The 53883-nt window shown below is 50.0% G+C and carries 54 protein-coding genes and 1 riboswitch (1 of these 55 running past the window's edge); of the genes, 16 read left to right on the top strand and 38 right to left on the bottom strand.

What is annotated here, in order from left to right; genetic code table 11:
• The 6 genes from E1757_RS10515 to E1757_RS37180 all read right to left on the bottom strand — a co-directional run.
• A partial coding sequence (locus E1757_RS10515) for a transposase (protein WP_133227472.1) occupies positions 1–587 on the bottom strand: 587 nt, incomplete at its 3' end.
• Positions 588–1170: 583 nt separating this feature from the next.
• Entirely contained in the window at positions 1171–1926 is a 756-nt protein-coding gene (locus E1757_RS10510; protein WP_133227470.1) for a YheC/YheD family protein, read from the bottom strand.
• A gap of 4 nt (positions 1927–1930) precedes the next feature.
• Entirely contained in the window at positions 1931–2644 is a 714-nt protein-coding gene (locus E1757_RS10505) for a YheC/YheD family protein (protein WP_281282490.1), read from the bottom strand.
• Positions 2645–2815: 171 nt separating this feature from the next.
• A complete protein-coding gene (locus E1757_RS36425; protein ID WP_133227466.1) occupies positions 2816–3982 on the bottom strand; it encodes a YheC/YheD family endospore coat-associated protein in 1167 nt (388 codons plus the stop codon).
• 29 nt (positions 3983–4011) lie between these two features.
• A complete protein-coding gene (locus E1757_RS10490; protein ID WP_133227464.1) occupies positions 4012–5169 on the bottom strand; it encodes a KamA family radical SAM protein in 1158 nt (385 codons plus the stop codon).
• A gap of 340 nt (positions 5170–5509) precedes the next feature.
• On the bottom strand, positions 5510–5680 hold the full coding sequence (locus E1757_RS37180) for a hypothetical protein (RefSeq protein WP_133227560.1): 171 nt from the start codon (positions 5678–5680) through the stop codon (positions 5510–5512).
• Between the two features lie 129 nt (positions 5681–5809).
• Between E1757_RS37180 and E1757_RS37175 the strand changes: the two genes are divergently transcribed.
• The 5 genes from E1757_RS37175 to E1757_RS10460 all read left to right on the top strand — a co-directional run bounded on the left by E1757_RS37175 (position 5810) and on the right by E1757_RS10460 (position 9204).
• Positions 5810–5947, top strand: coding sequence for a transposase (locus E1757_RS37175; RefSeq protein ID WP_425464833.1), 138 nt, complete (start codon positions 5810–5812; stop codon positions 5945–5947).
• 45 nt (positions 5948–5992) lie between these two features.
• Positions 5993–6328 (top strand): hypothetical protein, encoded by a 336-nt coding sequence (locus E1757_RS10475; RefSeq protein WP_133227462.1) that lies wholly within the window; start codon positions 5993–5995, stop codon positions 6326–6328.
• Between the two features lie 97 nt (positions 6329–6425).
• On the top strand, positions 6426–6920 hold the full coding sequence (locus E1757_RS10470) for a VOC family protein (RefSeq protein ID WP_133227460.1): 495 nt from the start codon (positions 6426–6428) through the stop codon (positions 6918–6920).
• Positions 6921–7517: 597 nt separating this feature from the next.
• The gene (locus E1757_RS10465) at positions 7518–7760 is read left to right on the top strand and encodes a hypothetical protein (RefSeq protein WP_133227458.1); all 243 of its coding nucleotides are present in this window, start codon (positions 7518–7520) and stop codon (positions 7758–7760) included.
• Positions 7761–8232: 472 nt separating this feature from the next.
• Positions 8233–9204 (top strand): cation diffusion facilitator family transporter, encoded by a 972-nt coding sequence (locus E1757_RS10460; RefSeq protein WP_133227456.1) that lies wholly within the window; start codon positions 8233–8235, stop codon positions 9202–9204.
• Between the two features lie 227 nt (positions 9205–9431).
• On the opposite strand, the gene sdhB is transcribed toward E1757_RS10460, so the two are convergent.
• The 3 genes from sdhB to E1757_RS10445 are packed head-to-tail and all read right to left on the bottom strand — an operon-like array spanning position 9432 to position 12629.
• Entirely contained in the window at positions 9432–10196 is a 765-nt protein-coding gene (gene sdhB / locus E1757_RS10455) for a succinate dehydrogenase iron-sulfur subunit (protein WP_133227454.1), read from the bottom strand.
• 2 nt (positions 10197–10198) lie between these two features.
• Positions 10199–11956 (bottom strand): succinate dehydrogenase flavoprotein subunit, encoded by a 1758-nt coding sequence (sdhA, locus tag E1757_RS10450; protein WP_133227452.1) that lies wholly within the window; start codon positions 11954–11956, stop codon positions 10199–10201.
• 16 nt (positions 11957–11972) lie between these two features.
• On the bottom strand, positions 11973–12629 hold the full coding sequence (locus E1757_RS10445; protein WP_133227450.1) for a succinate dehydrogenase cytochrome b558 subunit: 657 nt from the start codon (positions 12627–12629) through the stop codon (positions 11973–11975).
• A 369-nt stretch (positions 12630–12998) separates the two neighbouring features.
• On the opposite strand from E1757_RS10445, the gene E1757_RS10440 reads away from it, so the two are divergent.
• Entirely contained in the window at positions 12999–13913 is a 915-nt protein-coding gene (locus E1757_RS10440; RefSeq protein WP_133227558.1) for a LysR family transcriptional regulator, read from the top strand.
• Here E1757_RS10440 and E1757_RS10435 read toward each other — a convergent pair.
• The 3 genes from E1757_RS10435 to E1757_RS10425 are packed head-to-tail and all read right to left on the bottom strand — an operon-like array spanning position 13910 to position 17233.
• Positions 13910–15154 carry a cation:proton antiporter gene (locus tag E1757_RS10435; protein WP_133227448.1) on the bottom strand — a complete coding sequence of 415 codons (1245 nt, stop codon included), beginning with the start codon at positions 15152–15154 and terminating at the stop codon, positions 13910–13912. The two genes, E1757_RS10440 and E1757_RS10435, sit on opposite strands and share 4 nt — an antisense overlap.
• Positions 15155–15203: 49 nt before the next feature.
• Positions 15204–15866 carry a potassium channel family protein gene (locus tag E1757_RS10430; RefSeq protein ID WP_133227446.1) on the bottom strand — a complete coding sequence of 221 codons (663 nt, stop codon included), beginning with the start codon at positions 15864–15866 and terminating at the stop codon, positions 15204–15206.
• Between the two features lie 14 nt (positions 15867–15880).
• Positions 15881–17233: a TrkH family potassium uptake protein gene (locus E1757_RS10425; protein WP_133227444.1), complete on the bottom strand. Its 1353-nt coding sequence runs from the start codon at positions 17231–17233 to the stop codon at positions 15881–15883.
• An 84-nt stretch (positions 17234–17317) separates the two neighbouring features.
• Positions 17318–17465: riboswitch (cyclic di-AMP (ydaO/yuaA leader) on the bottom strand.
• Positions 17466–17713: 248 nt separating this feature from the next.
• Between E1757_RS10425 and E1757_RS10420 the strand changes: the two genes are divergently transcribed.
• On the top strand, positions 17714–19372 hold the full coding sequence (locus tag E1757_RS10420) for a CPBP family intramembrane glutamic endopeptidase (protein WP_246079119.1): 1659 nt from the start codon (positions 17714–17716) through the stop codon (positions 19370–19372).
• A 48-nt stretch (positions 19373–19420) separates the two neighbouring features.
• Here the strand turns inward: E1757_RS10420 and uvrC are convergent, their stop codons facing one another.
• Positions 19421–21421, bottom strand: coding sequence for an excinuclease ABC subunit UvrC (gene uvrC / locus E1757_RS10415; RefSeq protein ID WP_133227440.1), 2001 nt, complete (start codon positions 21419–21421; stop codon positions 19421–19423).
• Positions 21422–21655: 234 nt separating this feature from the next.
• A complete protein-coding gene (gene trxA / locus E1757_RS10410) occupies positions 21656–21973 on the bottom strand; it encodes a thioredoxin (protein WP_133227438.1) in 318 nt (105 codons plus the stop codon).
• A gap of 299 nt (positions 21974–22272) precedes the next feature.
• Here trxA and E1757_RS10405 point away from each other — a divergent pair, with 299 nt between their 5' ends.
• Positions 22273–22419: a YqzM family protein gene (locus tag E1757_RS10405; RefSeq protein WP_246079118.1), complete on the top strand. Its 147-nt coding sequence runs from the start codon at positions 22273–22275 to the stop codon at positions 22417–22419.
• A gap of 331 nt (positions 22420–22750) precedes the next feature.
• Here the strand turns inward: E1757_RS10405 and dnaI are convergent, their stop codons facing one another.
• The 4 genes from dnaI to E1757_RS10385 form a co-directional block, all read right to left on the bottom strand.
• Positions 22751–23704: a primosomal protein DnaI gene (gene dnaI, locus E1757_RS10400; protein ID WP_133227434.1), complete on the bottom strand. Its 954-nt coding sequence runs from the start codon at positions 23702–23704 to the stop codon at positions 22751–22753.
• A 24-nt stretch (positions 23705–23728) separates the two neighbouring features.
• Positions 23729–25234 carry a replication initiation and membrane attachment family protein gene (locus tag E1757_RS10395; protein ID WP_133227432.1) on the bottom strand — a complete coding sequence of 502 codons (1506 nt, stop codon included), beginning with the start codon at positions 25232–25234 and terminating at the stop codon, positions 23729–23731.
• A gap of 333 nt (positions 25235–25567) precedes the next feature.
• Positions 25568–25765 carry a YwbE family protein gene (locus E1757_RS10390; RefSeq protein WP_133227556.1) on the bottom strand — a complete coding sequence of 66 codons (198 nt, stop codon included), beginning with the start codon at positions 25763–25765 and terminating at the stop codon, positions 25568–25570.
• A 51-nt stretch (positions 25766–25816) separates the two neighbouring features.
• Complete coding sequence (locus E1757_RS10385; RefSeq protein ID WP_181956628.1) at positions 25817–26101, bottom strand: YuiB family protein; 285 nt, start codon at positions 26099–26101, stop codon at positions 25817–25819.
• A gap of 252 nt (positions 26102–26353) precedes the next feature.
• On the opposite strand from E1757_RS10385, the gene hemQ reads away from it, so the two are divergent.
• Entirely contained in the window at positions 26354–27100 is a 747-nt protein-coding gene (hemQ, locus tag E1757_RS10380) for a hydrogen peroxide-dependent heme synthase (RefSeq protein WP_133227430.1), read from the top strand.
• Positions 27101–27269: 169 nt separating this feature from the next.
• On the opposite strand, the gene E1757_RS10375 is transcribed toward hemQ, so the two are convergent.
• A complete protein-coding gene (locus E1757_RS10375) occupies positions 27270–27545 on the bottom strand; it encodes a hypothetical protein (protein WP_133227428.1) in 276 nt (91 codons plus the stop codon).
• A 1-nt stretch (position 27546) separates the two neighbouring features.
• Positions 27547–28737: an NAD(P)/FAD-dependent oxidoreductase gene (locus tag E1757_RS10370; protein WP_133227426.1), complete on the bottom strand. Its 1191-nt coding sequence runs from the start codon at positions 28735–28737 to the stop codon at positions 27547–27549.
• A 421-nt stretch (positions 28738–29158) separates the two neighbouring features.
• Between E1757_RS10370 and E1757_RS10365 the strand changes: the two genes are divergently transcribed.
• Complete coding sequence (locus tag E1757_RS10365; RefSeq protein ID WP_133227424.1) at positions 29159–30145, top strand: NAD(P)/FAD-dependent oxidoreductase; 987 nt, start codon at positions 29159–29161, stop codon at positions 30143–30145.
• 171 nt (positions 30146–30316) lie between these two features.
• Here E1757_RS10365 and sda read toward each other — a convergent pair whose 3' ends face one another.
• From sda to E1757_RS36420, 4 genes are all read right to left on the bottom strand, one after another.
• Positions 30317–30469 (bottom strand): sporulation histidine kinase inhibitor Sda, encoded by a 153-nt coding sequence (sda, locus tag E1757_RS10360; RefSeq protein ID WP_133227422.1) that lies wholly within the window; start codon positions 30467–30469, stop codon positions 30317–30319.
• 362 nt (positions 30470–30831) lie between these two features.
• Positions 30832–31239, bottom strand: a complete 408-nt coding sequence (locus E1757_RS10355; RefSeq protein WP_133227420.1) for a cytochrome-c oxidase — start codon at positions 31237–31239, stop codon at positions 30832–30834.
• 230 nt (positions 31240–31469) lie between these two features.
• Positions 31470–31841: a HesB/IscA family protein gene (locus E1757_RS10350; RefSeq protein WP_133227418.1), complete on the bottom strand. Its 372-nt coding sequence runs from the start codon at positions 31839–31841 to the stop codon at positions 31470–31472.
• 81 nt (positions 31842–31922) lie between these two features.
• Complete coding sequence (locus E1757_RS36420; RefSeq protein WP_281282489.1) at positions 31923–32093, bottom strand: aspartyl-phosphate phosphatase Spo0E family protein; 171 nt, start codon at positions 32091–32093, stop codon at positions 31923–31925.
• 267 nt (positions 32094–32360) lie between these two features.
• Here E1757_RS36420 and mqnE point away from each other — a divergent pair, with 267 nt between their 5' ends.
• Positions 32361–33461, top strand: coding sequence for an aminofutalosine synthase MqnE (gene mqnE / locus E1757_RS10340; protein ID WP_133227416.1), 1101 nt, complete (start codon positions 32361–32363; stop codon positions 33459–33461).
• 33 nt (positions 33462–33494) lie between these two features.
• Positions 33495–34559, top strand: a complete 1065-nt coding sequence (locus tag E1757_RS10335; protein ID WP_133227550.1) for an NAD(P)/FAD-dependent oxidoreductase — start codon at positions 33495–33497, stop codon at positions 34557–34559.
• Here the strand turns inward: E1757_RS10335 and E1757_RS10330 are convergent, their stop codons facing one another.
• Positions 34560–34814, bottom strand: coding sequence for a YuzB family protein (locus tag E1757_RS10330; protein WP_133227414.1), 255 nt, complete (start codon positions 34812–34814; stop codon positions 34560–34562).
• A gap of 81 nt (positions 34815–34895) precedes the next feature.
• On the opposite strand from E1757_RS10330, the gene E1757_RS10325 reads away from it, so the two are divergent.
• A complete protein-coding gene (locus E1757_RS10325) occupies positions 34896–35141 on the top strand; it encodes a NifU family protein (protein ID WP_133227412.1) in 246 nt (81 codons plus the stop codon).
• A 156-nt stretch (positions 35142–35297) separates the two neighbouring features.
• Here the strand turns inward: E1757_RS10325 and E1757_RS10320 are convergent, their stop codons facing one another.
• The 5 genes from E1757_RS10320 to E1757_RS10300 form a co-directional block, all read right to left on the bottom strand.
• Positions 35298–36089 (bottom strand): SDR family oxidoreductase, encoded by a 792-nt coding sequence (locus tag E1757_RS10320; protein ID WP_133227410.1) that lies wholly within the window; start codon positions 36087–36089, stop codon positions 35298–35300.
• A gap of 238 nt (positions 36090–36327) precedes the next feature.
• On the bottom strand, positions 36328–37059 hold the full coding sequence (locus tag E1757_RS10315) for a Cthe_2314 family HEPN domain-containing protein (RefSeq protein ID WP_165972056.1): 732 nt from the start codon (positions 37057–37059) through the stop codon (positions 36328–36330).
• A 147-nt stretch (positions 37060–37206) separates the two neighbouring features.
• Positions 37207–38973, bottom strand: coding sequence for a UbiD family decarboxylase (locus E1757_RS10310; RefSeq protein ID WP_133227408.1), 1767 nt, complete (start codon positions 38971–38973; stop codon positions 37207–37209).
• Between the two features lie 315 nt (positions 38974–39288).
• Complete coding sequence (locus E1757_RS10305; protein ID WP_133227406.1) at positions 39289–40230, bottom strand: COX15/CtaA family protein; 942 nt, start codon at positions 40228–40230, stop codon at positions 39289–39291.
• 256 nt (positions 40231–40486) lie between these two features.
• A complete protein-coding gene (locus E1757_RS10300; RefSeq protein ID WP_133227404.1) occupies positions 40487–40831 on the bottom strand; it encodes a thioredoxin family protein in 345 nt (114 codons plus the stop codon).
• A gap of 226 nt (positions 40832–41057) precedes the next feature.
• Between E1757_RS10300 and E1757_RS10295 the strand changes: the two genes are divergently transcribed.
• Both E1757_RS10295 and E1757_RS10290 read left to right on the top strand, forming a co-directional pair.
• Positions 41058–41900, top strand: a complete 843-nt coding sequence (locus E1757_RS10295) for an SPFH domain-containing protein (protein WP_133227402.1) — start codon at positions 41058–41060, stop codon at positions 41898–41900.
• A 14-nt stretch (positions 41901–41914) separates the two neighbouring features.
• Positions 41915–42133, top strand: coding sequence for a type II toxin-antitoxin system antitoxin (locus E1757_RS10290; protein ID WP_133227400.1), 219 nt, complete (start codon positions 41915–41917; stop codon positions 42131–42133).
• A 92-nt stretch (positions 42134–42225) separates the two neighbouring features.
• On the opposite strand, the gene E1757_RS10285 is transcribed toward E1757_RS10290, so the two are convergent.
• The 8 genes from E1757_RS10285 to E1757_RS10250 form a co-directional block, all read right to left on the bottom strand.
• Positions 42226–43770, bottom strand: coding sequence for a copper amine oxidase N-terminal domain-containing protein (locus E1757_RS10285; protein WP_133227398.1), 1545 nt, complete (start codon positions 43768–43770; stop codon positions 42226–42228).
• A gap of 378 nt (positions 43771–44148) precedes the next feature.
• Positions 44149–45591, bottom strand: a complete 1443-nt coding sequence (locus E1757_RS10280) for an MFS transporter (RefSeq protein ID WP_133227396.1) — start codon at positions 45589–45591, stop codon at positions 44149–44151.
• Positions 45588–46355, bottom strand: coding sequence for a Cof-type HAD-IIB family hydrolase (locus tag E1757_RS10275; RefSeq protein WP_133227394.1), 768 nt, complete (start codon positions 46353–46355; stop codon positions 45588–45590). Before E1757_RS10275 ends, E1757_RS10280 begins: the two co-directional genes overlap by 4 nt.
• A 178-nt stretch (positions 46356–46533) precedes the next feature.
• Entirely contained in the window at positions 46534–47844 is a 1311-nt protein-coding gene (locus E1757_RS10270; RefSeq protein ID WP_133227392.1) for an ABC transporter substrate-binding protein, read from the bottom strand.
• Positions 47845–47933: 89 nt separating this feature from the next.
• Positions 47934–49571: a response regulator transcription factor gene (locus E1757_RS10265; protein WP_165972055.1), complete on the bottom strand. Its 1638-nt coding sequence runs from the start codon at positions 49569–49571 to the stop codon at positions 47934–47936.
• On the bottom strand, positions 49549–51396 hold the full coding sequence (locus E1757_RS10260; RefSeq protein WP_133227388.1) for a cache domain-containing sensor histidine kinase: 1848 nt from the start codon (positions 51394–51396) through the stop codon (positions 49549–49551). The genes E1757_RS10265 and E1757_RS10260 overlap by 23 nt, the downstream gene beginning before the upstream one ends.
• A gap of 14 nt (positions 51397–51410) precedes the next feature.
• Positions 51411–52247: a carbohydrate ABC transporter permease gene (locus E1757_RS10255; RefSeq protein WP_133227386.1), complete on the bottom strand. Its 837-nt coding sequence runs from the start codon at positions 52245–52247 to the stop codon at positions 51411–51413.
• On the bottom strand, positions 52244–53203 hold the full coding sequence (locus E1757_RS10250; RefSeq protein WP_133227384.1) for a carbohydrate ABC transporter permease: 960 nt from the start codon (positions 53201–53203) through the stop codon (positions 52244–52246). Before E1757_RS10250 ends, E1757_RS10255 begins: the two co-directional genes overlap by 4 nt.
• Positions 53204–53460: 257 nt before the next feature.
• Here E1757_RS10250 and E1757_RS10245 point away from each other — a divergent pair, with 257 nt between their 5' ends.
• Positions 53461–53883, top strand: the 5' portion of a protein-coding gene (locus E1757_RS10245; protein WP_133227382.1) for a small multi-drug export protein. 15 nt of this gene lie beyond the right edge of the window; only the first 423 of its 438 coding nucleotides appear in the window; the start codon lies at positions 53461–53463; its stop codon lies beyond the right edge, outside the window.

Genomic DNA, 53883 nt, shown 5'->3' with positions numbered 1-53883 from the left:
TCGTCTTCCAAAACGTTGGTCGTGTTTTTTGTCGGCATCTTCGCCTTCGCGGATTCATCCATCGCGTAGACGGCCTTACGCAGCTTCCGCGCACGATCCTGCAGGATTTCTTGCGGAGACTTTTGGTTGTACCTTGCTTTTGTATGGGTAGCGTCTACGATGATCGAGTTGCTTTTTAAGATATCCTTTTCGACAGCGAGGACCACCGTCTTGCCGATGAGCATGTCCAGCAGATTAATGTCCTTTAACCGCAACTTGCGGAATTTCGTCAGCGAACTCGGATCGATGACCGGGTCCTCYGGCGCCATGTCGAGAAAGTATTTAAACGACAAGTCATACCGAGAGCGCTCGACGATATCTACGTCAGACAACTCGAATATGGCTTTTAATAGGAGATACTTGAACATGCGGATCGGATCGATCGCATTGCGACCGTTGTCTAAACAGTATTTATCTTTCAATTCATCGTATATGAAAGTAAAGTCCACCAGATCGTTGATTTGGCGCAACATATTGTCCTTTGGCACRACGATGTCATATAACCCTGCATATGGACTTAAAACCATTGATTGTTGTTGCCGAATCATTCGATCACCCGCTCTTCATGATGCTTTAATTATAAGCGAAAAGAGGCACAGCCTGCTCAATTTTCTTGAGGGACTGTACCTCTTATAGATGATGCGGACTTTTTCAGTGGCCTCCAAACGTGAAGCCGATCTTTCCGGACTGCCGGTGGAAACGCTCACGTACACGCTAAGCGAAGGCCAGCAAAGCTGCACATGCTGCGGTGGAACGCTTCATGAAATGAGCACTTGCGGCCTGCTCCCCTTGTTGAGACATCCTAGTTGTTTCTCTCATTTAGAATGCCGATATTTAAAATTCCCATAATCAATCACAACAATTCCCCATTAGGTTTTTGACGTATGTTTTCTGAATTTGGCGTTCTTTTTTCTTCGTCAAGGTTCTTCTTATCGATAATCTTACTCCCTAAATCAAAAAAGAAGCCGTGATATACACGACTTCTAATGAGCTAATGTGTTTCATTAACCCACCTCCCACTATAAGTTAATGTTTTCTCGCGTTTTCTCACTCATTCTTAGGTTTTCAACCTTCGACCATTCCGAGCGTTGGAGAAGTCATGTAGCAATGACATATTGGAAAGAAGCAATATTATTTCGCCAGTCTTCTCATGCGCTTAATTCTTCGATACAAAGTTTTGTTGGGTAGCATTTTGAAATTCCCGCGGATTAACGGTTCTATATTTACCTCGAAGATCCAGATTCTTTTCCGGGTATCAATTCCAATGTCCACGGCAAACTCCCAGAGATCTGGATACATTCGGCTGACATTTCTCACCGCATGGATAATGACTTTGTTTAATCTGCGGACCATTCGTGCTCTTTCTAGTGCCGTATATTTTAAATGCCGGGTAAACAGAGTTTCAAGCAAGGTCGGCGTCCCACCGGAATGAGAAGTGGTAATAACGCTTCCCTTTTCCCCCAGTCTCCCGCAAATCCCTCCGACCTTCCAGACGCCGTTGATTCTCAAGGCATGGCATCGGAGATCAAAATGACGCAGTTCCCTTCCCCTTGTCACATTGTTAACCGCTTGTTGAATAAGATATTTCGTATCACCGGTAAGCCTCTCCACGGTTCGCCATAGTTCATTCGCTTTGACAACCTTTGTACGGGTCTCCTGTCTTAACTTATATTCTCCACGGTTCATTCGGTCGATCCGGATGACGCCTCTGGATTTCCTCCCCCTGTCGGGCTTGAGGTAAACCTTATCAAACTTTCGCGTCATACGATTCAATGAACGCTTATGCAGCAGCTCCGTATCGGGAATATAGCTTGCTGTCTCAGGCAAGTGACTGAGCTGGTAAGCAACTGCCAGCTTACTTTTGACATGGTGTACCTCAATTGGCATATTCTCACCTTCTGGCGGTCAATTTTTTAGCTTCGAGATATCTTCGATACTGCTTTAGATCTAGACTCCCTAAACCCTTAAAGTCCGGCCTGGTATTTGCCTCGATAAACCAAACTCTTCCTTTCTTGTCGATGCCCATATCTAAACCGATGATCTTTAGAGGGAAGCGTGAGCCCAGTATTTGAACAATCTGGTAGGAGACATCGATTAATTCTCTCATCACTTCTAATCTGTTTAAGGGCTGATCGATTCCTTTCAATGTTCTGTTAATCCTTATGTCCTTGGCTCCTTTGGCAATATTGGTTACAACAGAGGATCTCCGGGGTGCAACCTTGGCACTGACCCATGAAAGATGCCATCGGCGCAGAGGCTTTTGCAGGACAACGCGCACATCAAATGGGCGCCCATGATAGGTTGCCAAATTAATGCCCTGCTGAATCAGGTATTTCTTATTAGGATTCAATATCTTCTGCAGCTCATAATGCACATCATCAGTAGAGCATCGAATCGTTTTATCGTTATACGAAATCTCGCTTTCGGAGCGATTGCGCCTTGTCACTCGAACGATTCCGTTACCTCTTCTTCCAATATCCGGCTTGATATACACAGTAGAATAGGCTCGGAGCATTCTCCTAAGACTCGAAGTATGAAACCAGTCTGTTTTCGGTATATAACGCGATATAATCGGGTCGTCCATGAGTGGAGAACTCTTTTTCATTTTACTTCGGATTACCGTATGCCTCATGTGGCACCCTCTTTCAAAAAATTCTCCCACCGCTCCTTCACTTCAAAAGGCTTCATTTTTGGATGAGAGATCTGTTCGTCTGGACTTTGGGATATTCTTATCGATTTCCTCCAGAGGCTGGGCCTCGCCGTTAATGAACGTTTTTTACGAGTCTCTGGGCATTTTTGAAGTTTCCATTGCCGATGTCTCCGTCGAGCATAATCGGAATCGAGGCTGCCCGTAAATTGCTTTTGCATATTCCAGCGGGTTCAGAAACGCTATGCGAGCCTTCTCTCCATAGGCCTTCACGATGGATACCTTGGCCGACTGCGCGTTGCATTCAATGAGCCAGATCTTCCCCTTCCGATCTACACCGAAATCGATGCCGATTTCTCCAAACCTCCCATATACTTCCTCAACCCCTATATAGATATCAATCAAGAAACGATTGATATTTTCTTTTAGCTCTTCGATCTGCTCGTTTGTATAATGTGGGAATACTTTCTTAATATACCTGTTATATCGATAGGCAGAGGAATGCGTGGTGATCGGAGAGCCTTGTTGGCCTACACGGATGCAAACCCCAACGATATCGATTTCTCCTTGTTTGTTTCTTTGGAGCTCGGCGCGAAAATCGCAGAGGCGGTTGTTGCTGGCTCTGACCAGATCGATCGCCCGTTGTACGATCATCGGCCGACTCCCGAAGAAGGATTTGATCGCTTTTTGCAAGTTTTCCATCGTGTTGACTCTCTTGCGCACCAAATATCCCAGAATCGAATAGCTGTACAGATAACCGTTATGACGCAGCTTTTCAATGCGCATCACCTGGGTACCCTTCCTTCCGCGACGCGCCTTCACATACACTATGCCATGCTCTCGGATCATTCCCCTGATTTGAGCCATCGTTTGAACATTTTTGGTAGGAGGCAAATATTGGCGTACATTCTCATCCTGGTCTAATAGCTCGTAGAGATCACCTTTATTGAATGCATAAATAGGATTAATCCTCTTGATCCCCAAACGGTCGAATTCCGCTAATAGAGCATCCATCTCTTTACCTGAGCCGCCCCGGACATAGAGGATATCGGGAAAAGGAAATTGCTTTTTCTCCCATCTGTTGGTCTTAAAATTATAGTGAGTTCCTTTAATTCTCTTTTTGGAAATATCCACATCTTCGCTGCAAAAAAAGATAAGGGTCGTTTTGGCTTCCACGTTTGCTTTGGCAATCTCCTTCAATCGTGGGTAGCTGTCCATCTCCTTTAGCGTTTTTGAATTAATGCCAAAAATGACGCCGACAAGCGGACGATTGTGAGACGTAACTTCTTTGTCCATTTCGTTTCACCTCATGCAGGTTTAATAATCTATTTCTTCTGAGGAAAATCCGGCATTTCGTTGACAGAAACAATATCCGCCGTTTTCTTCGACGGTTTCTTCCAATATTTTTCGTTTCCCGGTAACTCGTCAAACCAGGTGGCCTCTTTCGGACAATCCAAAACCATAAGCTTTCCGTATTCCCCATCGCGAGACTGGTGATATTTTAAATAGGCTTTACCTTCTTCAATGGCCAGAATCTCTACTTTCCCTGAAGTATGACTCATACAAAGCCTAACTCGTTTCCCTAAACCGGACGTTCTAGCTTTGGCCTCTTCTACGATACGATAGACTTCCTCCAGCGTAAGCACGAAGCCGCGGTTCCCTGCAACCGGCCTGTTGACAAAAAAGTAATAGGGTGTAACTCCAGCCCATGAAAGCCTATCAAGCAACTCCCCAAGCACTAACGGGTCGTCATTGATTCCTTTCAACACAGGAGATTGGTTAACCACAATCGCCCCCGCATCGTGCAATGCCTTAAAGCATGTTCTCGTTTCCTCCGTTATTTCTCGCGGGTGGTTGACATGTGCCATGATATAGATCCGTTTCTCATCGGTAGAGTGTGTCCGAATCAGATCGAGAAGCTCCTGATCCTCATAGATTCGCATCGGATTGAACACGGGCATCTTCGAACCGATTCTAATAATTTTAACATGATCTATAGCTCTCAGTGCTTCTATAAGATTGCGAAGTTTGTTCGTATTCAGGATTAACGGGTCCCCACCCGTAAGCAGGACGTTATTGATTTCGGGCGTTCTCGCGATATAGTCGAGCCCATCCTGTACGTCCGGCATAGCCTCTTTTACGTCCACCCGGAACAATCGCTTGCGAAAGCAGAAGCGACAGTACGCTCCGCATACCTCTGATACGATCAGCAGCGCTGTCGTTTGGTATTTATGCTGACATCCCTTCACGACATAGTTGGTATCTTCATCGGAAGCGTCCCATCGGCCGTATTCCTGAAGCTCATTCAAACTCGGGATGATAAGTTTTCTAATAGGGTCATGAGGATTTGTCCAATCAATCAGTCGCAAATAATAATCGTTCAGTCGAAAAACAAATTTATCGGTCACTTTCTTGTAAGACACGCGCTCATCCTCTGTTAAACCGGGTATTTCGTCCACATTCGTGATGTATTTTACTGGCATTTTCCAATGAGACTCCTTTCGCCGCCAAAATGTTACTGGGAATCTAAAACCGTTGCTCCTTTCTGCAGAATTTAATTTCAGTAAATGCAGTTATTTCTTTAAGGTGTTGGTTGAAAGCGGATTTTGCCAATAAATCCGCAATCCAGAATCCGCTAATAGAGTGGTTTTTAGTATACAGTCGTGTTCATAACCCAGTAGGGTAAGACGAGGGATTACTCCCTCGGACTCCCCGTCAAACCGTGTATGCGGGCTTCCCGCACACGGCTTTCCTTCGTCAGTTCCCCATCTTCAGGAGTGAGTTCTCTTCATCCGTCGCCGGATTGCTTATTTCACTCCTGAATTAGGAACGTGTGGTGAGTAGATTTGTTAGAAATACCGTTCCTGACGATTCCAATACTATATTGGGTATCAGCGAATTAGAAACCGTAGATTTCTTTTTGCGCATAAAAGCTCGTACCCTCACGCGAGTCCATTCATCTAGTCGTTGAAACTTCTTCTTTACGTTTCCTATACCGAAGTAGTGATGCTAGACTAAATAGTAGACACGGATTAAACTGATGGAATGACTTAATTCGGAGAACTGTGTCAAAATGAAAAACCACTCTATGACGAAGCGTACAAGAAAAAGACGGTGTAGTATATCAAGGAAAGCGGAAAGCCGGTGGCGGAGGTAGCCCGCGAGCTAAAGATTAACGACAATACGCTATACGGCTGGATCAAGAACGAGATCTTAAAAATGGCCATGCATTTCTTCGCAAAAGACGTCGGTAAAATATGAATTTATCCATGAATACCGCTTCGAGTACCGACTGGAGAAGATGTTATGGCGACAACGAACTCGAAACATGACCTTCCCGTTCATGACAACGTGTTAAATCAAGAGTTTACAGCTAATAAACCGAATGAGAAGTGGGTGACGGACATGACCCGTGAGGAAGCTCAGAAGAACAACGAGCGCGCTCATTCCTCTATTCAATATTCAACGCCAGCTGAATTTGAGCACAAAGTGGATGGAGCATGGTGTATATTTTGCGAATGTGCGGAGTTAGCATCAAATAGCTCTCAACTGCCGCAGGAATACAATCGGTGGCCTCGTTCCGTTAACGGGCAGATTAGTTTATTTGTGATATGCTTAATTTTTACATCTGTAACTTTTTAAACATAGCAATTTGAAAGAAACCATGGCTCATTTTTTATGCTAATCTGTATTGTGTATAAACCTACTTAAACGCTTGAATATTAAGGAGGAAAAAAATATGAATAACAAAATCCAAAAAATCACGCCAAACTTGTGGTTCGATACACAAGCCGAACAGGCGGCAGAGCTGTACACTTCTATTTTTAAAAATTCGAAGATAGGAAGAATCACTCACCATGGCAAAAATAATCACGGGATACCAGAAGGAACCGTAATGACTGTGGGATTTCAACTGGACGGGCAACAATTCGTAGCCTTAAATGGCGGTCCGTATTTCAAATTCACAGAGGCAATATCATTTATCGTGAACTGTGAAGATCAAGATGAATTGGACTATTTTTGGGAAAAACTCTCCGAAGGCGGAGATGAAAAGGCTCAAAACTGCGGTTGGCTAAAAGATAAGTATGGCGTGTCGTGGCAAATTATTCCTTCCACTCTAACCGAGATGGTAAGCGACCCAGATCCAGAAAAATCAGAAAGAGTTATGAAAGCATTGCTCCAAACGAAGAGTAAAATTGACATAAAAACTTTGATGCAAGCGTATGAGGGATAAAGTGCACTTTGCCGTTACAGACTGGGGGAAGACCGTACCACGAGTCATTGATAACGGAAAACGTTAGTTCAGAATTTACCGCCTTATGATTGATAGGGCGGTTTTTCTTTTGGCTAGGAATCAACAATCAAGGATAACAGAGCCTAAAAAAGAAATGAATCACCAACGGGATAAGTCTGTCCAAAATTGGGTACTGTCCAAGGTGTCTATGTTGTTACAAACGACACCCGACCGTCATATCGCCCTTTCATTTCCAATATTGAAGTCTATACAGGTTAGTTACCCTAGTGCAGTTTTGTTTTGTCAATTACGAAAAAATCAGTTCCTGCTAATGGAATATAACACCACTTGTTATTAACCTCAATCCATCCGGTTTTGGAAGTATATATTATGTGAAGGCTCTTGGCCCAATAAAATAGTCTATGGCTAGAATATATAAAAGTATCATTTACACGCTCGTAATCAATTGGGTCGTAGTAGGGTCGAATGACAGCAACGTCATTATCTATCTCCATATCTATATTATTTTTCCTAAAAGCCTTAATAATTCAAGTCATTTAACGTAATAAGGTGAATGCTAATTCAACATAATCTGTAATGAACAAAGAAATAATCGTTAAAAACCAACTACAAGCTGGTACCAAAACAAACGCTGGAAATCGTTCGATATCCATTTCTGATTTTGTAGTGAAGCAACTTGAGATTAGAAGGCAAAACATGCTAAAGGAAAAAGCCGCGGCAGGTGATGATTACGAAGATAAAGATTTTGTTATAAAGCATTGGAAAGGCTATCTCGATGATAAGGACGTTCAAACAGAACCAGAACCCGAATATAAATAATCTCACTCACTTGGAGACGTCGATTACACAAGTTTCCTTCCAATATCCTTCCAATTTCTCTAAAACATCCCCATACTATTACTTCTACACCCCGCAAAACCTTGCTTTGTTAGGGCTATTTGCCATGTCTACAAAAAAAGAGACCCGCCAACGGGGCGGGCCTGCAAGAGTTTATATTAAAAAGGGGGTCTTGTTTATTATAATACTCCTCTTACATGTTAAAACGATAACAGAAATATTTCATTTATGTAACAAAATTGAAAGCGTTAAATTGCATGCAGCAATATCGCTTCGAATTCGAAAATGATCGAATCATTGAGAAAAACTCTCATATCACTGATAAAACTTATCAAACCATTGATAAACACTCTCAAATGACTGAAAATCGCTATCAATTAAAGTATTTGCCAAAATTCAGACCTTGACGTATAATCCATAGCAGAACAGAATTTCGTTACGGGGGTGAAAGGCTATGGAGGAATATGACTATCATCATTTGCATCATGTGAAAGAACAATCGAAATCCAAGAAAACCTTGTGGATTACGCTGCTGCTGACCTTATTTTTTACTATCGTTGAAATTATCGGAGGGCTGCTTTCCAATTCGCTGGCTCTATTGTCGGACTCCGCTCATATGATATCGGACGTGCTTGCGCTCGGGCTGAGCATGATTGCCATTTACTTGGCTACACGGCCGCCCAACGCACGGTTTACGTTTGGCTATTTGCGTTTTGAAATCGTCGCTTCATTTCTGAACGGTCTGGCGTTGGCGATTATCGCTATCGGAATCTTTATAGAAGGCATTCGCCGTTTCATTCGTCCCGAGCAGATTGACTTCAAGCTGATGCTGATCATTGCCTCGATCGGACTGATCGTCAACGTGGTGCTGACGCTGGTACTCAGCCGCAGCATGAAGGAAGAACAAAATTTGAATGTGCAGAGCGCACTCTGGCATTTCATCGGCGATCTGTTAAGCTCCGTCGGAGTTATCGTGTCCGCGGTACTCATCTATTTTACAGGCTTGCAGTGGTTCGATCCGTTGATCAGTATGGTGATCGGTGCGATTATTTTTACCGGCGGCTGGAAAATTATTAAGGAATCGTACCTCATCCTGATGGAATCCGTACCTTCGCGCTTCGATTTGGACGATGTGCGCCATGCGATAGCCGAAGTGGAGGGCGTTGAGGACGTCCATGAAATGCATCTGTGGGCCATCTCATCGGATCACTATTCGTTAACCGCCCATGTTTTCATTGACGATAAAATTCAACCGTTCTGCATCATTCTCGCCATTAATGAGACACTGAAAGAAAAATACGGCATCGAGCATTCCACCATTCAGATGGAGCATGCCAACATTCATCCTCACGGCGATTACGGTAAAGAGTTTCTTCGCCATAAAGAGGAAGAAAAAAGCTTGCACGACTTACCGATCACAACATAATCTGAAAGTAGTAAAAGCTCCCTCTCCGCGGCCCGCCCGATCGCTCCGCAGAGACGGGGGCTTTTTGTTATGGCGCCTATAGCAAGCCATCCCTACCCAAGCTCATTTCCATGCTCAAAATTAATCGGTTTTGACGTCCTTCGAGAACGAGCGCGTATGTCGGGTAGCGCGACTAAAAAAGCCCGAATGGACGACCAAGTCCATTCGAGCCTGAAGCAGGCTGTCGGCTACATGCCGAGCCATTTCTTGAACAAATGCTTCGTCGTGTCTTTGTTCATTGCAGCGATCGAGGTCGTCAACGGAATGCCCTTCGGACATGAGCGTACGCAGTTCTGCGAGTTGCCGCAGCCTTCGATGCCGCCGTCCTCCATCAAGGCGTCCAGACGTTCCTCCGCGTTCATTTCGCCCGTTGGATGAGCGTTGAACAGACGCACCTGCGAGATCGCGGCAGGTCCGATAAAGGTCGTTTTGTCGTTGACGTTCGGACATGATTCCAGACATACGCCGCAGGTCATGCACTTGGACAGCTCGTAAGCCCATTGGCGCTTCGATTCCGCCATCCGCGGTCCGGGACCGAGGTCATACGTACCGTCGATCGGTATCCAGGCTTTTACCCGCTTCAATGCGGAGAACATCCGCTCGCGGTTAATAACGAGGTCGCGAACGACCGGGAACGTATTCATCGGCGCAATGCGTACCGGCTGCTCCAGCTTATCGACCAGGGCGGAACAGGCTTGACGCGGTTTGCCGTTGATGACCATCGAACAGGCTCCGCATACTTCCTCCAGACAGTTCGATTCCCAGCATACCGGCGTTGTTTTATTGCCCTGCGCATTGGTCGGGTTGCGCTGCACTTCCATCAACGCGCTGATGACGTTCATATTCGGGCGGTATGGAACTTCAAATTCCTCCGTATACGGCTTGCTTTCAGGCGAATCTTGACGGGTCACGATAAATTTGACTTTTTTGCCGGCAGTCGTCGTTTCAGCCATGATTAATGTCCTCCCTTCTTATCCGTCGAATAGTCGCGTTTACGCGGCTTGATCAGCGATACGTCCACTTCTTCCCACTCAATCGTCGGTCCTTCCGGGGTCCATGTGGCTTTCGTCGTTTTCAAGAAGTTATCATCATCGCGTTCTGGGAATTCCGGCTTGTAATGCGCGCCCCGGCTCTCATCGCGAAGCAGTGCGCCTTTCGTCATCACATGGGCCAGCTCCAGCATATTCCACAGCTGACGGGTAAACGCCACGCCCTGGTTGTTCCAGCGGGCCGTATCGGTCATGCTGATGTTGCGGTAACGCTGCTTTAGCTCGTTGATTTTATCGATCGTCTCTTCCAGCTTCTTGTTGTAACGAACGACCGTCATATTGTTGGTCATCCATTCGCCAAGCTCCTTGTGAAGCACGTACGCATTTTCCTGGCCGTCCATGTTCAGCAAGCCTTCATATTTATCCGTTTGTTTTTTCTTCTCGCGGTCGAAGACGGTGGACGAAATATCTTCCGTATGCTTGGACAAGCCTTTGATGTACTCGATCGCTTTCGGACCGGTCACCATACCCCCGTAGATCGCGGACAACAGCGAGTTTGCGCCGAGACGGTTGGCGCCGTGATATTGATACTCGCACTCGCCACAGGCGAACAAACCTGGAATATTCGTCATTTGATTAAAGTCGACCCACATACCGCCCATCGAATAGTGAACGGCCGGGAAAATTTTCATCGGAATTTTACGCGGATCGTCGCCCATGAACTTCTCATAGATTTCGATAATGCCGCCCAGCTTGACGTCCAGTTCCTTCGGATCTTTATGGGACAGGTCAAGGTAAACCATGTTCTCGCCGTTGATGCCGAGCTTCTCGTCAACGCACACCGCAAAAATTTCACGTGTCGCGATATCGCGGGGCACCAGATTTCCGTAAGCCGGATACTTTTCTTCAAGGAAGTACCAAGGCTTGCCGTCCTTGTATGTCCAGATCCGGCCGCCCTCGCCGCGCGCCGACTCGGACATCAGACGCAGCTTGTCGTCGCCGGGAATCGCCGTCGGGTGAATCTGGATCATTTCGCCGTTCGCGTAGTTGACGCCCTGCTGGTAAACTGCGCTCGCGGCCGTGCCTGTGTTAATAACCGAATTCGTCGTTTTGCCGAAAATAATTCCGGGACCGCCCGTCGCCAAAATAACGGCATCCGCTGCAAACGTCTGCACTTCCATCGAACGAAGATCCTGCGCGGACACGCCGCGGCATACGCCGTCGTCGTCAAGCACGGCGCCGAGGAATTCGTAATGCTCGTACTTGGTTACAAGTCCGGCGGTTTCAAAGCGGCGTACCTGCTCATCCAACGCGTACAGCAGCTGTTGGCCGGTCGTCGCGCCGGCGAATGCTGTACGGTGATACTGCGTCCCTCCGAAACGGCGGAAATCGAGCAGACCTTCCGGCGTACGGTTGAACATAACGCCCATCCGGTCCATCAGGTGGATAATGCCCGGCGCCGCGTCGCACATCGCTTTAACCGGAGGTTGATTCGCCAGGAAGTCGCCGCCGTACACGGTATCGTCAAAGTGCTCCCATGTGGAATCGCCTTCCCCTTTTGTATTAACCGCTCCGTTAATTCCCCCCTGGGCACAAACGGAGTGAGAGCGTTTAACAGGAACCAAGGAAAACAGGTTGACGTGAACCCCGGCTTCCGCGGCTTTGATGACAGCCATTAAGCCTGCCAGGCCTCCGCCGACCACGATTACTTTTGAATTAGCCATAGTTGTTCACTCCTCCTTAACCTTGGGCCACTTTAGGCACATTTTGGAACTGCGGGTCGACAAATGCTGTCAATGACAAAATAAACATGACGGACATCACTACAAAAACGCCCATCCAGACATAAGTGGATACGCGCTGCGCTCTTGGACCGACGGTAATCCCCCAGCTGACCAGGAAAGACCACATCCCGTTGCTGAAATGGAAGACGGCGGAGACGATCCCGATACAGTACAGAACGAAGCTGACAGGACTCGAGGCAATGGCATGCATTTGCGTGCCGATCGCTTCCTGCGCAACGTTGCCCAATGTAATCTGGAAGCGCGTTTCGAAGAAATGCCAGGCAACGAACAAGAATGTGATTACGCCGGTTACCCGCTGCAGGAAAAACATCTGGTTGCGGAAATAGCCGTAATTCGACACGTTGTTCCGCGCCGTGTAAGCGACGTACAAGCCGTAAACGGCATGATAAAGAAGCGGCAGCCAAATTCCGAAGATTTCGAGAGCCAAAACGAGAGGCAGCTCGTGGAGCCACTGCACGCCTTCCAAAAACGCGGTATGACCGCCCTGGAACGCTTTGTAGTTCGTCAGCAGATGCTCGACCAGAAAGAAGCCGACCGGTATCACCCCAAGCAATGAATGCAGCTTGCGTGAAAAATACGAGTTACGAAACATTGAATTCCTTTCCCCCCTTAAATAATTGGTGTAACGTTAAAATGGCCGGTTCACACGTTAACAAACCATGTTTCATTGTACCCCCGCAGCAAACAAGCGTCAATAAAATCGCTACGCCTATTTTCCATGGATCGACAATCTTTTATGCAGTATGCAGCAAAGAAATGTGAACGAAGCGTGACATATACATACTACTCCTTTATCGCTTATAATGGAAGTGCTTATTATTTATAATCGCTTATGCGCGTAGAGCATATGCAGAGACCGAGTCATCTCCAATGGCTGTTTTCACGGTTCATCGATAGTCCCGTTCAAGAGCTGAATCGCCCGTTACTATCATCACCTTTTCGAAGGAAGGTAAACCTGTTGATTGAAAATATCGATATATTCGCCGTCGTCGTCGAAATGGAAAGCTTGAACAAGGCTTCGCAGACGCTGAACATTTCCCAGCCTGCGCTTTCCCGCAAAATTATGCGGCTTGAGGAGGAGCTCGGCGTCGAGCTGTTCCGGCGCAAGGGCAAGCGGCTGGAGCTGACCCGCGCGGGCCAGGTCTGCTACGAGCACGCCCTGGAGCAGCGTCATCTGGAGCGTAAGCTGCAGCTGTCGCTGGAGGCGTTCAAGTCCGCAGCCAAGCCGTCCAGCATCATTATCGGCGCAAGCTTGACCACACTGCAATCCACGCTGCCCGATCTGATCACGATCTATACTAAGGATTATCCGAATACGGACATTAAAGCCATCACGGGAAAAACGCATGAAATCGTATCGCTCGTTAAAGAGCGGAAGGTCGATATCGGGCTCGTCGCATCGAAGATCGAGCATCCCGGCCTGCAGTGCATCCCGCTGTTCGACGATCATCTTTGCCTTGTGCTGCCGGTCGGCCACCCGTTCGTCGACAAAGCTTCCATAGATATAAGCGACCTTCACGAGCTGCCGATGATTATGTTTTCCCGCGGCACCTGGTACCGCATCTTGATGGATGAGCTGTTTCACCGGCATGCGCTCCACCCGGATATCCGGATGGAGATCGATTCGTTCGAAGCGATCATCCGTCTCGTATCCACCTGCAAAACGGCCACCTTGCTGCCGGAGTCGTATTTGCGCCGCCATTTAATAGAAGAAAACGATCTCGTCATCCGTTTTATCCCGGCGCTGGAACAAACGACAAGAACGACCTCTCTGTTGTTTACAGAGGAGGCCGTCCATCATCCGTCGGCGCAGCAGTTCATCGAAAAGGCGAAAGATTATTTCAACCCGCAGGCGCAGCGGAATCAGCAGATTTAGCCTGAATCTTCGCCGGCGTCCGCCTCGATTCCGAGCCTGCGCGCAACATAGGCGGTTGTCCCGGCCTGCAGCAAAATCGTCAGCAGTACCGCGAGAAATGTTACGGATGCGATCACATCCGCATATTTGACGCCAAGTCCGGCCACCATGCCGGACAGCGCCGCCGGAATGACGCCCGTTTCGCGGACCCAGAACATGAACGCGATTTCGTTGCGTTTCCAGTCCGCTTTCCGGTCGGGAAGCGTCGATGCCAGCACGGTCAGCGGGCGCGCGATCAGCATAAAAATAAGGATCACCGCAAGACTCGGCCAGAAGTTGGCGAGAATGACCCGGAAATTAACCTGGCTGCCTAATAAAATAAAAATAAGCATCCGCATAATGACCGTTATATTTTCGGTGAAATGGCTTATCTCGTGATGCTTGTCTTCCAAATGCAGCTTAAACAAATCCATATTGCCCCAGATCAGCCCGGCTGTAAATGTCGCCATAAATCCGCTGACCCCCACGCTATCGCCGACCCAGTAAGCGCCGACCGCCGTAACGACGAGCGCGATTGTCGCGTAGTCGCGCAGCCAGCCCAGCTTTAAATGCCCGGATATAAAGGCAAGCGCGAGGCCGACCACGGCCCCGACCAATATGCCGCCAAAGGCCGTTTTGACGAAATCCATGATGCCCGATGACAGCGTGACGGCCTGTCCGCCCATAATGACCGCCAGCACCGAAAACGTCAGAATCGAGCCTGTGGCATCATTGAACGCCGATTCGCTCTCTACCGTTTCCCTGACCTTCGTGCGGATTTTGATCTGCTTGAATACCGGGATCAGAGTCGCCGGATCAGTCGAGGAAATAATCGCGCCCAGCAGCACCGCATACATCATCGGCAGTCCGAGCAGCCAATGCGCCGCAAAAGCGACGACCGCGCATGTAATCAATACGCCGGGAACGCTGAGCAGCGTAACGGTCAGCCACACCTTCTTGAGCCCGGACAGCCGAATATTCCGCCCTCCGTCAAACAGAATGAGCGCAGAGCCTAAAGTAAGGATGAATTGATTCGTAAACGAACTGCTTGTTTCCGTGACGAGATGGAGACCTTGGCCGATAATCATCCCAGCGACTAAAAAGAGCGCGACATCCGGCAGCTTGAGCCACCCTGCCAGTCTTCCGAAGAGCATGCCCATGCCAAGTATAAAGATTAATAAGAACAGGACGTGATGAATCATTTCGCCGACTTCGTTGTGCATACATACACTCCATTCATCACAAGACGCGCATCTGGTTTAGGCTGAAGGATTACCGGCTTACTTCATTTTCGAAAGATTCGATTTGCTGATTCGTGCCGATCACGACCATAATATCCCTCTCATCCAGCGTATCCGCAGCCGTTGGCGCAATAATGACGCTTGTTCGCTTATTGATCGCTACGACGCTGCAGCCGAATTTCGCGCGCGGGTCCAACTCCTTAAGCGTGCGGCCGGACAGCCGCTTCGGCACCGAAAGCTCGGCGATCGTATACTCATCCGACAGCTCGATATAGTCCAGCAAATTCGGCGACACCAGCTGATGCGCCACGCGGATGCCCATGTCCCGCTCCGGGAATATGACCCGGTCGACGCCAAGCTTCTGCAGCACCTTGCCGTGCAGCTCGGACAGCGCCTTCGCCACAACCTGCTTCACGCCGAGATCCTTGAGCAGAATGGCGGCCAAAATACTTGATTGGATATCGTCGCCGATAGCAACGATCGCGCAATCAATATTGCGGATGCCGAGCGACCGAAGCACCTCCTCGTCCGTTGCGTCCGCCGCCACGACATGCGTCAACACTTCGCTCATTTCATCGACCGCTTCTTCGGACTTGTCGATCCCAAGCACCTCATACCCTAATTGAATCAATTCTTTTGCCAGGCTCGAGCCGAATCTCCCCAAACCGATTACCGCGTACTGACTGCGTTTCATAGTGAACGTTTCCCCTATCCAATTGTAATTTTCCCTTCCGGGTATCTGTATAATTCCTTTTCCGCCTTCGGTCCGAGAGCGTAAGCCAGCGTCAACGGCCCCAACCGCCCGGCAAACATCGTCAGCGCAATCATTATTTTACCGACATCCGACAAATCGGGAGTTAATCCCATCGTTAACCCCACCGTGCCGAATGCGGATGTGACTTCAAACAAAATCATGAGGAATGGATGGTTCTCCGTCGTGGATAATATCATGGACACAAACACGACTAGGAACAAGGCGATCATCGTCAACGTAATGGCTTTAAGAATGCGATCCTTGCCAAGCCGGTAATGGAACAGCACAATATCTTCTTTGCCCCGGATCATCGCAATGATGGCGCCGATCAGCGTCGTAAACGTCGTTGTTTTAATACCGCCGCCCGTCGAGCCCGGCGATGCCCCGATGAACATCAAAATAATCGTAAAAAACTGCGTTGCCTGCCGCATCCCGCCGATATCCACCGTGTTCGCGCCTGCCGTCCGCGGGGAAACCGATTGGAAAAAGGCGGCCAGCACCTTCCCCGGCCCGCTGAGCGGCGCTAACGTTTTCTGGTTCGTAAATTCAAAGATAAGGATGACCAGCGCTCCGAAAACAATTAAAAATCCGGTTGCGCTCAGCACCACTTTGGAATGAAGCGACAGTCTTTTGTTAACCTTAAGCTCAAGCAGATCCGAGATCACAATGAAGCCGAGACCGCCCAAAATGATGAGCCCCATCGCCACAACGTTGATAGCGGGATCGGAAGCATACGACGTAAGGCTGCTGAACGGCCCCGTGACAGGCCCGAACAGGTCGAAACCCGCATTGTTGAAAAATGAAATCGCATGCCATATCCCGTAATAAATGCCTTTGGCAGGCCCCAGATCTATCGACCAGCGAATGGAAAATATAACGGCCCCTACAAGCTCGATCGTCAGCGAATAGCGGATCACCTTGCGGATCAGGCGCACGATGCCCTCCATGCTGCCCTGATTCATCGCTTCCTGAAGAATGAGCCGCTCTTTTAACGAAATGCGTTTTTTCAGCATAAAGGCGAATAAGGTCGCCATCGTCATAAAGCCGAGGCCGCCGACCTGAATCAGAGAAATAATGACGATTTGCCCGAAGAGCGAGTAGGTCGTTCCGGTATCCACGACAACAAGCCCCGTCACGCAGGTCGCCGAAGTCGCCGTAAACAGGGCATTCAGAAAAGAGACCGGCGTTCCGGATGCCGATGCGGCCGGCGTGGACAGCAGCGTCGCTCCGATCAAAATAATCGCTGCGAAACCGATGACCAATATTTGCGGCGGCGTGAGCTCGATTTTCTTCAGCACGACTTTCATAATTCACCTCGATTGTTACCAGCGATATGGGAGTCATTAAATAAGCACGACAAAAAAGACACTGGAAACCCAATGCCGTATTATGGGTCCTGTCGTGAAGCCTACGAGGTTAGCTGACGGATTCGGGTTTACAGGTACCCTATCGTTCCAAGTGTGACCGTGTTGGAATCGAATTCACCCCTATTACAAATGGTTCCCCCGTTTTCGAAAAGAAATTCGGCTTTTTATTCAATTGATATGAATTATAATGTTCTTTACGGCGAAGCACAAAGTCCCTTTTAATCGAAAACGGGGGATATTCGTATTTATTCGCCCGATCACGCCATACAGGGAAAGTCCACCCTTCGCTTTTCAACGATTTCCCCTCTTTTGCTCGTGAATTCATTGGATTTTGAATAGGCATGTATGCTAAGTTTAAAGAATATATTGGAGAAATCGTCACTCGCTCCCACACCATTCCATCAAAGGAGAACTTCATACGTGAAACGTCAATCGGAACCGCCACTTCTGCTGCTGGCTGTCATCGGCATTATTCTTTACTTGGCTGTCATAGGAGCGTCTTATTTACAGGAACCCGGCAAGTCCGTGGAGTCGGAACCGCAATACCCGGTTATCACGAAGCAGGAGGCGGCGCAGGCGGCGGCGCAGTTCATTCAGGAACGGTTCGGCCTGCCTGCCGGTTATCGCGCCAACACGCTGTATCAATCGTACTCGACGCGAAGCGGCTATTTGCAAAAGGAGCATCTTGCCGAGGAATACAGAAAGCGGTTCGAGCATTTGCCGATCGATTATTACGAGGTTGAAATTAACGATACGTCCGGAAGGATCACCTATTACGTTGATGTCAATTATACCAATTTGCGGATACTTGGCTGGGAAGCCTACAGCCAGCTCCCGGCGAACAAGCAAACCGCCTCGGGAGATAGCCCGGACCTGCTGAAGGCGGCGGAAAAGGCGATTGCCGATCAAGGCTATGAGCCGACCGAATTCATCCGGGTGAACCCGGACCGCAGCAGCGGCATAAATGGCGAGAAAACCGGCAAACCGGCCGCAGCGGCCGGTACTCAGTTCATTTTTCAAAGCAAGGACAAACAGATCGGAAGCGCGAAGCTTCATCTCCTTGTATCGGTAGCCAACGGGCAGATCGTATCGTTCCATCCGTTGTTCGAGCTGCCGTCGTCATTCCTTGATTGGCAAAAGCGGCAAAACGCCAACGCATCCCTGATGACTCGCATAAGTATGAGCGCTTCCTTGATTATGGCATTCGCCGCGTTGTTCGTTATGATCCGCTACCGCAAAGAAATTACGTTCCGCCGCGGTTTGCTGCTCAGCTTTATGTTTCTCGCGATTTATGTTGTGAACAACTTCAATATGATGCCTGCCTTCCGGACGTCCCATTCCGAAGGGCCCTCGCAGTTCGAAGCGATATTTTATTTGATCGTCGTCAACATCTTTGTGCTGTTACTGGCAATTAGCGTCTATTTCTCGCTGCTTGCGGGCAAAGCGATGTGGCGGCGCAAGGGCTGGCAGCCTGTCGTAGAATGGAACGATCCGGCATTCGGCGGCAGCGTTATGTCAGCTATGGGCAAGGGCTATCTGCTCTGCCTGTTCGTCCTCGGCATCCAGCAAGGATTGTTCTTTATTGCCGGTGAATATTTCGACGTATGGTCGGTCAACGACCCGTCGGATTCCGTGCTCAATATGACCGTTCCCGGCATATTTCCGCTGATGGCTTGGGCGGCGGCGATTTCGGAGGAGGCCGTCTACCGTCTGTTCGGCATCGCCTTTTTCCTGAAGCTGGTCCGCAACCGGTTTGCGGCCGTGCTGCTGCCCAGTATGATCTGGGCGCTCAGTCACACCCAATATCCGATTTATCCGGTCTATACGCGGTTTATCGAGGTTACAATCATCGGACTTATTTTCGGCTTCGCTTTCCTGAAATACGGGTTTATGACCGTGCTGTTCGCCCACGCTTCGATGGACAGCATTTTGATGGGCTTGTCGCTGATCGGCATGGGCGATATGAAGCACAACGTGATCGGCATCATCTATTTAGGCATCCCGGCATTGATCGGCTACATTATCGCATGGCTTCACGGCAAAAGAAAAAGACGGGAGCCTCTCGTCCCGTCTTCGTAATATATTTCAGGCTCATCGGCCTTACCGGAGCTATTCCAGCTTCTGCAGCTAATCCAGAACCGGCTCCTGATCTGATTCCTGCTCATAGAACTGTTCATTGAACTGCTCCTGTCCCAGCTCCTGTCCCTGCTGATCCTGAGCCCCGCCGCCGTTCAGCGATTGCAATATTTGCGCGGCCAGCTTTTCGCCGATCCCGAGCGGCCGGAAATCTTCGATTCCGGCCTCTTTAATTTTTTTCAGCGAGCCGAAATGCTTCAGCAGCGCCTTGCGCCGCTTCTCGCCGATACCGGGGATCGCGTCCAGTTGGGAAACGACCATCGATTTCGCCCGGGTTTCGCGATGGAACGTAATGGCGAACCGGTGAACCTCCTCCTGGATACGCTGCAGCAGGTAGAACTCCTGGCTGTCGCGCGGCAGCGGCACGATCTCGGCCGGATCGCCGATCATCAGCTGCGCCGTTTTATGCTTGGCGTCCTTTACCAGTCCGCACACCGGAATGTACAGGCCCAGCTCGTTTTCCAAAACGTCGATTGCCGCAGAAATTTGCCCTTTGCCGCCGTCGATGACGACAAGATCGGGCAGCGCCAGGTTCTCCTTTAACACGCGCTCGTAACGGCGTCTGACGACCTCGCGCATCGTCTCGTAATCGTCCGGTCCCTGGACGGTCCGGATTTTATATTTGCGGTATTCCTTGCGGTCAGGTTTGCCGTCCGTAAATACGACCATCGCCGATACGGGGTCGGACCCTTGGATGTTGGAGTTGTCGAACGCCTCGATGCGCCGGATGACGCCGGTACCGAGCCAATCGCCCAAGTTTTCCACCGCTTTAACGGTACGCTGCTCATCCCGTTCGATAAGTCTGAACTTCTCTACCAGACTAACCCTCGCATTGTCTCCGGCCATCTCGACCATGCCCTTCTTCGTTCCCCTGCGCGGAACATGCACCTTGACCTTCAGCCAGCTTTCCAGCGCTTCCTTCACGTCGGCTTTGGCATTTTCCGCATCCGCCGCTTCAGCTTGAACATCCGGACCCGGAGCAGCCGCTGCGGCCGTTTCCGATCCGGCTTCTGCAGCATGGGCGGCTTCCGCCGGGAGAAAGATTTCCTTCGGCAGCGCCGGGTTATCGCTGTAATATTGGGTGACGAACGACATAAAGTCTTCATACGCTTCCCCATAGTACGGGAACAGGGACGCATGGCGCTCGATCAGCTTGCCCTGGCGCATATATAAAATTTGCACGCACATCCAGCCTTTATCGACCGCATAGCCGAAGACGTCGCGGTCTACCGTATCCATCGTCGTGATGTTCTGCTTCTGCATGACCGCATCGATATGCAATATATGATCGCGCAGCTCCTTGGCCCGCTCGAAGTTAAGCTCCTCGGCCGCTTCTTCCATTTTGCGCTTTAAATCATGCTTGATCTCGTCATGCCCGCCATTCAGAAACCGCGTAATTTCATGGACCATCCGTTCATAGGTTTCCGGCTCGACCACGAATTCGCACGGGGCGACACATTGCCCCATGTGATAATACAGGCAGACGCGGTCGGGCATCGTCTTGCATTTGCGCAGCGGGTACAGCCTGTCGAGCAGTTTTTTCGTCTGCTGGGCCGCGAAGGCGTTCGGGTACGGTCCGAAATATTTGGCTCTATCCTTTACCACCCGCCGCGTAACCTCCAGCCGCGGATGAGGCTCGTTCGTAATTTTGATATAAGGGAACGATTTATCATCCTTCAGCAGCACATTGTAGCGCGGGTGATGCTTTTTGATTAAATTGCATTCGAGAATAAGCGCTTCTACATTGTTGGCCGTAACGATATATTCAAAGTCGGCAATTTCGCTGACAAGCGCCTGCGTTTTCGCGCTGTGGCTGCCGGTGAAATAAGACTTTACCCGGTTGCGCAGCACCTTCGCCTTGCCGACGTAAATAACGGTATTCTCTTTATTTTTCATCAGGTAGCAGCCCGGCTGCTCCGGCAATAAAGCGAGCTTGTGTCGAATCGCTTCCGCCCGCCGCTTCCGTTCTTGTTCTCCGTCGTGCAGTGACATTCCTCGACCTCCCCTTTCGTGTCGTACTGCTATTGCACCAGGATAAACGGCTTCGCCGTCCTTAAGTGACAAGCGCGTTTATCAAGGTTGAGCGAAGCAAAATATACAATCTTATACTTTCTATTCAACGCACAAATCAACGCACAAAAAAGCTCTTTCTCAGCATAGCAGAAAAAGAGCTTTTTCTCCAAGGAAATTCCACCGAAACAAGCAGTGTAAGCTGTAAAAAACGAATTATTGATGACGGCTTACAACGTTTTTCAACGCATCCTTCGATTGGAAGCCAACTACTTTATCAACCGGTTGACCGTCTTTAAATACGATCAGCGTCGGAATACTCATCACACCGAAACGGGACGCCGCTTCCGGGTTGTCATCTACGTTTAATTTGGCGATTTTCAAGCTGTCGCCGATTTCTTTATCCAGCTCTTCCAATACGGGAGCGATCATTTTACAAGGTCCGCACCATGGCGCCCAAAAATCGACAAGTACCGTGCCGGAGCCTTCCACTTCATTCGAAAACGATTGGTCCGTAACATTTACGATTGCCATATAACGTCCTCCTTTCACCCAATAAAATGTTGTCAACATGTAAAGTATACCACAAAGCACCCTATTTTCAACCGCGGTCCGCCCTTGCAAACTGTTTCCAGACGCCGAACGGCGCCGCTTTTGGCGCATCCTGCAAAAACCGTCGCACAATTGTCACTTTCCCCGCCTTTAAATTGATCGAAAAGTTGGGTATACTATTGCTAACTAGTACAGCAATACCGGAAATGCGTTATATAACGAACACAGCGATTGCTTACAATACTGTTTTCTCACATGAATACTCCGAGGAGGACATGACAATGAGCGACCCGAAACATCCTGAACTGCACGTTAACGAAGAACCAAGCAACGACTTTATCGATACCGCCCTTGGCTTCGGCGTATTTTTTGGCGTATTGCTCCTGATTGCAGTTGCTGCAACGGTTATTTCATTATTGGTCAAGTAATAATAATTCGTCAAGGTGTCAAAAGCTCGTTTTCGCGAATACGCGGAGGCGGGCTTTTTTAACTGGTATTACGTACGCGGCTCGATTCGACGAAACCTGGGTGGAAGTCTGATATCGGAACAAAGTCCCCCAAAGTAAAGTGAAGCCCTGAAGCGAATTCCGACTACTTTTGGGGGAGCCCCCGATTATGCACGGAAATATGCTGCGCATAATTTCCTAAACAACAAGAAAGCTGCCGCTAAAACACGGATATGTAACAATACAATACGACCGTAGAAAAGCCCCGTTTCCGCCGCTTGCAAGCCATGCAGCGGAAACGGGGCTTCGTACGCTAGACGCCGCGCTTGTTATAGCCGTTCACGAGAATAACATCGACAAACGGCCGAATCCGGTCCATAATGCGTCTCCCCTTGAATTGTTCGTCGCCATCCTTGCTCGTGAAGCTGAAATGCTTCTCCAGCGCCTCCAAATCGTGATTAGACGTAAAAAACGTCGGCTTCCGGTTCATTCGGTAGTTAAGTATCGCTCCCATCACATGATCGCGCAGCCACGGGTTCAAATTTTCCGCGCCGATATCGTCAAAGACGAGCAAATCCGTCTCCTTCAAAGCGTCGACCGTCTCCTTCAGCCGGAGCGGGTCGTTAAACATCGATTTCAAATCTTCGGCGAAATCCGGCATATATACAATGGCGCCTGTATAGCCATCCTTCGCCAGCTCGTGCAGCATGTAGCACATGAGAAACGTTTTGCCTGTCCCGAATGTACCGGCCAAATACAGCCCCTGCCGCTGCAACCCGTCGCTGCGCGTTTTCAATATATAATCGTACACAAGGCCGACCGCCTCCTCGCGGTCCGCGTCCTTGTCCAATATTTCGATCGTCGAATAGCCTTCGGACAAAGCCCGCTCGTCCACGTAAAAGCTGCGGATGCGGCCGCGGATCGCCTGCTGCGATTGCTGGGCGAGAAACTTTTTGCAGGCGACCTTATGGTCGTACACGCGGGCCTGCTGATCCTGATCGGCTTCCACCGTAATAAGCGTGTAGTGCCCTTCCATGTCGTTCGGGCAGCGATCGAGCCCCGGACAGCTCGAACAGTTCCGATACTCCACCGCGTACTGGTGCAGCCTGTTCAAATTCAGCTTCATCGCTTCGCGGTCCAGCTCCGGATGCTTGCTGCGCAGCTTGACGATCAACGGGTCGGACGCCACTTCCTGCAGCTTGTCCTCAGCCTTCTTCAACAGCTGCCTTCCCGGCATCCCCCGTAAAATGTCCCCTAATGATTCCACGGCGCGTCCCCCTCTCCTTGACGGTTACTTCCGGCTGTCGAGCTGTCTTGCCTTACGGCGTATTTCCTCCCGCTCCGCGGCGGTAAGCTGCTTCGCCGGCACGGCGGCATTGTCGCCGACGATCGGCAGAGCCGGCTTCTGCGGCTGCCTGCCGCTGCCGCGGCCGCCCCGTCCGGAGCCGCCTCCGACCGCCGCCATCGCCCCTTTACCGGACTGCCGTTCTTTAAATTTCGCATAGTCGCGAATATATTCGACCGCCTGCTCGAACGTGCCGACCTGTTTGCCCAGCATATCGGTCACGCTTGCTTCGATCGAATTTTTCGCCCATGAACGCTTGTATACGTAAATAAAATGAATCAGAACATTGATGACTTCCTCGTTCAGACGGTAATTCAAGTCGACCTTGGCGAGCGTATCGAGCAATCCGTCCGGCACCGTGCCTTTGGAAAAAATTTTTTCCAGCAAAAAAGTGTACGGCTCGTTGCGCAAAATGTAATTGTATTGATGCTGGTTGCATTCTCCCTGGAAAATGTCCGGCACCTCAAGGTAATATTCCATTTCGACCGTCTTCTCATCGGAGGCCGGCTTGCCTTGTCCCGGCTGTTCGCGCTGCTGCTCCACCTTGGACAAAAAGCGGCTCCGATCCTCGCCGCGCTTCTTATCCTGTCGGAACGTTTCATTCGCTTTATGCTGCAGCAGCTCCAGATTCAAGCTGCCGTCCGGATCGAATACCCGGTCTTCATCCAGCAATCTGCATATATCTGTCAAGTACAAGCCGTATTTTTTGGCGACAAAATTAATTTGCGCCATCTGCTCGGTTTCGTACTTTAACCGCTCGACAAACGACCGGTTCTCCGACTGTTTAGGGAAATGCATAATAATATCGGCATACTGAAATCCTTTACTCGTCAGCTCCGGCCGCGATTCCGACGGCTGCGACGCCGCCGACTCGAAGAAAGCCAGCTCCAGGTCCAGGTCGACCACCTGCGAGTTCAAATGAAACAGCTCGTAGAACGGGACCGACAAATTTTCCGAGTTCGCCTCTCGCAGTTCTTCCAGCTCCGGCAGCACCAGCTCGTCGCGCAGCGCGAATACCATGTACTTGCCAACCTTGTCCCGCAGCAGGAGCGTCAGGTGCTGGTTTTTGAAAAACTCGTGAGGCGCAAGCGGCGCAAAAAGCGTGTACTCATACACGTAATCGTCCGATTCCGCGGAAAACCTGCGCACCGTCCGCAGCAGGCCGACCGCCTCGAGCTTTGACGTCTGCTCGATAAAATATTTGCGCCCGCGCTCTCCGCTTTCCAGCTCCAACGCCAAAAACAGCTTGCGCTGCTGCTCCATCGGCGAGCAACCCACCTTGTCTGTCGGCACCTGCAAAAACAACGTATGATACAGACTGACCGCATAAGCGCCGATCATCGGCTGATAAATCGTCGACAGCATTTTCAAATCCAGGCTGCTTAACGAAAAATCGCGCGACACATAAAAACGGTGATACTCCGAAAAATGCAACATATTGGTTATCCGCATAAGCTCAAATCCCATCCATCGTCCAGCATCTTAACCTCCATATTACCACATATTCCGACAAACCGGGGGATGAAAACAATTGAAAAGAGATACCGGCTCCGTTGAAAACTTATACTTTCATCATTAAGAAAAGCTTCTGACCGAAGCCCTTTCGATGAAGATACATTCGTGTTTTAGATGTAGCTTTTCTTGCAATATCAGAATTGTTCAGCTCCGCTGAAAACATATAAATTCTGATATTATAAAAAAATCATGGCCTCCCTCTATACGCGAGCTGCCATGACCTTTTGTTCCGAATCCGTTGGAGGATCCAACCGATGCTCCCTCCGCCGCTTACCCGGATATAATTTCTTTCACCCGGCCGACCGTACCGTCAGTCAGGCGAACCTTGATTCCGTGCGGGTGGCTCGGCGAATTCGTCAAAATATCTTTTACCGTTCCGATCGTCAGCTTTCCGGTCCGCTGATCCTGCTTCTGCACAATCCGAACCTGAATGCCCGGTACGACATCCTTGCGGAGCTGTCCGTTCATCATTTCCAAACTTCCTTTCATGCGATATTGCCGGTAACGGACAACCAGCACTTAGAACATTTTGTAGCCTTTGGTCCGCAGCGTCTTGATCGCAGACCCGCTCAGCACGGCGCCGATCAGTCCGCCGACAGCCGGAACATAATCCGCGATTCCGTACTCCGACAAGTTCGAGGCCAGCGATCCTGTCCCCCAACCCCAATACACAACCAGGCTTACGACAAGCACAATGTATCCGTATATCGGGAACCATGTCGTTTTCATCAGCATGTTCAATATAAAACCGAGCCCGAAAAACAATACAAACAACAGCACGGTAACGATGATCAACTGCAGCAAAACCGCCAACTCCTTTTTACACAGGCTAATCAAACTTCAGCTACACTTATGTTTATTTTATATAAAATTACGCTTCGGGTAAAGTGAACGGTTCATGAACTTCCGGGCCGTAAAAACATCGTTTTTTACCCGTTTCGGCGCCCCGTTATTTGCCCTTTCAGTATGATTTCGTTACAATGAAACAAGTGAAAATGACCCAAGATTGCCATGATGTTGAAATTCATTACCGGATCTATAGAAGGAGTGTTCATGATGAGCGAAGCAATTCAAACGTTGGAAGGCTGGTATGCGCTGAACGATTTCCGCGCCATCGACTGGACCGCCTGGAAAAGCTTGACCCAGCAGGAGCGCAAGCGCGCCGAGGACGAGCTGTACGGCTTGCTGGCCGAATACCAGCGCACCGAGGATCAGAAGCAGGGAAGCACCGCGTTCTACAGCATCGTCGGACAAAAGGCCGACTTTATGTTTATGCATTTGCGGGAAACGCTGGAAGAGCTGAACGAGCTGGAAACGGCTTTTAACAAGACGTTGTTCGCTCAGGTGACGATCCCGACGTATTCGTATGTATCCATTGTCGAGCTCGGCAGCTATATGGCCAAGCCAGGCACGGACCCGATGCAGGACCCCGACATTATCGCCCGCTTGAAGCCGATATTGCCGAAATCGAAGCATGTATGCTTCTACCCGATGAACAAGCGCCGCGAGGGCAACGACAACTGGTACATGCTGTCCGCCGACGAGCGCCGCAGCTTTATGCGCAACCACGGTATGATCGGACGCAGCTATGCCGGCAAAATCAAGCAGATCATCGCCGGCTCGATCGGACTGGACGATTGGGAATGGGGCGTTACCCTGTTCGCGGATGATGCTCTGCAATTCAAAAAGATCGTGCATGAAATGCGCTTCGATGAAACGAGCGCCCGCTTCGGCGAATTCGGCGAATTTTATGTCGGCAACCTGCTGAATCAGGACAAAATGACTGCCATGCTAAGGCTGTAGCCTTACGACAAATGACCCCTGCGCGGCCTGATCACAGGCTCCACGCAGGGGTCGTTTTTTTATCCGATTACGACTTTATCGGGAAGACCCCCACCTCTAAGGTGGGCCTTGAATCAGCTGGGGTAGAGTCCCCATCCGATTCCCCGATGTTCAGCAAAGCTGAACGAGTTCACTCGTCCTCATCCTCGTCTTCAAACCGTTCGTCACGGCTCGCCTCGCGTTTGGCGGCAAGATACGCTTCCGTATCGCGGTCGCGCTGACGCGACTTTTCCTTCAACCGCTCGATCGCGGGCAGGATAAGGATGTCGATTTCTTTTTGCACCGTATAGACCAGATCATAGCGGGTCTGAGCTTCCAAAAAATGGCCTACGTCCATAAGGGCATTGTACCGGTCGAGCTCATCCCGCGTCAACAATCCGCGTACCTGAACGCTGCAATGCCGCATATTAGAATCGGCCTTTCTTCAGCACGAGCGGAATGCCGCCAATAATATACAGGTAGCGTACATCGATGACTTTCTTCATGACGGCTGCCCAGCCGCCTTTGATTTTACGGGAACCTACGATGCCGATAGCTTCGCCGCGGCCCAGGGACGCTACGGTGCCTTTGCTTTGGTAGACGAAGTTTTTCAGCTGCTCGCCGCGAATCGAGGCAACGAGATTATGCGCGCATACTTCAGCCTGCTGCATCGAAATTTGTGCGGTCGGCGGATACGGACGGCCTTCCGGGTTCATTACAATCGAGCAGTCGCCGAGCACGTAAATATTGTCATGCCCTGGCGCGCGAAGCTTCTCGTCGACTTTGATACGGCCGCGCATCGTTTCGAAACCGGCCTCGTCCAGCATATGATTGCCGCGAACACCGCCTGTCCAAACGACAGTGGCCGCCTTGATTTCTTCGCCTGTCGCGAGCGATACACCTTCCGGCGTACATTCTTTGATGGCCGTTGCAATTTTAAAGGTAACGCCTTTATTTTGCAGCACATTCATTGCATATTCGACCAGCTCGGGGTCAAAGCCCGGCAAAGCGGTTGGGGCCGCTTCGATATTATAAATTTTAACGAGCGACGGGTCGACGTCGAATTCCTTGCACAGCTGCGGAATGCGGTCAGCCAATTCGCCAACGAACTCGATGCCTGTAAAGCCGGCTCCGCCGACGATAAACGTCAAATAGTCGGTCCGGTTCGGCTCGCGCTTATATCTTGCGAACTGGTATTCGATATGCTCGCGGATAAAGCGGACGCTGTTAATGCTGCGGATGCTCAGCGCATGCTCCTTCAATCCCGGAATGCCGAATGTTTCAGGCTCGCCGCCCAAGCCTACGACCAAATAATCGTAAGACAGCGTGCCTTCCTCCAAAATAACTTTTTTCTCCTGCGGACGAATTTGAATAACCGTTGATTTAACAAAGTCGATTTTGAATTCGTCAATCAGCTTCAGGATATTCACCCGGGCGTTTTCCGGATTGTCCGTGCCGGCTGCAGGCATGTGCAAATGCGTTGTAATATAATGATAATCATGCTTGTTGACCAGCGTTACATCGGCTTCGTTGTAGTTCAATTCCTTTTGCAAACGAATAGCCGTTACGATGCCACCATAACCTGCTCCCAAAATGACTATTCTTGGTATTCGACTCATGGTTTTAATCCCTTCCATCCCGTTATTTTTCTGTATTTTATCATTTAATAAAAAGTCACAAAAATGTTTGTGAAAAATTACACATACTACGTCGGAATATTTGTAATCATTGTTAGATCGCACTGCATATTAGCGTCAAGGTGCATGTCTAATCATCAGATTTTTAAGCAGTTCCTCAAGACATAATATAATGGAACTTGACAAATAGCAAGCATTATTTTGTTTAAAATAGCCGGAAAATACCGGACCTCATAAGCATATCTCCCTGATTACTGCCAAATACTATTATTCCCATAAAGGAACAGCTTCGACCGGCTCTCGACCCCGAATGAAAATGAAAATGGTTATTATTTTCTTTTCAAATGTCCATGTTTATAATATAATTCGATTGTTATTAAGCTTCGGAGGTGCTTTTAAAGACATGCAGAACGAATTAGTGGATATTATTATTGTAGGCGGCGGTCCGGCCGGTATGTTTGCCTCGTTTTACGGCGGGATGCGCCAGGCAAGCGTAAAGATTATTGAGAGCATGCCTCAGCTGGGCGGACAATTGGCAGCGTTGTATCCGGAAAAGTATATTTACGATGTGGCCGGCTTCCCGAAAGTGACGGCGCAGGAGCTCGTAAACAATCTGGATCAGCAGATGAAGCATTTCCCGATCGACATTCGGTTGGAGGAAAAGGTGCTTCAGGTAATCAAAAAGAGCGAACGGTTGTTTGAGGTCGTGACGGATAAAGGCGTTCACCAATCGAAGGCGGTTATTATTACCGGCGGCGTAGGCGCATTCGAGCCCAGAAAGCTGGAGCTTGCGGAAGCGGCGAAATACGAGAAAAAAAATCTTTATTATTTTGTAAGCGACTTGAATCAATTTGCCGGTCAAAAAGTGCTGATCAGCGGCGGCGGCGATTCTGCGGTCGACTGGGCTTTAATGCTGGAGCCGATTGCCGAGCAGGTTACGCTGATTCATCGCAGAGACAAATTCCGTGCCCATGAGCATAGCGTCGAAAATCTGATGAATTCCAAAGTACAGGTGCTGACGCCAAAAGAAATTACGGCGCTCCACGGCGACGATACGATTACTAAAGCTACGCTGACCGATATTAAATCGGGCGAAACGGTCGACCTTGACGTCGATGCGGTCATCGTCAACTTCGGATTTATTTCCTCGCTCGGTCCGATTGCGGAATGGGGCTTTGAGATCGACAACGGTTCGATTATCGTCGATTCCCGTATGGAAACAAGTATTCCGGGCATTTTTGCCGCAGGGGACATTACGACGTATCCGGGCAAGCTGAAGCTGATTGCCGTCGGTTTCGGTGAAGCGCCTACCGCGATCAACAATGCGAAGGTATATATCGATCCAACGGCCAAACTATCTCCGGGACACAGCAGCAACATGAAAATGTAAGACAAGCACAATGTCTCCCAAATTATTTTCTGGACAAGCAGAAGGGCATTCCGTTCCGGCAGACGCCGGGAGGGAGCCTTTTTTTGTAGAATGGCATATGGATGCCTCGGACCTCTATCGATGCCTTTCCAAGATGAGCGACCGCGATTTAAATGTAAAAAATAAGGCAGGTCAGCTGACCTGCGCATTGTTTCGGTAATATTCCAAATTTAGTTTGCGGCGTTTGATTTCATCGAGCAGCAGCTTGATAAACTCGGCCTCCAGCTTCAGTTCCTGCGCCTTGAAATAAGATTCGATCAAGACCTCATCGCTCATTAACCTCATTAAAATCACCTAACTTCTTTAATGTAAAGCTATATTAACATGTGCGTATCTTTAGAACAAGCGTTCTATTATCCACAGCGAATTGTGTATAACCTGTGCGTATCTTGTTAATAAGCGTCGAATCGTCTGCGGTTATGCGGTGAATAATGTGGACAAGGTTATACACAGCCGCTGATTGCGATCATCGTCCCAAAAATATTTTTTGGACATGCCTGTTCAACCGCAGCTTATTCGACACGATACGCCTTCAGTCTTGCCAATCCGCCCTCAACGGTCAAAATACCCGATTGCCGCGGCTGCCGGTTTAATCCCCTTAGCAAAAAAAAGCAAGCCCGAAGGCTTGCGCGAAACAAGTAATATTTTTACATGGATGTCGTTTTGTTTGGAGTGATGCTTTGATCTTTTGACGCGCTTACGTTTTTCAGAACGTTGATCATGAACAAAATGACGGCGATAGCGGTAATGGTGCCGCCAGTTGCAACAATCGGCTCCGTTCCCGGTACGCCGCTGACGAGCAGCACCAGACCGATCATCATGATGGGCAATCCGATATTGTGCAGCCAAAAGTGGAGCTTGCCAAGAGCGGAACCGGCCGCCTTCGGAAATACGTGGTACACGAAACCGGCTAACGCAAGCGAAACCCAGCCGACCAGATTGATGTGGGCATGTACGGAAGCAAATTCAAATTTGTGCGATATGGACATGAACATCCCGAACAACACACCGACAACAAAATAAACCGAAGCGATCTTAATTAAATTTGCACCCATTCGAACAGCCCCTCTACCAGTATTTGACAAACTGATTATAGCAAATCTAGACCCAAAAACAACTGCTTTTTACTGAATTTCAAACAATATTTTCGGGCGGTTATAAAATACTTTCTTGAATCAAGAATTCCGAGGCCTTTCCAAGATGATCGATCGTGATTTATATGTAAAAAACCTCCCGGAGCTGTGCTTGTACACAGACCCGGAAGGTTGCAAAAACGGTTTCCGTATTAAACCTCGACTTTATCGTCGCATTTTTCAGGAGCGCCCTCTTCGTCCTTCACCTTGAAGGATGAACCGCAGCCGCAGGAAGCTACCGCGTTCGGGTTATTGATGGTGAATCCGCCGCCCATGCCGGTATCCTTAAAGTCGATTTCGACGCCGTACAAATATTTCGAGCTATCCTGGTCGACAACGACCTTAAGCCCGTTGATCTCGAAAGCTTTATCGGTATCCTGCTCCTGGTCATCAAAACCCATACCATACGAGAAGCCGCTGCAGCCGCCGGCCTTGACACCGAGGCGAAGGAACAAATCCGGCGTTTCCTCGCTGGCCAGCAGTTCTTTAATTTTATCGCTTGCTGATTCGCTGATCGTAATCATGAATAACAGCCTCCTTCATCACATAATGCCCTTGCATTATTAAGTATACTCCTATTAAGGATACTCCTCAAGGACTTATGTTTATTCCCCCGTTCTATCCACGCGGTCTATTAAATAATATTGGATCAATAAAGAATCCAACTGCTTGCTGCAATGTTGAACCTCAGGGTGTAAAAATCCAAATTCACCAGCCAAATGAACCATATGAGTTCTAACCTTCTCAATCTCAGCCGACAGCTCCGATCTCGACAAATTTGAGTTCGGAGGTACTGTTATACGCAAGCTTGTACACCGCCTTGTCTGACTTTTGCAATACTTTTATAAATATACAGGAAAAATTAGCCAATGGAAATACAATATTTGATATTTCATATTAAATATTCCTAATGAAACGGCTTACATCCATTTTGTCGAAGTGTGTATTGCCCGCCCCGTGCTGGAGGTTTATAATAGATAGGATCGTTTTAATAGGCTCGTGCGGCAGACGCATATTGTTAATCTGTATGGAGGAGGATTTAAATGAGCATTATAGTAAGCAACCCGGATCAGCGAATGGCGGAAATCGCAGAGAAGGTAAGGAACGGACAACGCTTGTCGCTCGAAGACGGCGTATTTTTGTATGAATCCGACGATTTGCTGACGATCGGACAGCTGGCCAACGAAGTCAACCTGAGAATGAACGGCAAAAAAGTATATTTTATCGATAACATGAGTCTTTATTTTACGAACGTATGCGAAGCCCACTGCGCATTTTGTCATTTCCGCAGAGACGAGGGCGAAGAAGGCGCGTATACGCTGACGCCGGAGCAGATGTTCGAATATATCGACCAGCATTACCATCCCGAAATGCGCGAATTCCATATCGCCCAGGGCCATAATCCGAACGTCCCGTTCGAGTATTATGTCGACTGTATCCGCGCGCTGAAGCAGCGGTATCCGAACGTTACCATCAAAGCCCATACGGCGGCGGAGATCGAGTTTTATTCCCGCATCAGTGGGTTAAGCTATAAAGAGGTGCTGGAAACTTTGGTCGATGCGGGGCTGAGCACGCTGACCGGCGGCGGAGCGGAGATACTGTCGGAGCGTTACCGTCAAAAGATGGGCGTCGGCAAAGCGACGACCGACCAATGGCTCGAAGTGCAGCGCGTAGCCCACGGACTCGGTTTGAAGACGCATGCCACGATGCTGTACGGTTCGATCGAGACGCTTGAGGAACGAATCCAGCATATGATTCTTCTGCGTGAAGTGCAGGATGAAACGAACGGGTTCATGGTATTCATCCCGAACTCGGTTCAACCGGCGAGCGTCAATGCGGGCATCAAGCGCCGCGTCGCCGCATTCGACGATCTGAAGACGATCGCGATCAGCCGTTTGATGATCGACAATATCCCTCATATCAAAGCATACTTTATTAATCTGGGGACGCAGCTGACTCAAATAGCGCTGACATTCGGCGCATCCGACGTCCATGGAACGATTATTAAAGAAAAAATCAGCCACGCGGCAGGGGCGCTCTCTCCGGAAGGCCTGACCCGCGATGAGCTCGTATGGCTCGTTAAAGGAGCCGGACGCATACCAGTCGAACGGGATACTTTTTATAACGAAATTAAAGTGTACTAATTCAAGCGCTCCAGCATAGAAGGGGTTAACATGATGAAGAAACTGGTTATACTAGGCGGCGGTTATGGAGGATTGACGGTAGCCAAGGAATTGCTGGAAAAAGAATTACCTTCGGACACCGTCCTCGTCCTCGTCGATCGTATGCCTTATCAAGGATTAAAGACGGAATATTATGCATTGGCTTCCGGCACGGTTGCGGATAAAGAAATCCGCGTGCAGTTTCCCGTAGACCCGCGCCTCATTCTCAAATACGGGGAAGTGACTGCGGTCGATCCCGACAAAAAGCTGATTTTGTTCGAAAATGAAGAGCCTCTCTCCTACGATTGGCTTGTGATCGCACTCGGCTGCGTGGACAAATATCATAACATTATCGGAGCCGAACAATATTCGCACAGCATCCAGACTATGTCCTCGACCCGCAAAACGTTCCAATCCGTCAACGATACTGCGCCATACGGTCAAGTAACGATTATCGGAGGCGGATTGAGCGGAGTGGAAATGGCATCCGAGCTGCGCGAAAGCCGCCCGGATTTAAACATCCGCATCCTCGATCGCGGGCCGAGCGTGCTCTCCTCGTTTCCTTCCAAAGTGCAGGCATACGTGCGCGAATGGATGGTTGAGCATGATATTGAAATGAGGTCGCATATTTGCCTGACCCGGCTGGAAAGCGGCATTCTATACAACGATCAGGAGATTATCCATACGAACGTGACGATCTGGACGGCCGGCATTCAGCCGAGCCCGATCGTACAGCAGCTGCAGCTGTCCAAAGATAATCAGGGCCGCGTCATCCTCAACGACTACCATCAGGTTGAAGCGTACCCCGACATTTATGTGGTCGGAGATTGCGCCTCGCTGCAGTTCTCCCCGAGCGCACAAGCGGCGGAAGGACAAGGCAAGCAGGTTGCAGAGGTTATCAGGGCCGTATGGAAAAATGAAACCCCTCGGCTCGGTCAAATCAAGCTCAAAGGGGTTCTCGGCTCACTCGGGAAAAAATCGGGATTCGGCATGATGGGCAAACGAACCATTATGACGGGAAAAATCGCGCGCGCTTTGAAGACCGGTGTGCTCTGGATGTCCAAGCATCATTTCGGCTAGTCAGCCGCCTAGGAGATCGAACATGTCTTCGATCTCTTTTATTTTATTATACACTTGCTGTTTCAGCTCTTCCGCGGTGGCCGCGGCTACGATTTCACCGTTCACCAGCGCATAAGGGAACATATAGCATTCGCCGCAATTGCCGAGGCAGCCGTACTCGATCACATCGTAATCCGGGTTCGCCTCCAGCTCCTGCATCAATTTATCGGTGCCATGGTGCATATTGTTCGTGCAAAATTCGATGATCGGTCTCATTTATAATCAGCCGCCTTGTATAAACCATTTTATTTTTGTGCTACATGTAATATAATAAGTGATAGAAAGGAGTTGACGCAAATGAGTGAACAAACGCAAAACACCATGTACGATGAGGTACTGGAAGTTTTAGATAAGCTTCGCCCGTTTTTGCAGCGCGACGGAGGCGATGTGGAGCTTGTTGACGTGGAGGACGGCATCGTCAAACTGAAGCTAGTAGGCGCCTGCGGAAGCTGCCCGAGCTCGACCATCACGTTGAAAGCCGGTATTGAGCGCGCATTGCTTGAAGAGGTTGAAGGTATCGAAGAGGTCGTACAAGTGTTCTAATCACGTCTTTATTAAGACGAATAAGAAGAACCGTCCGGAAATATTACCGGACGGTTCTTTAATTTGACATTTAAACTACTGGACGAGCGTTTGCAGCCGGCCTGTTAGCCAAGGGAAGAACACGAACACCGCGGCTTGGGCGGCGTCGGCAAGCGCTTATTGCTTGCCGGCTTGCGCGCCGATGATCGCCCGGATCGGATCAAGCCCGCCCGACACATCCATAATGTTGCCGGTAATGAAATCGGAACGCTCCTCGCACAGAAAAGCGATGACCCTCGCTATGTCTTCCCCCGCTCCTGGCCGGCCGCGCGGCGATTCGGGGTCCCGCTCATGCTCGACCTCGGCGATCGTCTTTTCTTTATTCGCGCCGCGGATATCTCCCGGACAAATCATGTTGACGGTAATGCCGTAAGGAGCCTCCTCCACGGCTAATGTTTTCGTAAATGAGACAAGCCCGACCTTGGCCGCGGCATAAACGGCGCGATGCGGCCAGCCGCGCGCTTCGGCCGCGTGTCCGAAGCCGAAATGGATAATTCTCCCCCACCGCCTGCTTCGCATCATCGGCAGCACCAAATGATCCAGCTGCATGACACCCAGCAGGTTGCCGTTCATTAAATAGTCGATATCTTCCTGCGCATATTCGCCGAACAGCTTCCGCTCGCGGACGAACGGCCCCGCGTTGTTAATCAGGATGTCGATGCCGCCAAACTCCGACGCCGCTTTCCGCACCATGCTGCGCATTTCATCCGGACGGGCGACGTCGCCCTGAATCGCAAGGCAGCGTCTGCCTTTCGCTTGAATGCGCTCACATAAATCGTTTGCTTCGTTTTTGCTATGCACGTAGTTGATGATAAGATCGCAGCCTGAATCAGCGAGCAGGAGCGCAGTCATTTTGCCCAGGCCTTTGGCGCTTCCTGTAATGAGTGCAACTTTTCGTTGTTCGGACATGCCCGTCCTCCTATAAAGTTCTCAAGTGAACTCGTTCAGCTTTGCTGAACATCGGGGAATCAGATGGGGACTCTACCCCACCTGATTCAAGGCCCACCTTGGAGGTGAGGGTCTTAACCCGATAAAGTCGTAATCGGATAAAGCTTCATGAACCGTCGTATTGCCGGCCCGCAGGCAGGAACAGCGCTACTTTCAAGTATAGAGGAACGGCATCGCCGATTCAACTGCAGCCGCGGCATCAGGATGAGGACGGGTATTGCCCGGATGACTTCGATAATGCGTAAATATATGTAAAAATGATTTCGGCGGCCGTAAAGGTCATGGTGCTTCCCAAAGCCAAATCTTTCAGATGCTCTCCGATTTCCTCGGTTTTTATTCGCTGATCGGGGGTTTGTTTCGTTTCCGCCGCACGCAGCAGATCGTCCAGCAGATCGGCGTTAATGGTATGTATTTCCATGTTGCGTTCGTTGCGCAGCCGTTCGACCGGCGCTTTATATTTCACTTTAAGCCCGAAGAGCCGCTCTTCCAGTTGAACGTACAAATGGTTGTCATGCATGTTGCGGAGCACCGTAAAATAGGAATACCGCGCTTTGATTTCCTCTGTCCGGAGCCGGAACCGCTCGTTCATAAAATGTCCCAGCTTATCCAAAATGGCGAACACGCGGACAATCGCGTTCCGGTAAAAGTAAAGGTGGCGGTGGTAGTCTTCCAGCTCGTCCTCCTGCATTTCATCGACGTACAGCTTGCTGACTTTTTTGCCGAAACGGACGGCTGCATATTCGCTCTGCTCCAGCTCGTCCAAGGCGCGCAGCATTCCTCTGCTCCATACTATATAGCGCCGTTCCTGCAAATTGCGTTCCAGCTCGGGAACGGATTCGAGCATTTGCAAATAGCCTCGGATCGTTTGATTCGCTTTCGCCAGCAGCCCTTCGTCTTTTCGGCGCGGTTCGCCGAACATCATTCTCAGCATCGTGTCTGCTCGCTTCCTTTCGGTCCAAAATCGGGGCCCCTGAGTGCGCAAGCGCGCTCGGGCCGTATCATTCAGTATGTACCCGCCGCTAGATGAGCATACCGTTCGGCGGGCATACGCATACTGAATAAGCATTGCAATGCAGACTTAGGCGCCTTGAAAATATTCGCTCCACCGTTTGTCAACGAGCTTAACAATGTCCTCGCGCGGGAACAGCTCGTCCGGGTAGCCCGGCTTCATGCGCGCATCGATGACGAGCGGCAGCTCGTAGGCCAGATGATGCCCGCGCACCTGCGAGCGGGCATAAATGTCCGCCGCCGGGTTAAACCGCGTGAAGACGGTCCACAGAAACGCGGTCTGATCCCCGGCGATGGCCGTATCGTCCGCGAGGATGACGAGCGGCCATTCCTTAAGGCGGTCGCCGGCGCGCTCGAGCAGCCGCTGCGCAAGCCCCGGGTCCGCCGCGTAGGCGGCGCCGGAGACAACGAGACAGCCGCGGCAGTACACCGCGACGCTGGCGATCTCCGGCAGCTCGCCGCCGTCGTAGGCGCCCGGCAGGCTGCGTACCGGCTCGCCGACGCCGAGCAGCACGGCTTTGCTGCCGTGATTAAGCCGGTCGCCCGTATAGTCAAGCGTATCATGCGACGTATTGTTGAAAATGAACAGGTCGCGCTGCGGCTCGAACCGCTCCAGCACCGCTTCAAGGAGCCGGTCGAACCGGTCCAGCGCCACGCTCTGATCCGTCACGATAAGAAACTTGGTGAGCGTCAGCTGTCCTTCGCCCAAAATGCGGAAGGCGGAGCCGAGCGCTTCGCGGCTGTAGCTTTCGCGGACGATGGCCGCGGCCAGCGGGTGGAAGCCGGTCTCGGCGTAGGTCCACAGCTCCTTGACGCCCGGCATCGCCATCGGAAATGCCGGAGACAGCAGCCGCTGGAGAAATTCGCCGAGGTAATAGTCTTCCTGCCGCGGCTTACCGACGATCGTAGCCGGATAAATCGCATCCTTGCGGTGCCACATATGATCGACGTTAAACACGGGGAAATCATGGGTCAACGAATAATAGCCGAAGTGGTCGCCGAACGGCCCTTCCGGACGGCGCAAATGCGGCGGCACCGAGCCGCAGATTGCAAATTCCGCTTCGGCGACAAGCCGGTGGCCGCCGTGCGGGTTGTCCGCCATCGGCAGCTTGCTGCCGAGTATAAGCGACGTCAGCATCAGCTCCGGCAGATGCTCCGGCACCGGCGCAATCGCGGAGGCGATCAACGCGGGCGGACCGCCCAGAAACACGGTCACGGGAAGCGCCGCATTGCGCTTCTCGGCCTCGTGGTAATGGAAGCCGCCGCCCTTGTGAATTTGCCAGTGCATCCCCGTCGTCCGGTCATCATACACCTGCATGCGGTACATGCCGAGATTATGATGACCGTTATCGGGATGCTCCGTATATACGAGCGGCAGCGTAACGAACGGGCCGCCGTCCTCCTGCCAGCAGGTGAGCACGGGCAGGCCGTGAAGCGGCGCCTCCCGACGGCACTGCTGCAGCACCGGAGCCGAGGCGGACGGCACGGTTTTCGTGCCGACCTTGAGCAGGTCGAAGATCATGCCGCGCTCCTGCCATAGCGCCTTCTTCGTCGGCGGAATCAACGTATCCGTCGCCTGCACAATCTGCTTCATGAATTGCTCCGGCTTCGGTCCGAAGGCAAGATCCACTCTGCGGCTTGTCCCGAACAGGTTGGTGACAACCGGGAAAGAGCTCCCTTTTACGTTCGTAAACAATAAGGCGGGTCCCGCTTCATCAATCACCCGGCGATGTATTTCAGCCAGCTCCAGATTCGGATCGACCGGCGCGCTGATTTCGATCAGCTCATTTTCTTTGCGCAGCGCTTCCAAAAATACGCGTAAATTCGAATGAACCATGATTAAACAAAACCCCTTTTCCACATGTGATCCTTTATAAAAGCCCAACGGACGTAATAATCAACCGCAATAAGAAAACCTCTATCGAAGCCTATCCAAGATGAGCGACCGCGATTTATATGCAGGTTTTCTTGAAATGATTGAAAGCTTCAGCTCCGCTGAAAACTTATACTTTCTATCATTATAAGAAAAGCTTCTGACCGAAGCCCTTCCGACGAAGATACATTCGTGTTTTAGATGTAGCTTTTCTTGCAATATCAGAATTGTTCAGCTCCGCTGAAAACTTATACTTTCTATCATTATAAAACAGCAGGCTTACTTGAGCTGCCGAGCCCCGTAAGCCTGTCTGTCGCCCCCTTTGGCCTGCAGGGCAAGCACGCATAAATAACATAATATACCGAACAATCCCGAGATGAGCACGGCATGCAGAAGACTTGCCAGCAAGTACCAGTCATACCCGATGGACAACGTGACGAACGCGCCGCTCAATATTTGCAGGACGACCAGGATGAACGCCCATTTGGCGGCCTGATATGCGTTCTCATGCGGTCCCTGCTGGGCGCGGATGGCCATGAACAGCCATAAAACAAACAGCAGCAGCAGCACCGCCCCGATCCGGTGGGCAAACACGATCCGGGTCGGCCCGACCATGTCGGGAATCAGCTGCCCGTTGCATAACGGCCAGCCGATACAGCCGCCCGACGATTCGGTATGCCGCACGAACGCGCCCAAATAAACGACCGCATAGCTGTAAATCAACGTCAGCGCGACGCTCCAGCGGACTCGGACCGATAAGACGGCCGGCTTGCCGGATAGCGTGGAACCGAGCCGGGTATACACCAGGGCAAGCAGCAGCGTAAAGGCGAACGCCATCAGCGAAAAGCCGAAATGGAGCGCCAGCACGGCCGACGATTGCGGCCAGACGACCGCCAGCGCGCCGAGAATAGCCTGCAGAACGGTGAAAAACATCGCGCCGGACACAAACCATTTGGCATCGTTTCTGCGGCTGAACATAAATACAAGAACCATCGTGATCAACAAAATAATGCCAACGACCCCCACCACAAAACGGTGGCTGTATTCGATAACCGATTCAATTGTATAGGCCGGAACAAATTTACCGTTGCAGAGCGGCCATTCGTCCCCGCAGCCGCGGCCCGAGTCCGTTTTCGTCACGAGGGCGCCCATAATAATAATTAGAAACATCCCGTACATGCTCGCGAAAGAGAACCGCTTCAACCAAGTTTGCATATTCATTAAGCTGGAACCACCTACTTCATATAAATTCGACATATGCCGCTAATAAAGTCGAATCGTTCATGTATCATTATAGCCATAAAAACCAAGCAAATCCATTCGGAAATGTTACAAAGCGTTGAAACAGGGTAAACGGCTTCGCCGTCCTACGGGACGAGCGCGTTTGTCAAGGTTGTGAATACGAAAAAAGCCGCCGCTCCGCGGATGATGAAATCCGTGGAACGGCGGCTTTGAACCGCATGAGTTCGGTGCAGCCTTACTTCTTGAGGGCGTCGGCCACTTCCAGCGCGCGATCCAGAAATTGTTCGATTTCTTCCCTTGTTTTACGCAGCTTGCTGACGAACCGGACGAGCTCCTGTCCTTCGCGGAATGCGATAAAGCTGGGGATGCCCAAAATGTTGAGCTTTTCGCACAAGTCGGGCACCTCGTCGCGATCCAGCTGTATAAAATCGAGCCGGTCCCGATAAGCTTCCTCAACGGCCGGCATAAACGGCTCGATAAAGTGGCAGTCTTTGCACCATGTCGCTTTAAATACCGCAACAGTCGGTTTCGTACCCGCAATTTTTTGGTCAAATACTTGCTCGGATTTCACTTGCTCCATTCGGATGCACCGCCTTTATTCATAAGATTGGCGAGCTGCCGCCATAATAAACAGCAGCTTTTCTCTGCTTACAACCACTTATAGCATGACCTTATTCCGATGTCAACGCCCGTTTGTCCGAAATCCATCAAATTCCATTTTACATTTACTAGAAAAAGTGATATCATTTAAATATCAAATCGATATTCAATCAATACTACTACTGAATGAGAAGGAGTGTTTTATAATGAACGAACAAAAAGCTTGGGCATTAAACGGATTTCTCTCGCTTCTGCTGCTTCTGGCCGCTACGGCTCTGTCCGTAGTCCTGCTCGTAAACGGGTCTATTTTCATCGGGATTGCTTTACTTTGTATTGTGACTGTGCTGGCATCCGGCATCACCGTCGTCCAACCGAATCAGGCGATGGTCGTCACGTTTTTCGGGAGCTACGCCGGTACGATTCGAAACAGCGGCTTCTGGCTGGCCATTCCTTTTTCCATTCGCAAGCATGTCTCCTTGCGTGTCCGCAACTTTAACAGCGCAAAGCTGAAAGTGAATGATATTGAAGGGAACCCGATTGAAATTGCCGCCGTTGTCGTATTCCGGGTCGTCGATTCGGCCAAGGCGATGTTCGATGTCGATAAATATGAGCAGTTTGTTGAAATCCAGAGCGAAACGGCGCTGCGTCATGTGGCCAATAAGTATCCTTACGACCTGTTCGAGGGCGAAGGCTACTCGCTGCGCGGCAATTCCGAGCAAATCGCGGAGGAACTGAGCCGGGAGCTTCAAGAGCGGCTGTCCGTTGCCGGCGTGGAAGTGCTTGAAGCCCGGCTCACCCACCTTGCCTACTCGACTGAAATTGCGAGCGCCATGCTGCAGCGCCAGCAGGCGACGGCGATTATCTCCGCGCGCTCCAAAATTGTGGAAGGCGCGGTCGGCATGGTGCAGATGGCCATTGCCCAAATCGAGCAGGACGGCGTGATCGTGCTCGACGAAGAACGCAAAGCCGCGATGATCAACAACTTGCTGGTTGCCATCGTTTCCGATCGTTCCGCCAATCCTGTCATTAATACGGGCAGCCTGTATTAAGCTGCGCCGTGGCCATGGCTCCCAAAAAAAACTTCGCCCTGCGGCTGGACCCGAAGCTGTACGAAGCATTGGAACGTTGGGCTAACGACGAGTTTCGCAGCGTGAACGGGCATATCGAATTTTTGCTTCGCGAAGCTGCGGCCCGCGCAGGCCGGTTGTCCACTCCCCGGCCATCCGGCAGCAGCAATACGGATAGCCCGGATACGCAAGAAGACGAACGCTCCCAAGGTTAAACTTCGTGCAGCATCAGGCATACGCAGAACGAACAACCGCCTCAAATAGGAAGAAACCCGATCCGGCGGAATCGGGTTTTTTCCTATCTGTTTTAATCGCGGGATATCGTGACCGTTTGCGATTCCTGGTCCCAGCCGACTTTCGCGCCCATGCTTTCGGCGATAAAGCGGAGCGGCACATAGGTCGATTCGTTCCTGATCTCCGCGGCTTTTTCCAATGGCTTGATCATGCCGTTTACCGAAGCTTGCTGGCTGCCGACGTTCAAGTTGACGGCGATGCCGTTGAGCGGATCGGTGACCGTTATTTTTTGCGTCGACGGCTCCCAGGCCACATCCGCATCCAGCTGTTCGACTACATAGCGGATCGGGACCATAACGGTGCCGTCCAGGTTGTAAGGGGCGGTCGAATCGCCGCTGCCGCTATCCATCGACATTCGGATATCTTTTCTCGTAATTTTCAGGTCCTTCTTCAACAGCTTATACAGCTGTGAATTCGGATCCAGAATCGAGACGATTCGGGCAGGCTTGTCGGGCGCGAAAACGAACGACCCTGCGGACGTATCGATTTTATTCGCCGTAACCGGCTTATTCACATTCCACCATTCGCTGGCGGACGTGAGCTTAATCGATTTTACCGCGCTGTTTTCAGTCGGCGACGCAATCACGATTTCGGTATCCGTCTTGCGCGGCGTCAATTCACTGTCCGTATACACATCCATCTTCAACGAGAATGCATCGTCCGTCAGCAGCTTCGGCATATCCATGGCGGAAGAGCTTTCATCGAGCATTTGTTTCAAGTGGCTGTTTAAAAATGCAAATGCCGTTTCAACGGCAAGCGATTTGTTGTTTAAATATAGACTCATCATATCCATGGACGAATCCCCGTCCGGACCTTTCTCCTGCATGTACTGTTTGACAAGCGGTATATACACATCGTACAGCTGCCCCAGCATATCCTTCATGCCTTTTTCATCTGCAACCAGGTTCGTCAATAATCCTTTGGCAAGACCGATCCATTCGCTGCCCTTGATTTCAATATGAACCTTTTTTCCGTTGACGCCTTCGTTTTGATTCTGAATTCTGAATTTATTGCTGCCGGCGGTAATGTTCGCCGGATTCGGCGCATTTCCGATCAAGTAGCTGTAGAAAGCCGGCATAAACTCGATTGTTTTTTTGTAAAATTCGTTGAACTGCCGCTCCATTTCGGGAGTAATCGTCTCCTTCATCGTCTCCATGCCGGCAAATTGATTGTGCATGACGATCGGCTTCTTCGCACCTTCCAGCGCAATGACGGTTTCCATGTCGCTCATTGACATTTGAAACGGAATTTGTCCCTGGGTGTATTCGAATACCCCTTTTAGCGAAGCATGCGTCCAGTCTTGCATACTGAATTCCGATATGCGGACACTCACTTTGCTGAACAGCTCGAGCAGCAGCTGCTCATCCGTCATCGGGGTTACGCTCGGGTTCATTTCAAGCTCTAGCGTAAGGGTCTGCGTTCCTTGTGCAGATTGGATGTTCAAGCTGTTCGCAAACATTTTGCTTACGTCCAAACCGTTGACGGCCTGACAGCCTGCAAGCACGATCAGCATAACAACCAGAAAAAGCGATACCCATGTCCGTTTCATTCTATTCATGATCAACCTCCAAATAAATAAAAATAATTGCGGCGGCGGCCCGCACCGGCATACGTCTATACGTCCGCGGCAGGTAAAAGGTTCCAAGCAGCCTTCCAGTTATAAATACGACAAACGGGCGATTAATCCTTGTTCGCGGCAAAAAAGGGGTATCCCGACCTACGAAAAATCGGCACCAGCACAAAACGCTTTTGACCCCGTCTCCGGAACGACGCCGCCCGCTCCGCGCCTTATTCTCCGGCCTCCTCAAGCGAATTCCGTTGAGCTCCCGATACCTGCAGCCCGGCTCGCGCATCATATCCCCGGCAACAAAAAAAACAGGGTACCGGAAGAAACCTGGTTCTTCCGTACCCTGTCAAACGTCGTATATACAGGCTGCTAGGCGGCGGCCTTTTGAGGTCCTGATTTTTTGCCGAGACGTCTTACCGAAACCGCCAGCGCCAGCAGGCAGACGCCCATGGCAACCCAAAATACAAGATGAAGCGCATCCAGCATGGCCTGGGCATCGGCCGCACCCGCAGCGCCCGCGGTCTGATGCAAACGCGTCGAGTAGATCGATACGGAGAAGGAAATGCCAAGCACCATCCCGACATTTCTGACCAATGCGTTCAGTCCGCCGGCCGTACCTAATTTGTTGCCCGGAACGGCCCCCATCACGCTGGAATTGTTCGGAGACTGAAACAGCCCGCCGCCCAAACCGAACAACGACAAATGCAGCCCGACCACCCACGCTTCCTCGTGAATCGACAGCGTATGAAGCAGCGCAAAGCCGAGCGCATTGATCATCAACCCTAACGTTGTAAGAATGTTGGGTCCGATCTTGTCCGACAACCAGCCCGAAAACGGCGCCACGATCGCCATGACAAAAGGAAACACCATCATCGTATAGCCCGTTTTCTCGGCCGAGTACATAAGTACGTTTTGCATATAGAAGGGCATCATGACATTTGTGAAAAACATCGCGATAAAGCTCAGGAACGCGGTTATGTTGCCGATCGCAAACGTCCGAACCCGGTACAAGCCGAAATCGAGCATCGGATGGTTCGTTTTATTTTCCCATATGTAAAAATAAGCGAGAACCGCAATCGATACCGCAAGACCGCCTATTGTGACGACGGAAGTCCAGCCCCAATCCTTGCCGTTGGATACCGTATACAAAAATCCGACAATACCGAATATAAATAAGGCCGAGCCTCTGTAATCGAACGGTTCTTTGTGCGCCCGGGACTTTTCCTTCGGCAGCAAAAACCACCCGGCTATAAACCCGAGCAAACCAATTGGAATATTAATCCAGAAAATCGACGGCCAGCCGAGCCGCTCGACCAATATGCCTCCGAGCCCCGGACCCGTCAAGGAACCAAGCGATACGACCGTTCCTACGATGCCGATCGCCCGGCCGCGATCCCCTTTGGCAAACACTTCGGCGACGATCGCCTGGCTGTTGGTCATCAGACAGGATGCGCCGAGCGCCTGGATGATCCGGGAAATAATAAGCATACCCAACGTATTGGAGATGCCGCATAATCCCGAACCGATCGCAAAGAGCAGAAAGCCGTAGTTATACACGGTGCCTCTGCCGATCAAATCGGATATTTTGCCCATGATCGGAAGCGTTGCGCAAATCGTCAATAAATAAGCGGTCAGCACCCATTGAACCCAATGAATCGGAGCGTTCAGCTCGACGGACATTGTAGGCAGCGCGACATTGGCAATGCTGCCGTCCAGTGTGGCCATAAAGGTGCCGACCGACACGTTGGCCAGCACGATCCAGCGGTTGCGGACAGCGGCAGGCTGCAATTGCTCTCTGTCCGCCCCGCTCATAGGATCCATTTCTCCACGGCATAGGCGATGCCGTTCTCATGGATGGATTTGGTCACGAAACGCGCCTTCGCCTTCAGCTCGTCGCATGCATTGCCCATCGCAATTCCGGTGCCGACCGACTCGATCAGCTCGAGATCGTTGAGACCGTCGCCGAATGCGGCGACCTCATGCGGTGCAAGCTGCAGATGATCGAGCAGCCGCCGGAGGCCGAGCGCCTTGTTCATTCCGTTCGGATTAATGTCAACGGCCCAAGGTCGCCACCGGTGTATATAGTAGCTTTCCCTCCGGTCCCGGATGTAGCCGGTCTCCTCTTCCTCATTGCAAAACATAATGCACTGATATACATCCGGCATCTCCTCGCCCGTCTGAAGCGGTACCGGCTCCATAAAGCCGATCTCCCGCTGCGCTTGAAGGAACAGCGAATCGTTCTCCCGGTTCGTAAACATCAGCTCCGCCCCGTACAGCAGTACCGCATGATTGTTCCGTTCGGCCTCATGCAGCCACCCAGCGACGGTTTCCTTCGGAAACGCGTTGCCGAAAACCGTCTTCCCTTGGTAGCCGATATGGCTGCCGTTGCAAGTAACCGCCCAATCGATGGCAAGCTCCTTGCGCAGCGACTCCATCTCGTATTCGCTGCGGCCTGTACATAAGGCGAGCGCAACGCCGCGCTCCTTCAATTTCAGCAATGCTGTCCGTGTCGATTCAGGCAAGTAGTCCCGGTCGCGCAATGTCCCGTCCACATCGAATGCCGCCAGCTTAATCATATTCTGTCACCTCATTCTGTATTCTGCCTTTATTATAGCAGAGGGAGCAGGTTTGTGGGATCCTCTATGGTGCTGTATTAGCGGCATGGGTGGCCATATCTGGAGAACACCAAAAAGAGAACCACAGCGGAACAAAATATTCCGTTATGGCTCTCTTTTGAAAAGTTGCCTCCAACCTTTATTTGATTTCTTTTCCCAGCTTTTCAACTTGCTCCCAAGCTTTTTCCGGCGTTATTTTATCAAACATAATTTGTTGGACAATGTTGGTATATTCCTTGTCGAATTTATCCCAACCGTTTTTTATGCCCGGACCCGGGTAGAAGGTTTGCGCATTCGGAGCGGTTTTGTTGATCAGCTCGATGCCGGCTTTGTCGATCGGGGTAAATTTAGACTCTAACCCGCTGACAATTTTTTTAGAAACAGGCACTCCCCGCGAGGTACCCAATATATCCGCCGCTTCCGGATCGTTGATAAACCAGTCGACGAACTTTTTCGCCTCTTCCGCATTTTTGGTATCAGGGCTTATGCTCCAGTACATGGAAGCCTTCAACCATCCGCCCGCTTGTTTATCCTGAGGTATCGTTACCAAAGCCAACTGCCCCGGTTTTAGCGCGTCAAATCCCGAAAATTCGGCGGCGTGGGAGTTCCTGAACAATACCTTATCCTGGATCATGAGATCAAGCTTGGCATCGGCGCCTTTATCGGATATATTTACATCAGCCGGCGGTACGATTCCCGCCGCTCGCATTTCGGCGAATTTGTTCATCCAATCGAGCCAGGTCTCTTTATCATAGTTAAATTTACCGTCCGCTCTAGGCCAGCCTTTTCCTTTAGCCAATTGATAGGCGTCATACATCCCGTCGGTAGTTAAGTCCTTGTACACATATTTGTTTTTGTCCAGCTTGGCTTTCGCCTCTTTGCCGAATTTAAAAAAGTCGTCCCATGTCCAACCGTATTTAGGCGGCGTGATGCCAAGCTTTTCCACCGCCGCTTTGTTGTAGACCAAGCCAAACGCATTGTTGCCGAGCGGAATCGCTACCAGCTTGTCTTTATATTTTCCTGTGTCCAGCAAAACCGGATCGACATCCTTGGTATTGATCGCATTAGTCAGATCCATCAACCGGTTTGTACTGCCCCAATCGCTAATCCATGCAGCATCCGTCTGGATAATATCCGGCAGGTTGCGCGCTGCTGCCATGGTCGACATTTTATCCAAATAGCCGTCCCAAGCTTGATACTCCGGCTCAAAGGTAACATTAGGATTTTTTTTCGTGTATAAATCAAGCGCTTTCAACGTTGCATCATGACGGGCCTGGGAACCCCACCACATAATACGCAGCTTTATTGCCTTATTGCTGCCGGCGGTATTAGCATTATTAGATGCTGCAGGCTGGTTCTGGTTGGCCTCTTCCTTGACGCCGCAGGCAGCCAGAGAGACAGCCAATACGGATGAAATGCCAATTGCTGCAAGCTTACGTGCATAATTCATAAGATTACCCCTTTCGATTCTTGTTTTTTACTATGCTTATGGTACCAATCAGCGAACCGGTTGAGTAGAATAGAGATGCACAATTTATTTCAGTTTTTAACGAATTCTGTCGGGTTGTTGCCTGTATATTTTTTGAATTGCGTTGTGAAGTAAGGGACATTTTTGTAACCGACCTTTTCGGCTATTTCATAAATCATCCAGCGCCCTTCCAGAATCATACTTTTTGCTTTTTCCATCCGGACGCGGGTTACATAACTGTTAAAAGTCTCTCCAGTTGCTTGCCGAAAAATGTTGCTCAAATAATTTCTTGATATATATACCTTTTCAGCCAAGTCGCTCAAATGCAAATCTTGCGCATAATGTTCGTGGATATGCTGGATCATAAAATCTACCGCCTGTTTATGCTTCAGCTTTTCGCTTTTGCCGGACAAGCTGCAGAAAACAGCTACCTTTTCCAGCAGCCAAGCTTTAAGCTCCCCGGGAGACGTCAAACGCTCGAGCTCTTCCTTTACTTGAGCTGCGTCAAACAACTCGTCGGCTCGTACCCCGGCATCAAGAAGCGAATACGTCAAAATAGCCCATGTTTCCAAGCCTAAGTTGCGGATATCTTTCTCGGCAAGCCCGTCTGTCCCTTCCAGCGGCTGAAAAAAACGCTCCACCACCTCTTGAATTTGCGGCTCCTGCAAATGGCGGATCGCTTCGCCGAGCTGCTGGTAAAATTGCACCGGCCGCAGCTTCGTCGCCTTATCCAGCATGCCGTTTTTGGCCGCCGGGTCGCAATCCTTGACAAATTCATACAAGGGCAATCCCGGGACAGGCATATGCCGTTTGGCCGCCAATGCTTGAAACGCCTCTTCGGTTGAATCCGCAATCTCCTGCCAACGCTCTTTCCAAGTGCCTAGTCCGATTTCCAACTGTACCTTTAAATAATCGCCTACATGCTTGACCATACTTTCACAAAGCGGGCGGATGCGAAGATTAGCTTCTTCTCTCTTTGCCTTAGGCGTATGCAACAAAACGGCCATATGCTGGCTGTGCAGCTCAATCAACCGGGCATCCTTCCAAGCAGCTGAAATAACCTCCTGCAATATATTGCCGACCGCGAAACGGAACAGGTTAAAATCGCTTGGAGAAACCTCGGATACACGTACGGTCCGCAAAATCTCAACAGCAACTACAAGAAATTCAGAGGAATCTTCTCCGCAGGGACAGCCTTGTAAAAAAGGAGGGAGCGGTTTACCTGCAACCGCGTTTCCGGTTACTAGCGCCTTCACCCGCTCCTGCTCGACAAACGGCTCATAATGCATCAGCTTCTGCTTTAATTCATGCTGCTCAAGCCTCAGGGTGGAGACTCCTTCCAGCTCGAAAATCGCTTTTTCCAATACGGACTTAATGGTTGATACCGTAACCGGTTTGGACAAATAATCATCTACATTTAGACGCAGCGCTTGCCGGGCATATTCGAAGTCGGAGTATCCGCTTAAAATAATAATTTTGCCTTCAAAACCGGTTTTCCGAAGCTCCTCCACCATATCCAAACCGTTCATAACGGGCATATAAATATCGGTGATGATAATATCCGGCCTGACGGAACGGATGAGCTCCAGCCCCTGCTGACCGTCCGTCGCTTCACCTGCAAATTCCGCCTCAAGGTCTTCCCACGGAATAATCTTTTTCATTCCCTGCAGGACGGCTTTGTCATCATCAATGACGGCGATTTTCCACATAGTCATTCCCTCCGCTATCGTTAGGCTCCAGCCTTGGAATCCGCAAGGTCACCTGAGTGCCTTGCCCTTCATGGCCGGGCTCTATTGTGATGCCGTACGGACTGCCGAAATACGCTTCGATTCGCTCCCGAACATTCCTTATGCCGTAGCCGCCTGTGTTTCTCCGGGGCTGGCGGTTCCACCCCGGCTTCAGCCCTACACCGTCATCCGCAATCCGGATGATAAGCCCTTGTTCGTCCTGCAGGGCTGTAATCGTAATACGGCCTTGCTGTTTATCGTGAAACCCGTGAATCACCGCATTTTCCACAAACGGCTGAAGGATTAGCTTAGGAATGAGCAAAGCTTTCATCGATTCATCTGCGACATCAATGGTGTACAACAAGCCGTCTCCCCAACGCAGCTGTTGAATCTGCAAATAACATTCCGTATGCAACAGCTCCTGTTCCAGCGTGATCAAGCTCTCGCCGTTTGAAAGTCCGATTCTGAACATTCGGCCCATCAGCTCCAGCACATGGCTCATTCGTTCATGTCCGGCATCAATCGCCATCCAATTTAACTGGTCCAATGTATTGTATAAAAAATGAGGATTAATCATCGCTTGCAGCGCTTTGATTTCGGCTTTCCGCTTCCTTTGATGCTCAAGATCCAAGCTGCGGTATAATTCATCGATTCTTTCGGTAAGTCTGCGGTAGCCGTTAAACATAGAGCCGAATTCATTATTGTAATCCACCGGCAAATCGACCTGCTTCTGCTCTAACGGAAATTTCCCCATAGCTTGAAGCAGCTGCCGAATCGGCTTGGTGAAGCTTCGCGATAAGTATAATGTAAATAATACCGCCGCCAGAATAGAGACAAGTCCGATCCAGAAAATCGTCATGGCCAGCTTAAAGCTGCCCGCGGCAATCATTTCCCAAGGAGTAACTTCTGATATGATCCACCCTTCATTAAACGATTTGGCCCAAACGATTAAATAATCCGCATCAGCGCCGCCGGCGTTTCCTTTTTTATGCATGTACCCGGTTCCGGACTGGGTTTTGTTCAAAAGCTCCGGAAGCTTTAGTTCCGTGAAAATCGACTGATTCGTTCCGACGATCAGCCTGCCGCCGGAATCAAGCAAATAGCGGTGAGCCGTTTGTTTTTCGCCGACCATCATGTTATAAAGTACCTTAGCTTTTACATTGAGCAGCAGAACACCTTGGTATTCCAACGTATTGGAATAAATTTTGCGGGCAAAGGTAACCACATTTTGTGTCCCTTGCATCGTTTCAATAGAACGCTCTCCCAGCCAGGTAAAATCGGATTTTTCGGCAAGCGCGTACCATGGCTCGCTAAACATTTCGTTATGTTCTACAAAGCTGACATACTCTTTGGGATCGGAAGACATCGGCTTTTTGACGTACATCTTCATCGATTGCAGACTGGGCGTACTGTTGATCAACTGGCTCATCACCTTGTGCACATCGGCTTGCTCTTTCTGCTTCGTATAAAGATCGTTTTCAGGTATATCCAAATAATGCAGAAGCTCTGTATTCCGTGAAATAACGAGTGACAGTTGCTCCACTGTCCGCATCTGCAGCATCATCTGTTTATTCAGCTCACTCATGAGCTCCTGCTGATAGACGGAAGTATTTTCCGCCAATTCCTTGGAGGAGACGGTATAGCTCACCCAGCAAACAATCACGAGAAGCAGAATAAAAAATCCGGTAAAGCTGCCCGACAAAATGGAATCGATGCGGTATTTTTTTATAGGATTTTTCAGAGTGGGCACCTCCTTGAGACAAAAAGCCACGTGGCCGGGAAACCAGACACGCAGCTCTTTATTCATATAGCTCCTCTAGTTTAGCCCTTTAAACCGGTTGTTGCAATGCCTTCCACAAAATGGCGCTGGGCTACAAAAAACACTAGAATTTGCGGAGTAATGGACAACAGCGACATAGCCAGCAGCTGCCCCCAGGCGGTTGCCGATTGGGTATCGATGAACATGCGCAAAGCAAGCGGAATCGTATACTTGTCAACGGAATTCAAATAAATTAAAGGTCCGAAGTAATCCTCCCAGCCGTACAGAAACGAAAAGATCATGACGGTAACAAGAGCCGGTTTGGTGAGCGGCATAATAATGCGCCAATAAATGCCGAACCAGCTGCAGCCGTCCATTTTAGCCGACTCGTCCAGCTCTTTGGGCAAGCCGCGAATAAATTGCACCAGCAGGAAAATAAAGAAGGCGTTGCCCATTGCGCTCGGAACGATAAAAGGCAAATACGTATTGACCCAATCAAACGAATGAAACATGGAATATTGAGGAATCAAGGTAACCTGCCCGGGAAGCATAATCGTTAGCAGCAGCAATGAAAACCAAAGCTTTTTGAACGGAAACTCCAGCCGGCCGAAGCCAAACGCAACAAGGCTGCTTGAAATGACCGTAAGAATAGTTGTCGTAATGTTAAGCTTAAAGCTGTTCAAATAAAAGTAGGTGAACGTATATTTTGGCAGCGCATCCCAGCCTTTCGTATAATTTTCCCACATCCAGACGGTAGGGAACAAGGTCGGCAAAGCAAGCTCGGGATTCGATTTGAAGGAAGCGCCGATCCACCACACAACCGGATAAAACATGATCAGGCTGAATACAAGCAAAATCAGATGCGTCCAAAGTTTACTTGCGCGGGCGTTAAGCTTCATTTTTTATCACCTGCCTCGGCTTCATAAAACACCCAATATTTCGATGCGACAAAGTTAATCGATGTGGCAATACCGATGATGATCAACAGCACCCATGCCAACGCCGAAGCGTATCCCATATCAAATGAAGTAAAAGCCTTTTGGTACAAATATAGCGCATATACTTCAGTTGAGTTCAACGGGCCTCCATTCGTTACAATAAACGCGGAAGTGAACATTTGAAATGCCTGAATAACTCCCATGATCACATTAAACAAAATAACCGGCGACAGCATCGGAAGCGTAATGTTGAAAAATTGGCGGAGCTTGGACGCTCCGTCCACCGATGATGCCTCATACAGCTCATTCGGGATTTGTTTTAACCCGGCCAAGAAGATAATCATCGCGGAGCCGAACTGCCAGCAGCGTAATAAGATGAGCGTTCCAAGCGATGTTTCGGGTGTACCGATCCAGTTTTTCGCTTCAATGCCAAGCAGCGGAACAATATGATTGATAAACCCGTCGATCCCGAAGATGTTTTTCCATAAAATGGCAACGGCAATGCTGCCGCCAATAAGCGACGGAAGGTAAATCAATGTACGGTAAAACGAAATGCCGCGGATTTTCCGGTTCATCAGCATAGCTACCATAAGGGCGACAAACAGCTTGGCGGGTACGGAAAACAGCACGTAGGCAAAAGTCACTTTAAGCGAATTATAAAAGAACCGGTCCTTTGACATTTCTTTATAGTTATCCAAACCGATCCATTGGGCGGGCTCAAGAAGCGAAAAATCGGTGAATGAATAATACAACGATTGAAGCATCGGCCATAAGGTCAGGAAAATGAAACCAAGCAGCCAAGGGGCGATAAATAAGTAACCCGCAAGGGCAGCGTTGTTGTGATTTTTCAGTTTGGTTTTGCGGGAGGTACGGGAGAGGCTTGTCGCCGCTTTAGCATCCCGGCTCAGGGTGCTCATTATGTAACCACCTCTATTTTCGAATTTGTGATTGCTTGTTGCTGTTATTCACAGTATAGAGGGATGGCCGGTTTGCTTGTAGCAGAAGGATGAACAATTTCTTTCACTTTTTTACTAAAAAATCAGCACATCTTGAGCTTACTATTACGGATTTTGGTGTTTTTTGTCACTTTTTTTGAAGATTACCGTATTACATGTATTGCCTCAGGTTAACTTATAGAAATAGCAAACTAATCCAACAAGGGAATGTGATCGTTATGAGTCCGACAGCAGCTTGGTTTTCGGTATTCGCAGCCGGCATATTGGAGCTGTGGGCAGCCATACCGCTTGGATTTACATTGCAGTTGCCCCCCGTAGCCACCGGCATTTGCAGCGCATTGGGCTCCATTGTTGCCGCGGCGGTTATTATTTTTTTCGGGAAATCGTTCCGTAATTGGTTAGTGCAACGTTTTCAGCGGAAAAACGAACGCAAAGAAACCACGATGTCCCGCGTATGGAAAAAATACGGGATCATCGGGTTAGGTTTCTTGTCGCCGCTTCTGACAGGCTCGCCACTTGGCGCCGCTATCGGCGTTTCTTTGGGAGCGGAGCCGCGGAGGCTGATGCTTTGGATGACGCTTGGCATTGTGTTCTGGAGCGCTGTTTTGACAACAGCCTTGGCGCTTGGCATTATGTCTTAT

The sequence above is a fragment of the Paenibacillus piri genome (assembly GCF_004354045.1).
Classification (GTDB): Bacteria; Bacillota; Bacilli; order Paenibacillales; family NBRC-103111; genus Paenibacillus_S; species Paenibacillus_S piri.
The sequence above is the reverse complement of the archived record's forward strand: the minus strand, read 5'-3'. Positions and strand labels throughout refer to the sequence as shown.

Coding starts and splice junctions, on each gene's coding strand:
- E1757_RS10280 (WP_133227396.1), bottom strand. CDS start 45,591: ATGAGCGGGGCGGACAGAGAGCAATTGCAGCCTGCCGCTGTCCGCAAC.
- E1757_RS10355 (WP_133227420.1), bottom strand. CDS start 31,239: ATGGGTGCAAATTTAATTAAGATCGCTTCGGTTTATTTTGTTGTCGGT.
- E1757_RS10475 (WP_133227462.1), top strand. CDS start 5,993: ATGGCGACAACGAACTCGAAACATGACCTTCCCGTTCATGACAACGTG.
- sdhA (WP_133227452.1), bottom strand. CDS start 11,956: ATGGCTAATTCAAAAGTAATCGTGGTCGGCGGAGGCCTGGCAGGCTTA.
- E1757_RS10285 (WP_133227398.1), bottom strand. CDS start 43,770: ATGAATAGAATGAAACGGACATGGGTATCGCTTTTTCTGGTTGTTATG.
- E1757_RS10330 (WP_133227414.1), bottom strand. CDS start 34,814: ATGAGACCGATCATCGAATTTTGCACGAACAATATGCACCATGGCACC.
- E1757_RS10335 (WP_133227550.1), top strand. CDS start 33,495: ATGAAGAAACTGGTTATACTAGGCGGCGGTTATGGAGGATTGACGGTA.
- E1757_RS10425 (WP_133227444.1), bottom strand. CDS start 17,233: ATGAAAGTCGTGCTGAAGAAAATCGAGCTCACGCCGCCGCAAATATTG.
- E1757_RS10505 (WP_281282490.1), bottom strand. CDS start 2,644: ATGAAAAAGAGTTCTCCACTCATGGACGACCCGATTATATCGCGTTAT.
- E1757_RS10370 (WP_133227426.1), bottom strand. CDS start 28,737: ATGAGTCGAATACCAAGAATAGTCATTTTGGGAGCAGGTTATGGTGGC.
- sda (WP_133227422.1), bottom strand. CDS start 30,469: ATGAGGTTAATGAGCGATGAGGTCTTGATCGAATCTTATTTCAAGGCG.
- E1757_RS10290 (WP_133227400.1), top strand. CDS start 41,915: ATGGCTCCCAAAAAAAACTTCGCCCTGCGGCTGGACCCGAAGCTGTAC.
- E1757_RS10435 (WP_133227448.1), bottom strand. CDS start 15,154: ATGCACAACGAAGTCGGCGAAATGATTCATCACGTCCTGTTCTTATTA.
- E1757_RS36425 (WP_133227466.1), bottom strand. CDS start 3,982: ATGGACAAAGAAGTTACGTCTCACAATCGTCCGCTTGTCGGCGTCATT.
- E1757_RS10300 (WP_133227404.1), bottom strand. CDS start 40,831: ATGGAGCAAGTGAAATCCGAGCAAGTATTTGACCAAAAAATTGCGGGT.
- E1757_RS10260 (WP_133227388.1), bottom strand. CDS start 51,396: ATGAATAAAGAGCTGCGTGTCTGGTTTCCCGGCCACGTGGCTTTTTGT.
- trxA (WP_133227438.1), bottom strand. CDS start 21,973: ATGGCAATCGTAAATGTTACGGACCAATCGTTTTCGAATGAAGTGGAA.
- E1757_RS10295 (WP_133227402.1), top strand. CDS start 41,058: ATGAACGAACAAAAAGCTTGGGCATTAAACGGATTTCTCTCGCTTCTG.
- E1757_RS10270 (WP_133227392.1), bottom strand. CDS start 47,844: ATGAATTATGCACGTAAGCTTGCAGCAATTGGCATTTCATCCGTATTG.
- E1757_RS10350 (WP_133227418.1), bottom strand. CDS start 31,841: ATGATTACGATCAGCGAATCAGCAAGCGATAAAATTAAAGAACTGCTG.
- E1757_RS10390 (WP_133227556.1), bottom strand. CDS start 25,765: ATGAACGGACAGCTCCGCAAGGATGTCGTACCGGGCATTCAGGTTCGG.
- E1757_RS10430 (WP_133227446.1), bottom strand. CDS start 15,866: ATGAAACGCAGTCAGTACGCGGTAATCGGTTTGGGGAGATTCGGCTCG.
- E1757_RS10445 (WP_133227450.1), bottom strand. CDS start 12,629: ATGTTTCGTAACTCGTATTTTTCACGCAAGCTGCATTCATTGCTTGGG.
- E1757_RS10315 (WP_165972056.1), bottom strand. CDS start 37,059: ATGCTGAGAATGATGTTCGGCGAACCGCGCCGAAAAGACGAAGGGCTG.
- uvrC (WP_133227440.1), bottom strand. CDS start 21,421: ATGTCACTGCACGACGGAGAACAAGAACGGAAGCGGCGGGCGGAAGCG.
- E1757_RS10465 (WP_133227458.1), top strand. CDS start 7,518: ATGAACAAAGAAATAATCGTTAAAAACCAACTACAAGCTGGTACCAAA.
- E1757_RS10250 (WP_133227384.1), bottom strand. CDS start 53,203: ATGAGCACCCTGAGCCGGGATGCTAAAGCGGCGACAAGCCTCTCCCGT.
- E1757_RS10320 (WP_133227410.1), bottom strand. CDS start 36,089: ATGTCCGAACAACGAAAAGTTGCACTCATTACAGGAAGCGCCAAAGGC.
- E1757_RS10255 (WP_133227386.1), bottom strand. CDS start 52,247: ATGAAGCTTAACGCCCGCGCAAGTAAACTTTGGACGCATCTGATTTTG.
- E1757_RS10305 (WP_133227406.1), bottom strand. CDS start 40,230: ATGAATATGCAAACTTGGTTGAAGCGGTTCTCTTTCGCGAGCATGTAC.
- E1757_RS10490 (WP_133227464.1), bottom strand. CDS start 5,169: ATGCCAGTAAAATACATCACGAATGTGGACGAAATACCCGGTTTAACA.
- E1757_RS10460 (WP_133227456.1), top strand. CDS start 8,233: ATGGAGGAATATGACTATCATCATTTGCATCATGTGAAAGAACAATCG.
- E1757_RS10265 (WP_165972055.1), bottom strand. CDS start 49,571: ATGTGGAAAATCGCCGTCATTGATGATGACAAAGCCGTCCTGCAGGGA.
- sdhB (WP_133227454.1), bottom strand. CDS start 10,196: ATGGCTGAAACGACGACTGCCGGCAAAAAAGTCAAATTTATCGTGACC.
- E1757_RS10310 (WP_133227408.1), bottom strand. CDS start 38,973: ATGGTTCATTCGAATTTACGCGTATTTTTGGAAGCGCTGCGCAAAGAA.
- E1757_RS10405 (WP_246079118.1), top strand. CDS start 22,273: ATGAGCGACCCGAAACATCCTGAACTGCACGTTAACGAAGAACCAAGC.
- E1757_RS10470 (WP_133227460.1), top strand. CDS start 6,426: ATGAATAACAAAATCCAAAAAATCACGCCAAACTTGTGGTTCGATACA.
- E1757_RS10365 (WP_133227424.1), top strand. CDS start 29,159: ATGCAGAACGAATTAGTGGATATTATTATTGTAGGCGGCGGTCCGGCC.
- hemQ (WP_133227430.1), top strand. CDS start 26,354: ATGAGCGAAGCAATTCAAACGTTGGAAGGCTGGTATGCGCTGAACGAT.
- E1757_RS10275 (WP_133227394.1), bottom strand. CDS start 46,355: ATGATTAAGCTGGCGGCATTCGATGTGGACGGGACATTGCGCGACCGG.
- E1757_RS10395 (WP_133227432.1), bottom strand. CDS start 25,234: ATGCGGATAACCAATATGTTGCATTTTTCGGAGTATCACCGTTTTTAT.
- E1757_RS10375 (WP_133227428.1), bottom strand. CDS start 27,545: ATGCGGCATTGCAGCGTTCAGGTACGCGGATTGTTGACGCGGGATGAG.
- E1757_RS10325 (WP_133227412.1), top strand. CDS start 34,896: ATGAGTGAACAAACGCAAAACACCATGTACGATGAGGTACTGGAAGTT.
- mqnE (WP_133227416.1), top strand. CDS start 32,361: ATGAGCATTATAGTAAGCAACCCGGATCAGCGAATGGCGGAAATCGCA.
- E1757_RS10510 (WP_133227470.1), bottom strand. CDS start 1,926: ATGCCAATTGAGGTACACCATGTCAAAAGTAAGCTGGCAGTTGCTTAC.